Origin of the sequence: Reichenbachiella sp. (assembly GCF_965223055.1) — a bacterium.
In the GTDB taxonomy this organism is placed as follows: Bacteria; Bacteroidota; Bacteroidia; order Cytophagales; family Cyclobacteriaceae; genus Reichenbachiella.
Genome location: NZ_CBDCVM010000012.1, coordinates 230686 through 288356, shown reverse-complemented (window position 1 = coordinate 288356; position 57671 = coordinate 230686). Strand labels below are relative to the sequence as shown.

Below are 57671 nucleotides of genomic sequence, written 5' to 3'. Positions count from 1 at the left end.
AGCCTATGAAGTAGGATTGGTTAAATAAAAGCCAGAAGCTAGTAATAATAAAGTCCACCAAAAGATACACACCTCGACCACTTAACATGGTGTGAGCCCTGAGCTCTTGCTCATAGTATGTGGCGAGGTGTAATTTTCTATCTGATGGGAAGCTGTGACCGACAACTGGATCACTAATGGAAGCATGACTTGTATTATGCTAGACAAAGGAAATTGACAACTCACAATAAGTAAAGGCGTGGGAATTACAACAATACTCACACAGGAAAACTGCGGCCATCCTTGACTTATTGTGATCCGCCAATTGAATCAAAGCCAACATAAAAAAGTCTTTAAAAAAGAAATTGAGAACGAATATTAGTAAATTAGATAGCGATAGGGTTATTCATGGAACACCTTGTTAGGTGTTTTTTTGATATATCACTTTGTCAAGTTCGTTACGCTTGTATAAAATGAAGGTTGTGTAAGGAAAAACACGGTATTTGATAGTTAGCATAAGGATAAATATTAGCAATATCGTTGTTCCTAGTGTTAGAAAGGTAATTAGTTCTAGTTGAGTTAAACCACCACTTAGTACATCGTTGAACTGATAAGAAGTTAATCCAAACATGGATAAGAACCAGATTGCTCCTCCGAGAAAGATCCAACTTCTATATTGAATTACTGCTATTAGGATGAATAAATTGATAATTAGATCATAGAGTGTTGTGAAGTTGTTACCCAATTGTTCTACTAAATTGAATAAAACGTTCAGAGAAAGTAAGAAAACCAGTAAACTATGCAAAACCCTGTTTCTTATTCGCTGATGAAGAGTTGGCAGAGAAGCTAACGATTTTCTTAATTTTTCTTCATCAATTTGGCTGTTGAGTTCATTGAATACCTCGTCCTTGGTTAGCCCGTCAACCAAAAGTTTTTTTACCTGGGTTCTTATGCTCATGGGAGTAGTTACACCTAACGCCTGGCTAAGAAACGTAGGGGAGTTTGAAATGCTTCCCTTTCAGTTTGATCATGAGCCAAGCCAAATATTTTTATAATTTAATTACTTTTTTCATTATCAAAATTTTGGATTGGCGGACTATCCAAAAGCTCTGAACTCTCGAACACCACCGAACCCCTATGTTTTCTTAACCCTTGTTGTATGCCGTCTTTTTCCTTTTGTAGCAGACTGTTTCGGTTTACCACCGTGCGGTTGCTAGACATACTCTTTGGCAGGTTTTGGCTTGTGTGATTGCCTTGTGCGACTTGCCAATGTGTATGGCTGAGAAGGGCTGGCTCAAGCATCTCCATACTTATCCTTTAAACTTTCACCGTGCTCATTTTTCCAACTCGTCCAGCCGTTTCTATTTCCAGCGTTAACAAATTTAGCAGCACCACTTGGCGTGTCAAACTGATGATCTTGCAAGATTTCAATTTCGTTCCCATCAATGTTATGAGACAATGTTTCAATCAATGTATTTCTTGTCTGCTTATATGGCTCTTTAGTTGAAGGTGTATATTCTCTATTGATTCTACTCCCCCTCAATAATGTCAGTTCATGAGTTTCAGGATTAAAATATCCTGATGCGTTGTTGAAAAGAAAAAGTTCTCGAACAATAGATTCAGCAGGAGTTTCGGCTTCTGGCTCAGGAGAATAATTGGTTTCAAAGTCAACTTTGATAGCTTTAATCTGATCAAAAAGAGCTCTGAAATGTTTAAAGTCTTCTTCAGTGAAATCTTTGCTTTTTTCTGCTAGTATATTTTTTGCTTTATCTTTTGTCTCGTCAGTTATTGAATCAAGAGATTTTCCTTTGAATTGATATTCCGCTAAAGACTCTTTAAATGCTTCTTCAAAGTGATTTGAATCGAACATGTTTTCAACTGTAAATGCTTTGCTTTTGTGATCCGAATGTTTCGGGTACTTAAATGCATAGAACCCCAATTCATGTCTTTTTTTATTCTGACTATTAGGAAATTGACTTTTGGTGTTTGATAATTCTGTTCTTCCAGTATCATCATCATCAAATATTCCAATGAATAGCTTTCCATAATCAACTTCACTTGTTCTGAGTCCCAACATCATTGGTGGGATGTTGCAAGCAGAATTCATGTTGAAAATATCAAAACTTAGTTCTGGGTAATCAGACTTTAAAGTATTAAAAGCATTTTGAATGTGAATTTTATCGTGTTTCCCTTCTACAAATAATGAAACTGGTTTTTGAGAAGAATTAAAAATGTTTTGCTCCTGTAAATTCCAAAACTCATTGGTTAAATCATTTACAATTTCTTGTTTGGTTTTATCCTCTATAGTGACTTTTCCATCTTTGTTGACAAGCATGTACACATTGTCATTTTCAAAGCAATGAGTTAAAGTTGGAGAATGTGTAGTCAGAATTGATTGAACATGAACCTTGTCTTCTAAATCGTAAAGTAGATTTTTAATCTTTTCTTTATTGCTGATATGGATGTGTGAATCAGGTTCATCCATTAATAGAAGTGAATTGTCATCCGCAAAAATCCGTGTGATAAATTTAATTAAGATCTGTTTCTTTTCTCCTTCACTTAACTCTTCTGTAGAATAGCCATCTTCAAAAAACAGTTCTATCTTATTGATCAGTTTCCAGTTATCTTCCTTCGGGAGTAGGCATATAGAAAGTAGCTTAAATAAATCGGTATGAGTGTACGGAATACTGCTTCTAAAATTATCCAAAGAAATAGAGTAACGTTCAGGGTTTTCTGTGTTTTGTGTTGCTAAGGTTAAGATGCTTGCAGCAAAACGTGTTACGTCATTTGGTTTTCTAGAATTATAATTTGTAATGTTATCGGTATTGTGTTTTTTGAATTCGAGTTCGATTCTATCAATTTTTCGATCATCTAGAATATCTGATAAATCTAAATCTGAAACGATCATTGTTAATAAAGCAGTATTCCAATAATACTTATTGATGAATACCATTTTTTGACGCTCTGAAAAATTAGTTTTTGAACTAATTACATTTTTCATGAAGTCGTCATAAAATTTGAAATAATATCTATTCCATAGTCTCGCTTCTTCTCCGCTGTACACGCTAATTATTTGATTGGGCAAATAATCAGTTGTATCACTCAAATTATATTGATATCGACTTCTTGAAGTTTTGGTGTGGTCGTATGAGATTGTAATCGGTGCATCACCTTTTTCATAAGATAATTCATAGCTAAAAGTAGGATCAAAATCACGATCAAAAAGCCCCGCAAACGCACTACTCAATGCTTCAATCAGATTACTCTTACCACTACCATTATTTCCTATCAAAAGTGTTATTCCATTACTTTTTTCAAAATCAAGATGCAATGAGTCAAGGTTTTTGAAGGTGCTTTTTATTTCAAATGATTTGAGTTTTATCATGATTATACTCTAATAAAATATTTCTGATTCGAATTCATTGAGAGCAGTTTCTCTTAGATGTTCTGATTTTTTCAAGAATTGCATGGCATCAGATTTCATTGCCTCAACTTTAGAAACGATTAAGTCTTGATCCTTCTTCGGAGGAATAGGTATCAATATGTCTTTAAGTTTACTTATTGTTATGGCAGGGTAAAGTGCTCCTGACATTTGATTCTTTAGTTGTTCAATCCCATAGTCTGACATCAAATAAATCTTAAGGAATGATAGATTGTAATTTGATTTAGGTTCGATAACTGAAAAACCAGAAGAACATACCTGACCATCGTGTTGATTACCAACAATGGCAAATCGCTTTAAGTAAGGCCTAGTAGTTCCAATAATTAAATCATTCTCTTTCACGGTCTGGGATGCCCGGCTTGGAGCTTTTTTTGTCAATGTCTTGGTAGATTCTTTAATTCCGAAAAGAGGGTCAACCCCACCAATTTCTATGTAGTCAAAGTATTCCTTGGTTTCTATTTTTTTTGACCATGCACGTTTTGTAAATGAAAAGTAGTCTCCTAAACACTGAACCTGATTTTTTGAGTTTTTCAATTCATTGTAAATCGCGTTATCTGATGAAAAGACATCCCATCTTTCTAAGTCTTTATATTTAAAGAGCTCGAATCGTTTTTTAACTTTTACCCTGCCAAGGGGTGGTAAGGATAATTTTTTTAAGAAGAATGCCGTACTTTCAATTTCAAGGTGATTGGCTTTTTGATATAATTGATTCGCTTCTAATATTTTTGAATTATAGTTGCTTAGTATTTCTAATTGTAATGTTTTTGAAGGAACTGGTATTGTGAAGCCTAGAAATTCTTTTTCATTTACTCTTTGTCTTCCAGTGGTGCCAGAGCTTGCTTTCTGACAAAGTTCGTTGAATCGTTTGGAAGCAGTTATTAGAACGAAAAACTGTGGAAGTATAACGTCTTCATTGATATTGTAGCTCAAAAAATCTTGAGTGGTAATTGCGCCTTCTAATTCTTCTGGAACAATACCGAAAGCACCATTACGAGCATCTATTTTACTCATAATGAATTGTCCATTCGAGACTCTGTATTGGTTTTTAGTACCTATTGTTTTGCCGACTATCAAGTCGTTACCACGCTGAATGACGCCTTTACCATATAATTTTATCGTGACTTGCTTATAAAGCCCATCATCTTCAATAATCTCCTTCTCCTTATTTCTAGTGATAAGCTCGCCTATTGGAAGCAGGGAAAAACCTTCTTTGTATAGCAAATCTTTGTGCAAAATGGAACCAGCACTCCAGTTTGATATATCTCGAAAGTTTACCTCATTGATATATTTGTGTGAAGTATTAGTCTGCATGCTTTCCATAAAATATTTCAGGTTCACCTACAACATTACCATCCAATAATCTCAGCCTTGTAATGCCACCGTCATCAGCTATTGGGTATTGAACTTCACTTATGGGGTTAGACCATAATTTTTCTTTCTTTCGGTATTCCTGAAATTCTCTTGAAACTTCTTCCAATTCATTTTCACAAGGAGCACCAGTACTTGAAATACCTGCTTTTTCAACTTCAATCACTGGAATAGCATAATCAAATTTATCTTTTACGATTTTCTTTATTTCAGAAACTATGACTTCTTCCAATTGCTTTTTACTCTCTTTGTAATTTGCTTTTAACACAGAAAGGGCTGCTTTTTCCTTTGATTTTTTAAGCTCTAATTCTTTTGCTTCAAACTCCTTTTTTAGTTTTTCCAGAGCAGGTTTATGTTTATCATTTATTTCTTTGGTAGTAGTTTTTACTAGCTTGGAATATGTGGCTTCTTCTTCTTGAGTGAACTTTTTCAGAAATAGAAGGCTTGGTTTAACAGTAGCACCTGATGCTATAAAGACATCCTGAGGAATTGAAGTTATGTTGATAATTTTTGCTTTGCCTTCAATGTATTCCCTGATTTTTTGAAGAGCACTGTTGTTTAATACGCCTTCAGGTAAAACCGCACCAACACGACCACCAGGTTTTAAAAGGTTTAAGCATTTTTCAAGAAACAGTACTTCGGTTAGGCCACTCCATTTGCCAACGTCAAAAATATCTAGCAAGGCTTTTCCTCTACTTTTACCATGTCCGTTATCGTGTTCAGACCATTCTCTAAGTTGTTTAACTACTTTAGATTCATAGTCTCCATAACGATTTTCATAATACTTGATTTTTTCGGCAGAAGGTATATCGGAAGAAGTAACCTTTAATGTTTTGTTAACTCTAGAGCCAAAAGGTGGATTGGTTAGAATTACATCAAAGCGACCATCAAAGATGCCATTTACAGGAAGTAAGCCATCATGATGATGAACACCTCCATGACCGTCTCCATGCATAATCATATTCATTTTCGCTGTCCGTGCCATTCTTGGATTAGCATCAGAACCGAATATGCATTCATATGATAATTCTCTTAATCTGCCATCTTTATTATTAATGTCTAATTCGAAATTTAATTTAGCGAATAAATCATCGACCTCTTTGGCTATTTCTTCTTGTTTCTTCTCATGTAATTCCCCAAAATTATCTCCAAAGTATTGAGACTTAATGAGTTCTTTTTCACTTTGTATTGCGGTTTCTATTTTTTCTCTAACATATTCGAAAGCTTTAATCAAAAAACCACCACTGCCGCAGCAAGGATCACATACTAGTTCACCTTCTTCAGGATCCAGAACTTCAACCATATAATCCACTATGGTACGAGGTGTAAAGAATTGACCTAGTTCCCCTCTAAATGTTCTCCCTAAAAATTCTTCGAAAGCAATACCTTTTACGTCGTCAGAAGTGTCTGATAAGTTATATTTTTCAAGCTCTTTAACTATTTGTAAAAAACTTGTTTCTCTGATTTTGATAGAATCATTCGTGTCAAATAAATCATCTTCTTTAAAAATTTCCTTAGTCTGCTCAAAGAAATGTTGGTAAAAAGGGACACCTCCTTTTCCAGTAATCTTTTCATAAGCAGATTTCAATTCTTCAAATTCACTTCTAGAGAATAGAGCCTTGGTTTTTGATTGTTCCCTTTCATAACGAATTTTCATAAATAGGATCTTGCTTATTTCGTCAAAGGCTGCTTCAGGTGAAAGTTTGTCATTATTTCTGATGATATTATGACACTTGAATAGTAGTCTACTAAATTCATCTCGAGTAAAAGCCTTCGTTTTACTTAAGAGTTCTTCAATTTTTTTACTGTCATCTAATTGTTCTGCATTTGGGATTTCCACAACCTCCTCTAGTCGTTTAGGCATTTTTCCTTTTACAACTCGGAAGAATTTAGTGTCTTTCAGATTTGTGGTTACAAAAAAATCAGCACCAGCCCATGATGCATAATTGTACCCTTGGTAGTAATCCTCTTCACGAACCGTAATGTGTTCAGCTTTACACTCTATTACTATGATCGGGCTGTTGTCGTTAGTTCGGTCTTCATTAGATTTCCAAATAACTATGTCGGCTTGAGCTTTTCCTTGACCTCTTTTAGAATTATTGACTTTGACTTCTTGAGCCATTTGGTCAAGTTTAAACCCGTATGTATTAACAAGGTGAACAATGTATTCTTGTCTCACTTCTTCTTCTGGAGTCTTGACGAACCATTGGTCTTTTATGGGAGAGTAGATTTTATTCTTCTTCTCGTCTATTTGCTTTTCTAGTTTCATTTTTCGTCAAGTGTTGAGTTGAGCAAATCTTTAACATCAATGCCGAGCAATTTTCCAATTTCGACTAGTGTGTCTAAGGAGGGTTGAACCTCATTAGTGCACCATCTTGAAACTGTTGTTTCGTTCTTGTTCAGCTGCTCAGCAAGCCATTTGTTGGTTTTGCTCCTTTCAGCCAATACTACCTTAAGTCGATTAATTGCTCTTTTATTCATATCAATTAGCATGAAACGCTAATGTATGAACTTTTAATGAATGTTTGTTTTTCTTTTTACAGAAGTTTAAGCTGGGTGGTGGTGGGGATTTTAGCTCTTTTGGTTTTTTTGGGTGGATTTATGCGTTGGCAAAAACCAAATGTGCTAAAATGTGCGGTGGTTTTTACGTTCCCACATGGCATACAACGACCCGGCTAAGAAACGTAGGGGAGTTTGAAACACTGCCCTTTCAGTTTAGCACTTAGCCAAGCCAAATATTTTTATAATTATCTTTCTTTTTTCATTATCAAAATTTTGGTTTGGCGGACTTGATTAAAAGCTCCAAACCTTCCATTTACCACTGAAACCCCTATGTTTTTTTAGCCATTGTTATGCCCTTTTTTTATTTTTCACGCTCTGTTTGTGGCGTTGGCAAAGACATACTCTTTTGCAATTTTCGGCATGCGTGTCGGGTTGAGCGAATTGCAAATGTGTATGGCTTTAAGTGTTGGCTATTCAGTTACTTGCTCAATTTTAATATCCTAAACGCTCCTTGAATTACCAAACCAAAAACAATTGTTCCAATAATCAAGTCAGGTCTGCTTGAGTTCAACCAATTTACCAAAAGTCCAGCGATTATAACTCCCAAATTTATGATAACATCATTTGAGGTAAAAATCATACTTGCTTTCATATGTGCTTCTTCTTTGCTTTTTGACTTTTGTAAAATGTAAAGGCAAATTCCGTTTGCGATAAGTGCACAAAGCGACACGATTATCATTGTCGAAAAGTCTGGTAGTTTTTCCGCTCCGAAAAAACGTCTTAAAACTTCTATAAATCCGACAATCGCAAGTGTGATTTGAAAATATCCAGCAAGTTTTGCAATCCGCTTTTTCTTAATTATCGTTCCACCAACAGCAAACAAACTAATTCCGTAAACAAAGCTGTCCGCAAGCATATCCAAACTGTCAGCAACCAATCCCATAGATTTAGAAATCAGTCCTGTGGATATTTCGATAATGAAAAAGGAAAAATTGATAGCAAGTACAATCCAAAGTAGTCTTTTTTGGTTTGTATTTTCGTTAAAGTCCGTTTGGTCGGTTTGCTCTGTCGAGATTTTCTTTCCGCCTAAATTCAGTTCGATAACGGACTTTTCGATTTGGTCGGTTTCTCCGCTGTGAAAAACGGTCAGTTTTCGGTTCGGAATATCAAAGTCGAGATTCGCAATACTTGAAATTTCGTCCAATTTCATTCGGATTAAATTTTCCTCTGAAGGACAGTCCATTTTGGTTATTTCAAAGATTGTTTTTTGCATATCTATTAACAGCAACTTTTATTTTCTTGAATTGGCGGACAAGGGACAGTTCCGTATGAACAATAAACACAACAATCTCCCTCATTTGGTTTTAAAACCGTTTTGCAATTCTCACATTCGTAAAAGAATTGACAAGCGTTTGTTGGCATATCTTCCACTTTTTTATGTCCGCAGTTTGGACAAGTGATTTCAGATTTTAGTACAATTTCCATTAGTTTTCTTTTTTGTCGGTTACTTTATAGCCTGTTGAGTTAATTGCTTTCTCAATTTCCGTTTCGTTGGTTTTGGTTTTGTCAAATTCAATGATTGCATTTTCATTTTCATAGGACGCTTTTGAGTTTACAATTCCATTGAGTTTATTTACTTCGTGATTTACGTGTTCTTCGCAACTCGTACAAGTCATTCCGCTGATTTTAAATTTAGTTGTTTTAATGTCCGATTTGTCAACTACAATTATTTGCTTTTCTGAGTTTGGGTAAAAAATTCTTGAATAATATGGGAAAGCCATCATTACAATTGCAAATACGGTTACAATTCCTAAAAACTTTTTAGATTGAATAAATTTTGGTTTTTCGTCCGTCTCACAATCACAGTCGATTTCTTTTTGAGGTTTTAGTTTTTGATACCAAGCAAAACCAAGAACTAAAATTGTAAGTCCGATTAAATAAGGTCTAAAAGGTTCTATCCAAGAAAATGTTGAAGCAATTCCGCTTGTTCCTGCAATTAAAGCCAAAACTGGTGTAATACAGCATAAAGAAGCTGTAATTGCAGTTAGCAAACCTGCACCAATTAATTTGTTTTCACTTTTCATATCGTTTCTAAAATTTTGTTTTTATCAAGTATCTCAAAGAATGGATTTAGCATTTTTTCGTATTCAGCCGTGAGTGAATAAAAAATCGTTTGGGCTTCTCTATCGGTTTCCAATAGATTTCGGTCTTTCATTTTTCTCAAATGTTGAGAAATAGCAGAAATATTCATTCCGAGAATATCGCTCAAATCACAAACGCAAAGTCTTTTTTCTTCAAATAGCAGGTAAAGAATTTTCAGTCGAATGCTATTTCCGACTAATGAAAGTCCGTTTGCTAAATAGTCGAAGGATTCGTTTAATTCCGAAACTGTGTCTTTGCAACGATTTATTTGTTCAATATCGGCTTGTTGTCTAATGCAAGAGTTATTATCCATAAAACAAAGTTACGGTTATTTATTATTTAAGCAAATACTTAAATACATAATTTTCAAGCGTTGGAAGAAAATAGCTCTTTTGGTTTTTTTGCGTTGGCTTTCGTGTCGGCAAAAACCAAATGTGCTATTTATGCGGTTGCTTTTTTTTAAATTGGGCATAACGGTTAGTATATGGTGCGTTGTCGTCCCATAGGTCGACGATGCTCTTTATACAGTGTTGTATGCTTTTTTTATTTAAGGTTGTGACTTACTACACCTTGACTTCAAATTATCACTATTGATACTATTGTAGCTTTTTTAGAATTCAAATTTCACATGTGTAAACCAATTTGGAGAGTCTGGAGTAGTGAATAAGATTGGATTTCCTTTTTTTGGTATTTCAACAATCATACATTGTAAAGTCCTACCTGTTGCCGAGCCTGGATTAACAAGGATTGGGCGTGTGGTTTTTAGCTTTTTTATACTCTCAAAGTTAATTGTATTTCTTTCAGACTTTAGTGTTTTTTCTGCCAACTCCAATCTTTCAAAAGTATATCCATAGCTTCCTCCTCCCATATTTGCATCCATCTTGAAAGCCACAGGAGCATTTTCCTGCAGAGTGTGATTTGTATGAACTGCATAATTATTTTTATAGTTATCAACAACAACAACAGTATCTTTCCATGTTTCTACTGAGATTACTTTCTCTCTATCAGCAATCATATAGTTCATGGCAGTTCCAAAATGAACTGTATTTAAATAGTCAACAGCTTTTGTTCTATTTTTAGATTCTAATATTTTTCTAACGTTAAAAGAAACAGGAATGCCTTGATCACTCGTTGGTAAATCCGCGATGGTGTTAATACCTACTGCGACTCCATAATTATTAACTCCATTTTGTCCTATCTGTCCTGCGAAAGTTTGCTGTAATATTACTAGGTCTGAATTTGGGTATCGTATTTTCAAAACGGTTACGGCTCCTTCGTGGTAAGTAGGGATATCATTGTTATGTGTAACATAATTAGGTAAGTTTTTTCTGCCATATACTCCAGTAGTCGTACAATGTCCATCACCAAATTTGATAGATCCAGATTTCATCAAAAACAAAAACAGTTCATCAAAGCTTTGGTACAAAAATAATTCATTAAAATCTACATTGGCACCTTTTGCTATTCCTTCCATTTCCTGATATAAATCTGGGACTAGTTCTTTTACAGTGTTAATGTGGCCAGTGTTTTTCGCAAATTCCTGAATCATTTTATCAGGCTCAGTAATACCAGCGTTTTCTCTTAGCCATTCTTTAAAATCTCTAATTTTTTTGTTTATAATAAAATTCAAAGCTTTACCATGTTGGTATCCTCTTTTGTAAGGTGTTTCAGCATCAAGTTCTAAATAATATATTCCTCCTCGATACTCTACCTTTGGGATTTTGATATTGTCAATAGGTTCCTCTTGAGCGTAGGAGAAATTTATTAATCCAACCATTATAAACACGGTCAAAGTTGTTTTTTTAAAGATAATCTCAAATTTTGTTCTCAGTGGTTTCATGTTTTTTGATGTATTTAATTGATATGTATTCGTTAATCTTTCTTATACAGACTGACGTCAGTAAAAGTACAATTTTCAATCAATTCTGCTGCTTTTTCAAACCTCTGTCTTCAAGACGTTAGCTTCTGAATTCAATTCATAAAGCAGAGAATTGATAAATTTCCCTCATTAATTTTCAGCCCGAATCTCCCTAATTGCTTACAACATTTATGTAAGTGTAACTTGTTACACTTACATCCATTATGTTAACATCAAATCTATTGGATTTTTTATTTTATTCATTCCTTTTACAGCAACATGTGTATAAATCTCAGTTGTTTTCAAGGAATTATGTCCCAATAAACTTTGAATATATCGTAGGTCAACACCGTCTTCGAGCAAATGCGTGGCTAATGAATGGCGGAGCATGTGGGGAATCACTCTTTGCCTAATTTTTGCTTTGAAAGCAGCCCGCTGTACAATTTTCACTACGCTGCTTCCACTGTATTTCTTTCCAGATATACCTTCAAATAGATAGTAGGAAGGCTTAGCTTGTAGATAGTATTTCCTCAAATCCTGAAGCACTTGCTCTCCCAATAGTGTGTATCGGTCCTTTTTTCCTTTTCCTTGTTCTACACAGATCAGCATTCTATCACTGATGATATCTGAAAGTTTGAGGTTGAGGAGTTCGCCCCGACGTAAACCAGCGGAGTATAAAAGAGATATAATACATCGGTGTTTTAAGTTTGTCGTTGAGCTGATCATCGCTTTGATCTGCTTCCTACTCAACACTTTTGGTAATGATTCGGTAGGCAATGGTCGCTCTATATCATAAAATCGATTAGGCATTTCTTTCACCACCTCATAGTAAAACTTAATGGCATTAATGGTTTGATTAACGTAAGAATCGGATCGGTTTTGCTGAACTAAATATTTGAGATAATCTCTAATCATCAAATCGTTTATGTCTGTCAATTTAATGCTGCAATCGAAGTGATTGATGAATTTTTCAAACATTCCAATGTATATCTTGGCTGTATTGAGTGCATACTTCTTCAGTTCTAGCTTTTGATAAAACTCCTCCGGACAATATCTCCAGCCTTTTTTGGGTACACGCTGACGATAACTGTTTACAGAAAGGTCTTCATGGCCGTTTTTGACAGGTTTGTTGGGAAAGAAATGGGTGCAATTGATCCATGACACACCCTTGAATTTTGAAAATATGGCATCTAGATTAGCAGGACTATTCGGTATGGCCACCATACCATGGGTTTCGCTCCACTTTACTTCTGGCAGCTCCTTTACTAGAGCTTGTATGATCTTGTCAGGATAAAACTTGAGCCCAATCATCTTCTGATTATCCATATAGAGATGCTTCAAAGTAATTTGCTTCTGCCTGTATGTAGAATTCATGGTGTAAACCACGAGAAAAACAAAATAATAAAGTTATTTTTAAACGTGTAGTTACGTAAATAAACGTATAAATACACGAGTAGATCGATTATTTAACCAACCTTTAACCTTATGGATCATTTAAAGTGCCTGCATTGCGACCAGCCTATGACTGGGAGACTAGACAAGAAATTTTGCGATTCCCAGTGTCGAGCAAATTTTCACAACCTCCACAAAAGAAAACATGAACGAATCATAGCTGCTGTCAATCGGCAGATTCGAAAAAACAGAACTATTCTTAAAAACTTTTGTCCTGAAGGAAAATCTACTGTTCGCCGAGAAAGGTTAGTAGATGCGGGATATTCGTTTCAATACTTTTCATCTATTTACCAAAACTCAAATCTAACCTATTACTTCTGCTACGAATATGGCTTTGCAGCCATCATGCAAGCATCCGCGGAAACAGGCCAACAGGTACCGAAGGTATTAATTATTCAATCTCAAGATCATATGAAAGGAAAATTTGATCCTTGGAAACACTCCAAGAACTAAGGTACTGAGGATAAAAGTATCTGCTATAGCTTCACAAATTCACCCTTCTTCGACTCACAAGTGGGGCAAATATAGTTCTCCGGCAAACTGTCGAAGCTAGTGCCCGGAGCGATATCGGCGGCTTCATCGCCGTACTGAGCATCGTAGATAGTCAGGCAGTGCTTGCACTGATAGCTTTCAGACACTGATACGGGTGGTGCCACCTCTTTTTTAGGCGTGGACTTGGGTTGGTCTTCGATCTGATCGAAATACATCACACTCAATTCCATCAATAGCGCAGGCAGCACATTTTTAGTGACATTTTTCACATAAGTGAGGTACTCCGCTGAATTCGGATTGAAGCTTTTCGCATACAATATATTGTAGGTATTGCTACCTTCTCCTTCAGCTGGATTGATCTCAATCGCCACGGATGTAAATAAGTAAATGTCGTCGTTGGGTTTGATGGTAAAAGTCAAACCAGAAGTACTGATGTCCTGCTGATCCAGGGCACGAACCAGGTAATTTTTCAGCTCCAGCGCTTCCTCACTCAGCACAGGCAAATGCCAATTGAGCTCTAGTGAGGAGTGACGAAGATTGATCCCAAAGCGCCCCATCAATTTCTCCCATCCCAACAAATAGTTTTCTTCTATACCTTTGATAATCAAAGATTTCCATGGCGTTAAACTTATTTTACCCACGTTGGTTTCCATGCATCTTTTGCAAAGTGCAATCAGAAAATTGACCGTAAATTTGTTATTACGCCAGTAAAGACCCAACCAATAATTGCCCCCAGGCTCTCGATTCAATCCTTCATAATAAGGAAATGCCGGCGCTGGGTATTTCAGTTCCTCCTCTGGGTTCAGCGTGTTGAGCTCTTGTTGATCCACTACCGAAAAAATATCCTGGGATGACAGTGAATCATCATTCATATCCAAATCATTCAGAGCTTTCGCCGCTTTCGCTAAATCATAACCGTGGATGACTTTGCTGTATGGAATGGGCAGATTATCGAATTGCTTCAAACGCAAATAGAGATACCAATAATTGTCCGTAGTGGATGCTATAAAGTTGATGTTCCCAGTAAACAAAGGCACCATACTCTGCGAAGGGTCCACCAGATTTATCCGATGCTTCGCTCTAAAATTGAAACTGTCTAAGATGTGGTGATAGACATGGGGAACCAACCATTTTTTGTTAGGCATCACATCCAGTGCCACATATGAGCTCACTACGTTTTGATGTGTAAACTCGTTGACTTCGTATTCGGTATTGATGGATTTAAAAATATTTTCGAGCAGTGCCTGGCTCCGGTCTTTCGCCGGAAATAGGATATCCTGACGAGAGCCCAAATGGATAAATTCCGTACCCAACTCCTTGGCCGTTGTCAAAATACGTAAAAAATCTCCGGGAGAAAGAATACCACCCTTCACAAATACCCTGACCAAATTCTTTTTCTCCATTGCTAATACTTTGTGTCAAATATAAATGAATCAGGAAACGAGCTCAACTTCTTTTTGCTCCAAATGCTTTTTGAGCAATTGCTGTACTTCTCCTTTGCAACTACCACATCCCAGACCTGCACCTGTTGTTTGGCAGGACTCCGCCAAAGTCTTGCATCCACCTTCAAACGCCTTTTCCAGATTACCCGTACCCACATTGCTACAGGAGCAGACCAGCTGGCCCAGCATGGGCTCGGCAGCTTGTCCAGAGCGTAGCAATTCTTTTCGTTTTTCGGATAGCTCTACTTCGTTTTCGATCAGCTCTTTAAATTCTGCAAACTCGGCCTTATCTCCCATGAGCACTGCACCAACCAGCCGGTCCTGGTGAATGATACATTTCTTATAATACTTCATCGACTTGTCGATGAAGATGATCTCATCGTAATCCTTCATACTCAATGGCGCATCAGCCATGCCAATCGAACAAAGGTCCAATTCTGGAAACTTGAGAATATTCATCGGCACAGTGCCTGTATACAGAGCACTCAAATCCCCACCAATATGTCTGGCTGCGATATCAGCCTGATCTTCAGCCGCAGCTGTGGTACCGTTGAGTTTTTGATTGTGCTCAGCGATTTCGCCGATGGCATAAATAGACTTTTCGCTGGTCTGCATGTAGTCATTGACAATGATACCACGTCCACATTTGAGATTAGCTATTCTGGCCAATTGGTCATTGGGTCTGGTACCAATAGCAAATACCGCCGCCTGGCAGTCGATTTTTTTACCACTTTTCAGGTCTATCCTGATGTCCTTTTCATTCCGCACATTGATATTATGCACCTCGTCATTGGTGTACACATGCACGCCCATCTCTTCAATCATCTGTCGTAGCAGCGTACTCGCCATGGTGTCGAGCTGGCGCTCCATCAGACGAGTGGACAACTGCACAATAGACACTTCCACGTCTATCTCTCTCAGTGCAGAAGCCAGCTCCAGTCCCAGTAGGCCACCCCCCACGATCAACACGTGACCTTTGTTGTCGATATATTTTTTCAGTCCATCGGCGCTGTATCGGTCGCGCATGGTAAACAGACCCGGCAGTTCCATTGGAATATTATTAGGCACGAAGGCGCGAGATCCTGTGGCCAAAATCAGCTTGTCGTACGAATGCACCTGACCGTGAGAATCGGTCACGGTCTGTCTAAGTCTGTCTAAATCTTCGATACTGGTAGAGTTGTGCAGTACTACATCCAGCTCTTCGAATTCACCATATTTGAATTTGAGCAAATCCTCCCACTCCTTGTGCTCATTCACGTACTCGGGTAGCAAAACCCGATTGTAAAAGGGATATTCCTCTTTCGAGAAAACATGAATCTCATCTTCCGTATTGAGCGTACGATAAGAATTGATGAATCGATACGCAGCAGCTCCAGCTCCTACGATGACGACCTTCTCCTTCGGTTTGCTATACTTTTCTACACTCACAGCTGAGTATTTAAACCCCGGCTGCTTCGATGTAGGGTCAAAAACTTTACTGGTCATATTATTAGCTCTGCCGAAGGTGTTTTGAAGTACTTTGCCCCAATGCATGGGAAGGAATACCACTCCTTTTTTAATCTTTTCTGTGATCTGAGCATTCACCCGTACTTCGCCTCTTTTGTTTTTTATCACTACAGGCATGCCTTCTTCGATGCCCTTGGCCTTGGCGTCCTCCGGATGAATTTCAAGGTAAGGTTTCGGAATGTGCTTATTCAGCTTATTCACTTTGCCCGTACGGGTCATGGTATGCCACTGATCTCGTATTCGTCCGGTGGTCAATATGAGCGGATACTCGTCTGAAAGCTGGTCTCCTTCATTTTTATTGCCTCCTGGCAATATCTGAGCTTTCCCAGTTGGGGTATAAAATTTCTTGTCCTCAAACAAGCGAGGCGTACCCGGATGATCCTCTGAAGGCACCGGCCATTGGACTGTACCTTGTGCTTTCAATCTTGCATAAGTCAATCCTGAGATATCGATGTTTGTCCCTTTGGTCAGTCGGCAATGTTCTGCATAAATCTCTTCTATCGAGTGGAAATTGAATCCTTCATATCCCATCCGCCGGGCGAAACGAATCAAAATTTCGTTGTCCGGTAAAGCCTCTCCCGGCGCATCTACTACTTTTGGCAAGTAGCTAATTCTGCGCTCCGAATTGGTCATGGTACCTTCTTTCTCCAACCATCCAGCCGCTGGTAATACCAGATCAGCATATTTGGCCGTATCCGATCTCGAAGAAATATCCTGCACCACCACAAATTTGGCCTTTTTCAGTGCTCGATCTACCAAATCGGCATTGGGCATACTCACGGACGGATTGGTACAGATAATCCAAACGGCCTTCATCTCCCCGGAGTCCAGCGCATCGAACATTTGTGTTGCAGTCAAGCCCGGTTTGTCTGGCATACTATCCACACCCCAAAAGTCTGCCACTTCTTTTCTATGATCAGCATTGGCTTGTACGCGGTGCGCGGCTAGCAGTGAAGCCATGCCCCCAACTTCTCTTCCACCCATAGCATTGGGCTGGCCAGTCAGCGAGAAGGGACCGGACCCTGGCTTGCCGATATGGCCTGTGATCAGGTTCAGGTTGATCAAGGCCAGGTTATTATTTACGCCCTGTGAACTCTGGTTCAAGCCCATCGTCCACAGCGACAAGAAGCCTTTGGCGTCACCAATGTATTCAGCAGCGAGCTGGATTTGATCTATGGACACATCACAAATCGCAGCCGCTTCCTCCAGTGCGGTCTCAAACACTTTTTCTTTATAGTCTTCAAATCCATCAGTATGGTCCTGAATGAATTTCAAATCGAAGTTCCCATTTTCGATCAATACCCGGCCAATCGCATGCAGCAAGGTCTCGTCCGTACCGGGAGTGAGCTGCAAATGCAAATCAGCCAAAGCGCAAGAGTCTGTTACCCGCGGATCGATCACCACGATCTTGGTATCTGGATTTTGTTCTTTTCGTTGCTCGATTCTTCTGAATAAAATCGGATGGCACCACGCCGGATTAGCCCCAGCGATCAGGAAGCAATCTGCCAACTCAATATCCTCATAGGCAATCGGCACAGCATCCTCACCAAGTGTTTTGGTATAGCCTACCACAGCCGAACTCATGCACAATCTCGAGTTGGTATCGATGTTGTTCGTACCGATGTATCCTTTAGTCAATTTGTTGACTAAATAGTATTCCTCTGTCAGGCACTGACCGGAGATGTAGAATCCTACTGAATTTGGTCCGTGCTTTTCAATAAACGTTTTGAATACAGCTGCAGCACGATCGATAGCCGTATCCCAACTCACTCTTTCTAAAGGATGATGCTTCGATCCACGCATTTGTGGATATAGGAGGCGATCACTCTGATCCTGAACTACGTAGTTTAGACTACGGCCCTTTGAACAAAGCATGCCTCTATTCACCGGATGATCAGGAGTGCCTTCGAGCTCAATAATTCCCTTTTTATTGATTTCTACATCAATACCACAGCCTACACCACAATAGGAGCAGGTTGTTTTAGCTTTTACTGGAAGGTTCTTTTGTGACGCACTCATTTCCATTGATTTTGAACCAGGCTCTGATGTTGTTCAGAGTCATGAACAAAAGTACGTGTTTTTGAGTATTAATTACGTATTTATACGTAATTAATTCTTAGACCAACACACAATCAATTAATAAATCATCATTGGAAATGAATAGAATCTTGGGGCATGTTAGAGTTGAATTTGTGTCGCTATGGTCCAAAAGCTGATCGCATGATAAATTTTTAAGCATCAGCCCTCAAGCCGGGAAGGCTCTTACTTTTTTCATTGCCAAAAAAGTAAGCAAAAAGTCTAGAAAATTTTAAAACTCGCTACGCTCAAACAGTAAAATTTTCTTATCTATTTATCTAATGACTTTAGTTGTAAAAGTTTAACAATGTTAGTTACATCACCATAATAGATCTCTCTAATAGATTTCAGCGTTTTATTGTTTTTTCCAATTAAGTTAATTGACAGATACCCTTTAGTTAATTCTGTTTTAAAACCTCTTAAATCCTTTTTCTCAAAAATTTTACTCCGAGCCGTCAAAATATTTTTGAATTCAATTTCATCTTCTGAAATCTTTAAATTGTTAAATTCAGTTAAGATAATTACCCAAAGACTAACTATTACAATTAGCATTAGAATCCATCCAAATGACAATAAGAACGCTCTCTCTCCAAGGTCCAAGGTGTCAAAATTCGCTATCCAATAAATTGGAAATAATGGAGTACATAAAGCCAAGACTAACCATATCAACGCCCAACCAAATAAATTAAATTTGAATGTCATGTTGGCTTACTTTCTACCCAATAATATAAGGCTCGCTGTCTATTTTTCGAATGAGCTCCGTGATGTTACCTACTTCGAGCTTTTTCATGATGTTGAAACGATGAGTTTCTACAGTACGAATGCTTTTGCCTAGCTCGTCGGCGATTTCTTTGTTGCTATGGCCTTTATAGACCAGTTTTAGGATTTGTTTTTCTCTTTTGGTGATATGGTAGTCCGTTTTCACCATCGTACTCGAATCACTTGGTGCTGCACTGCTTCCCGTATTCTTATTCAAATAACCATTGACCAGCACGTCAGAAATGTCGCCACTGAAGTACTTATGTCCTTCGAGAATACTTTTTAGTGCCTTCACAAATTCTTCTTTGGTGGTGTCTTTGAGCAAATAACCTGAAGCTCCACACTCTACACTCTTGATGATGTATTCTTCATCATCGTGCATGGATAGGATCAGCGTCTTAGTTTCAGGTGAGACGTTTTTTAATTCTGCCGTGGCTTCGAGACCATTCATAATTGGCATTCGAATGTCCGAGATCAAGATATCTGGTTTCAATTGTTTCACTTTCTCAATGGCTTCCTGCCCATTCGAAGCTTCTGCAATTACTTCTACTTCGCCTTCACTCTCCAGCAAAATCTTGATTCCATTTCGTACTATGACATGATCGTCGGCTAAGATTACTTTTATCGTATCCATAAGTCTAGCTTAAAGGTAGTTTGATAATAATTTTCGTTCCTACCCCGAGTTTTGTTTGAATATCGAAAGAGCCATTGATAAAGGCCGCTCTTTCTTTCATATTAAAAATACCATGTCCGGATGCACCGAAATGGCCCGTTTTCTCTAGCTTTTCAAATTCAAAGCCCTTTCCATTGTCTTCTACAATTACAATAAGGTGCGATGGGTTGTGTTCAAAGCTAATCACAATTTTGTCCGCTTCAGCATATTTGATGCCGTTGTTTACGGCTTCTTGAACAATACGGTACAGGTTCGTTTCTACATTTTTATCCAGCCGATTAATGAAATTGGTTTTATTGTCAAACTCAACCACTGTGTTGGATAGGGCTGTGACCTCCTGACTTATTTTTTTCATGGCTGGAGTAATTCCAAAGTCCACCAAACTACTCGGCGTCAAATTGAACGACACTCGACGAACTTCTTTAATCACACTTTTCATCAGGTCCTTGGTATCCCTGATTCGTTTTTTCATGTGTGGCGAATTTGAAGGTGTAATTCCTTCTAAGTTGAGTTTTAAGCCTGTAAGCATCTGTCCTATGCCATCATGGATTTCCTGAGAGATACGTTTTCTTTCTTCCTCTTGTCCTTCTAGAATAAGTACGGAACGATATTGCTGCTCCTTCACTCTTTTCTCAATCGCTTCTCTGTTGATTTCCCTGGATCTTTGCTTGGCTTCTTTTACTTCTGTGACATCACGACCAATAGTTAAAATTTTGGTTTCACCAGTCACCCCATTAGTCACAGGCTGCATCGAAAGGTCCAACCAGATCAAGTCTCCATCCAGATTAGTAACATTGATCTCTCCATTCCATGCTTCGCCCCTGGAAAGAATACTTCGCAGACTAGTAATGAAGTCATCGTTCAAGTTTTCTTCTTTAAACCAATCGAATAGATTATTTGCAAAACCAGATCCGTTTACGGACATGATTTGCTTTAAATGATCTGAAGTATATTCGATATCACCATTCATATCTAACTTCATCAATGTCGTAGGATCTTCTTGAACAAGGTTGACTGCTTCGAGATCTTGATAAGACTTTCCCAGCTCATTGTACAACTTGTTCAACTCTACTGTCATTCGTTTGGCAGACTCCTCGGACTCGATCAACGCTGCGTAAATAGATTTGAACTCTAAGTAGGCCGGTCTCATGATGGTGCCAAACGCCACTAAAAATAAAAAAACAACGAGAGCCAAATAAACAAGCTGTGGCTGGCTGATATGCTCGACTTCTAGGTATTCGAGAAGCAAAAACTGACCAATAACGGCTAAAAAGGCAACTCCGAAGGAAGCTGCCATAAATATTCTAACCAGTTTGCTAAGTGCCTGCGTCTTTTTCAATTGTCTTTACTCACAAAGTGAGGATTAAATGCCATGAGTTTTGACTCGATAAATAGTTTTTTTCGGTAATGATGGCTCGTAAACCTGGCCAACATCAGTTGATATTGATGCAAAATTTACGATTTCTACTGAATTAGTTTTTAAATCCTACGTAAACATACCCATTTTCTACCTTAACTGGATACGTAGCTAGCGCACAATGATCACCGTTTAGGTTTTTTCCATCTTTCAATGAGAAGGTTTGTTTGTGAAACGGACAGGCCACCTTAGGTTCCTCACCTTCAGAACCCAGCATTCCTCTGCTTAAAATCATTTGCTGCTTATGTGGGCAAAGGTTTTGAGTAGCATACCATTTCTTTCTGCGTGTAAAATTGAAAACTGCCACTTGCAATCCTTTGTGTTCGGCACATACTCCACCATTAGCAGGAAAGTCTTTTTCTGCCGCAACTTCTACCCAGGTTTCTACTTCTTCCGATGTTACCGTTTTATATTCTAATGTCTCAGTCATTGCTTGGTTATTTGCTTTCTACTAATTCCTTATCCCAATCTACAGGCTTCTTCTGTCCTCTAAAGTCCTCAAACTTCATGGTCGGATCTGGTATATCAGCATTTACAAAATGTGTGAATTTCTTTCTCAATTCAGGGTTGTTTACTACCTCTTTCCACTCGCACTTATACGTGTCCACCATAAAGTCCATTTCTCTTTCAAGATCTGCTCCAATGCCCAAGGAATCCTCTACCACTACTTGCTTCAAATATTCGATCCCACCTTCAAGCTTGTTCAACCAGGTAGCTGTCCTATTCAGTGGTTCGGCCGTTTTGATGTAAAACATCAAAAATCTATCAATAAATTTCATACAAGTCTCAGAGTCGATATCACCAGCCAACAATAAGGCGTGCTGTGGATTTGAACCGCCATTCCCACAGACGTATAAATTCCACCCTACCTCTGTTGCAATGATTCCAAAGTCCTTGCTTAACGCCTCAGCGCACTCCCTTCTACAACCCGATACCGCACTTTTTAACTTGTGTGGTGAACGAAGGCCTCTATATCTCTCTTCTACTTCGATGGCAAAGGACACGGAGTCATGCAATCCATATCTACACCAGGATGAGCCTACACAGCTTTTTACTGTTCTCAAAGACTTGCCATAGGCATGTCCACTTTCGAACCCTGCGTCAATCAGCTCTTCCCAAATATCTGGCAACTGATTGACAGAAGCTCCGAATAAATCGATACGCTGACCACCAGTGATCTTAGTATACAAATCATATTTTTTGGCTACTTGCCCAATTACGATGAGCTTGTCTGGCGTGATTTCACCTCCAGGGATTCTAGGCACCACAGAGTACGATCCTCCTTTTTGTATGTTGGCCAAGAATCTGTCGTTAGTATCCTGAATCGTATCTTGATTCAATATCAACTCATTCCAAATACTGGCCATCAAAGAAGCCACTGCTGGCTTACAAACCTCACAACCATCGCCCGATCCATATGCATCCAGGAGGTCATCGTAACTCTTGATTCCTTTTATTTTTATTAAATCGAATAGTTCCTGACGAGAATATTCGAAATGTTCGCAAAGTACTTTTTTAACAGTCTTACCCATGGATTTCAACTGGTCGTTGAAAATATCCGTAACCATAGGTGTACAAGCTCCGCAGCCAGTTCCAGCTTTAGTGCACGACTTTACATCGGCAATATTTTCCAGGTTTTGATCAGATACTGCTTTACAGATATCGCCTTTTGTTACGTTTTCGCAAGAGCAAATCTGTGCTGATTCAGGCAGCTCCATTTCTGCAGATTCGCCTCCCCTACTTCCTAAGATCAAATCCTCAGGATTTGGTGGCAAAGCCATACCATTGAGTGTTACTTGCAAGAGCATACCATAGGCTTCTGCATCACCCACTAAAATACCTCCAAGTAATTTTTTTCCATCTTCGGAGATGTTGATTCTCTTGTATATGCCTTCTAGGCTGTCTTCGAATACGATCGGTTTGTGAGGTACATTTTCGCAAAGTGCATCACCGAAACTGGCGACATCCACTCCGATCAATTTGAGCTTTGTGGACATGTCGTAGCTTTCGAAAACTTTTTCGTCTCCGGCTAGCAATTGATCTACTACCACCTCTGCCATTTCGTAACCAGGAGCTACAAGTCCATAAATAAAGTTCTTGTGTAACGCACACTCACCTATGGCGTAAATATCTTTATCCGTTGTCTCCAACAAGTCATTCACTACTATACCTCCTCGTGGACCTACTTCAAGGCCACATTGTTTAGCTAATTCATCTCTTGGTTTGATACCACAAGAAATTACGAGCATATCAGCTTTTAGCAACTGACCGTCAGTAAACTCCAGTCCGGTCATTTTATCCTCACCCAGTATACTGGCCGTGTTTCTATTCATGTGAATATTCACACCCAGTTCTTCCATTTTACCTCTCAATGCATCAGAGCCCCCCTGATCTAATTGCCTTGGCATGAGGCGAGGCGCAAACTCTATCACATGTGTTTCTTGATTTAAGTCGAGCATGGCTTTGGCGGCCTCTAGACCTAAGAGACCTCCGCCTAATACTGCTGCTTTTTTTGAAGTCTTACCGTATTCTATAATGGCTTCTAAATCTTCAATGGTTCGGTATACGAATACGCCCTGCATCTCCGATCCCTTGATTGGTGGCACAAATGCACTAGACCCTGTAGCTAATATCAACTTGTCGTAATCAGCTTCTAATCCGGTATGACTCGTGACTTTTTTGTTTATTCGATCAATATTGACAATTAGCTCGCCCGTGATCAATTCAATATCATTTTCTACGTACCACTTGCGAGGTGCCATCTCCAAATCTGACACTGATTGGTTTGAAAAGTACTCACTCAAGTGTACTCTGTCGTATGCCACATTAGGCTCTTCACCGAATACTTTTATTGAAAATTGTTCTTTTGGAGCTTTGGCACGCAGTTTTTCACAAAACTTATAACCAACCATCCCGTTGCCAATAACTATGATCTTTTCCATATCTTAGATTTATTACGTAAAAATACGTAGTTTTTCTAAGTATTGACAAATTTTTACGTAGTTATTTTATAGGGCAATTCGTTTTTTACGTAATCCCATCTGGTTGAACTGTGAGATAATAACTTCAGTCAAAGTTGAATTTGACGGCGAGGAATAAAAGGATGGATTTGTTGAAGCGAAAGTGAGTTGGTTCGTGAGGACACGAACCATAGCGGAAGTGAGGACCGAACCAAAGCGGAAGTGAGGACCCGAACCAAAGCACAAGGGAGGATGCTAATCAAGGCGGTGTCACATTATTTCTATCCGACATTGTAATTTTAAAGGCGCGAACCATAGCGTAAATAGAGGACAGGAACCCTAGCTCAAGAGAGGACACAAATCAAGGCGGGCTCCACTTAATTCATCCGTAATTGTAATTCTATACAAAGAGTACTCAAACAAAGGCAACCGCTGGTTAATCTATTCCTAATTAACCGACATGGCATGATGCAACGGAGTAACGTTGGGAACTGACTAGCGAAACGTGGAGATGGTTTTGGTTGTTGATGAGAACTCAATGAATCAGCTGATTCAATCTATCTACAAACCTCCATACATCCTCGAACGAATTGTACATGGGCACGGCTGCCACTCTGATGACGTTTGGTTCACGCCAATCAGCGATGATGCCGTTCTCTCCGAGTTTGTTGAATAAGTCCTTTCCTCCATTGTTTAAACATAAAGACAATTGTGCTCCACGTTGTTCGGGGTCAGCCGGTGTGATGATTTGAATTTTCTCTCTCTCGCTGTTTAGATCATTCAGCAAAAACTCCATATACCCAGTCAATTGAATGCTCTTCTTTCTCAAATTTTCGATTCCGGCATTAGAAAAAATCTCTAACGAAGCCAAATGTGCAGCGCTTGGCAACACATTCACATTACTCAACTGCCAGGCATCGGCTCCCTCCATCGGAATAAACCCTTTTTTCATCTGAAACCTTTGCGATTCATCATGCCCCCACCATCCAGCGAATCTTGGTAGGTCTGAGTTTTTGCTATGTCGTTCATGTACAAATATCCCAGATACACTACCTGGGCCTGAATTCAAGTATTTATACGAACACCAAACCGCGAAATCCACACCATCTTGGTGAAGATTCAGTGGCACATTACCAAAGGCGTGGGCCAGATCAAATCCCACCAAAGCACCACACTCATGTCCCTTTTTAGTGATAGCAGGAATATCAAACAGCTGCCCAGTATAATACTGAACTCCGGCCATCATGACTAATGCCAACTCATTCTTATGCTCTTCTATAGTCGCAAGAATATCCTCAGTTCTTAGCGTTTCTTCACCCGGTCTTGGTTTCAGCTCAACCAAGGCTTCCTTAGGATCGAATAGTCTTTCACCTCCCCTATTGGCATGAAAATGTAATTGCGTCTCCAAGGCATATTGATCGGATGGAAAAGCTCCTGCTTCGGTTATGATTTTGAACCGTTTTGCGGTAGGCCTATAAAATGATACCATCATCAAATGGAGATTAGTCGTGAGGCTATTCATCGACACCACTTCCATTTCTTTGGCTCCAGCCAATTTTGCCAGATGGCTTTTTAGAAACTTGTGATAATGAAACCATGGCCTGGTAGCCCGTTCATCAAAGTGACCCTCTACGCCGAGATCTTGCCAGTCTTTGAGTTCCTGTTCAATATAGCTTCTGGTGGACTTAGGCTGTAAGCCCAGAGAATTACCTACCAGATAGATACAATCTTCACCATTGTGCTGGGGTATATAAAACTGATCTCTATAGGATCTTAGTGGATCTCGGGTGTCGCATTCTTGTGCGAAGGATAATGTGTTTTGGTATTGCATGGTTTATTGAATGAGCAATCGGAAAATGAAAATAATAAAAAAACAAGCACCCCTCCTCTGGCCGGAGAGGCCTCTACTTTTCCTTGCCGCGGCGGCGGACCGCTGAAAAGCAGACAAAAATCAAGAAAAATTTAAAGGCGCAAGGTCTCTTCCCGCACCATGCCCCAATTTTTCACCAGCCCAACATTCGTTAAACAAAACGAGGATCAGTCTCCATCATGTGCCCACAATTCTTGCAGGTACGAAGCTCTTCTGAGGCATAAAATTCCCGGAACCTGGGCTGGAAATCTTTTTCCACATTAGATAGATAGAAGTAGGTATCATGTAATTTGGTATTGCATTTGTCACAAAACCACATGAGCCCATCATCCATATCTCTGCTGCGTTTTCGCTCGATCACCAAGCCGACAGTATTCTCTCCTCGAATAGGTGAGTGAGGAACCTTGGCCGGATGCAAGTACATCTCTCCTTCCTTTATGTTGATATCCACTGCTTCACCATCTTCTTGAATCCTGACGGTGATATCACCCTGTAATTGATAAAAAAGCTCCTCAGTCTCATTGTAATGATAATCCTTTCGGGCATTGGGACCACCCACAATCATCACTATATAATCTTCTGATTCTACATACAGATTTTTGTTGCTGACGGGTGGTTTGAGAAGGTCTCTATTTTCATCAATCCACTTTTGTAAATTGAATGGTCTTCGTATGGGCATCGCGTTGTTGTTTAATTAGAAAAAAGTGCCAACTTCGAGTTTAATTGCAGGTGGGTTAAACCCTCACTCTAAGAAATTGTTGACCATCAAATCTAATAAAAATTGCGCATAGGACTGATCTCTGACACCCATGGTTTTTTAGACCCCAAGGTATTTGACTACTTCAAAGAAGTAGATCAAATCTGGCATGCTGGAGATGTAGGTACGGCAGCCATTATAGAAGAATTGGGGGCATTCAAACCTACATTGGGTGTCTACGGCAATGTAGATGGACAAGATGTGCGTCAGCTATTTCCAGAAGATCAAATGTTTATGTGCGAAGGAGTGAAGGTATTTATGACCCATATTGGCGGGAAACCACCCAGGTACAATCCACGGGTACGGCCCTTAATAAACAAACACCTCCCTCAATTATTCATCTGTGGGCATTCCCATATTCTGGCCGTGATGCATGATGAAAAAAGGCCAGGAGTATTGTATATGAATCCTGGTGCTGCCGGACGACATGGTTTTCATAAAGAGCGTACACTTCTCAGGTTCACCCTTGAAGCCAGGAAACCAAAGGATTTAGAGGTGATTAAATTGGGAAGTCGAGCGAAGAAGGCATAAAACTATTACTGCTGATTTGTAGGCGACAAAACACTAAAGATTCGTTGGTCTCAAGACCAACGAGGGCGAAGATCATTTGCAAACTTCTAAGGCACGTTTTAGTTCTTCAACTTTCTGTTCGGCAATGGCAAGCTGAGCAGCTGCTTTTGTTGCATTCTCTTGCTCAGCTTTGGCTTTGGTTTCATTTTCCATTGCTAATTTCAAGTTCAATTCTGCTTGAATACTCTGCTTCTCTGCTTCACTGGCCTTGATGTTAGCGAATAAAACGAAAAATACAATGAGAAAGGAGAGTACTCCTATGATGATGTTCTTAGTCATAACGATTGGTTTTTTTGAGTGATCAAGATAAAATAATTTCAATATATTCCCAAATGTTTGGCTAGGCCAATCTATTTGTAATCCTCTCTCACCGGATTAAATACATCGACTGCCTTACAGTCAGTGAGCGCTCTTGCTGAATGAGGAGTATTGGATGGAATGGTAGCCACATGGCCTGCTTTCATAATTTTAGTCTCACCATTTACAGTCATTTCTAACTCACCTTCTAATATACTGGTCACCTGTTCGTGTACATGGCTATGCTCTGGCAATACTGCGCCCTTCGCAATATCAAAATATCCAATCGACATCGTATCTGTATGAATGAGTTGACCACTAATGCCAGACACCAATTCCTTCGTTTCTAATTTATTTCTATCGTGAAAAATCATAGACGTGCATATTTTTCACCCGCTTCAATTTTAATAGGAAGTACGTTTTGCGCAGGTGGCAAAGGACAGGTGGTGAATTCTGAATAAACGCATGGTGGGTTATATAAACGATTAAAATCAATTGTTACTTTTCCCGGTTGCTCTGGTAGGTCTACATATACATATCTCCCTCCACCATAAGAAGTTTCATCATTGGTCAAATCTCCAACTATTAAAAAGCCTCCCGTGCCTACTACAAGTTCTAATGCTTCTCCATTCAAATCAAAAGATAAAACGCCTTCAAAGTCCATCTGCTGATTGGTGCCTAATTGAGTATTGACTTCTTTCGTTTGAGTATTGTCAAAAGGTTTGTATTCGGCTTCCACTACAAATTTGCTTTGTAATGGATATTTCTGAAATCCCTTGAATGCTTTTGCGGTTTCAGCTTCTTGGTCTTTGACTCTCAGAAAGTAATCATCCAATCTTTTGATCACTTGCCATTCTACTTGGTTGAATCTAAGCATGGCTCCGTTCTCCGAAGATTCTGTAAACTGATCGACCCACAAATAAATGGTCGAGTCATTGGATACTACCTTGATGTTTAAACTATCAGCCGCTGTAAATGTGGCCTTCGTACCTTGTAGTTCGATAGCACCTAAAGTAGCAGGCAATCCCTTGCTACTCATTTGTATGTTATTCGCTTCAGAAGATCCAAATAAATTAGTTCCTTGAACTAATGGATGCAATCCCACCAATTTTAAATAATGATCTCTGCCTTTAGATAGACGTTCTCTAAATTCAGCATCTTCTTTCAAATAATCCTCCGATAAAGGGACATCTTTTGGCTGGCATGAATAGATCGAAACGAATAAGCCTAGCGCAAGACTAAGCTTCAAAAATTTGAATGGTATATGATGCATAATGGATACTTCCTGGTCCTAGTTTAATGATTCCTGGTTTACGGATCAACTCCTGATCTGAGTCTTCAAAATCGGGTAACCCATCCCAAGGTTCTATACAAAGAAAGTCGGCATTGGGTTTCGACCAAACACCAAGAAACGGGAAATCGTCAAAGTTGACACTGATCTTCCCCTTGGAGCTTTTCGATTTAATGCTTACTTCAGAAGAATTCAATTCTGTGAATATCAATGCGTCATCGTCAAACAATCCATTTTTCAATGGAAGTCGATTGGTCTCCTCCAACATTGGCTTTTCATTCTTTGTTAAAAGTCCTTTTTTAGAAATTTCAAAAATGGAATTATTCTCTTTTCGTTCGAATTCTAAGTAGTAGTCATCTTTGTTTTCTCCTTCTTTCCAAGGGTAGTTAAAAGCAGGGTGCCCCCCTAGAGAAAAATACATGTGATCCTCTCCTGTGTTTGCTACTTCATGAAATATTTGAAGCCTACTTTCAAACAAGAAAAAACTCACTTTCAAATCGAATTTAAAAGGGTACATGGCTAAGGTTTCATCATCACTCGAAAGGATAAATGAAAGCCTTGATCTCGTACGGTTGATCAAGCGAACTTTATTACTATTTCTTACAAATCCGTGCTTTGGTAATTGATAAGACTTTTCATCGAATGAATAACTTCCTGACTTCAAACTCCCAATCACGGGAAATAAGACCGGAGCCGAGCCTTTCCAAATCTTTTCATCTGCTTGCCAGATGTACTCATGGCCAGAATTCTTGGATAAAATACTACAAAGCTCTGCCCCACATTCATCAACCTCTACTTTAAATAGTTCGTTTTCGATCGAGTATTTCACTTTGGTTTTGTTTAAGATGGTTATGCAAAATAATCAATATCCTAGACTGTCATGTAACATTCCTGGGTTGCCTTTCAAATTGAATGAAAATCCCTCGCTGTTTTCGGTCAATAGATCTATCACAATCTTCAAATCCACTCGAATGTCAAACGAAAAACTACCTTTAATCTGACTGTCATTTTAGTCATACATCCGAACTAAGTCAACGGCAAAATTTAAGATGGTATGACAAACATTTTTTGCATTAGATGACCAACATTATATTCTTACTTCTTCTAATAATTTTTCCTTTTTATCAAGGTAAGCTGGATCCAGTTCTACAGGTTTTATTGATTTAGGATCAGGAAACAGCTTCTTATATTTAGCTTTTGCCAGTTTAAACTTTAAATTCAATGAATCGCCTTGTATGTCTAATCCGGCTTTAAATGGCATAGGTGATTTCAAAATTGAAATATGATAATCATAAGTCATATCTAACCTATGCATCCCTCCCAGAGCCACCCGATATCTGTCTATACTAATAATGGTAGGGACTACTTCTAACTCACCATTGGTCAGTAACAATTCAAACTTTACGCTATTAATCAAATTTTCACTTTCATTCTTAAACATCAATAATTTAGAAATTTCGCGAAAAGCTTCACTATCATTGATCCTCATATTATTGCCTTCAATGGAAAGAATAGACTTGACTGATGTTGGAATCATTTGCATTTCTTTGTCCAGACTGGCCTTTCCTTGAATTTTAAAATCGACATTTCCTGCAAAAGAAGATGCCATAGGCATCAAAGAATCTACGACATCTAACATCGATATAACCCGGTTAATATCAATGTCCAATAACCTAAAATCAAACCCTATAGATGCTCCTGAAGTATCTTTTGAAGAATATTTCAAAGAGGTTTTCATCTTTGCTGCCTCAGTGACCAAACTTAAATTTTCCATAAGAATACTTTGGTCTTTTATGGTTATTAAACCTTGGATATCATTCACATACATATCACCCAACAATACACTGTCAAATTTGCTTTCAAATCTAAAGTCAATAAAATTTGGCACTTCAAAGAGTTGCATATCATTGGAATCGTTTGTCCCATCTTCAGGCACCTCAACTGGATCTTCATTGAGGGCTTCGTCGTTATTGTTTTCTTCACTAGGTAAGGCCAACGCACTCATTAATTCATTACAATCAATAAATTTAGATGCTATGCTTAGCCTCGCTTTGATCTCGTTGGCTTCTGTAATGATACCAAACACATCATACAATTTTCCGGTTATTTTCAAGTCTGATTTACCTAGTGCCATCTGAGCATTATTCAATTCTATGTTTCCATCTCTTGTGGTAATTTTTGAATGAGACATCTTTAACTCTAATGGGAATTGATAAGGAGTGAGCTGAAAATCGCTAAATTCGATGGCACCGATAATATGCCCATCTGCTTCTTCAGAGAGCAAAGACTCAAATTCATAATTTGCATTTCGCATCCCCAAAGACATAAAAGAAGATTTCACTCCTACACTGTCCATTAAAAATTTCGATTTTAAAACGGGTACATTTTCATTGATCTTATCAGGCCCCAAATCGACAATCATATTCACTTTATTCACTTCACCTTCTATTTGTCTATCCAAAGACCCTTTGGCATTATTAATTTGAAATGTGGAGTGAAGTGAAGATATTTTTGAAGTATCCATACTCAATTGCGATTCAAAATTCAAACCCAAACGTGCTATGGATACATCAATATTATTTGCGTATTGAAGTTGGGAAGAATCCAGATGCACTGATCCTTTTATGCTGCTTTCCTGCACCGTGCTTTCGTTGGCACCAACGTCAATAGCACATTTTCCGACTTTTAGCTTCACAGAGTCTATTAAACTCTCCAAATACAGGTCATTCATAGCTACCTGTCCTTGAGCCCAAACCCGACCGTAATCTTTTTTAAGAATGTCAGATACACTGAACTTTCCCATCAATTGGTTTTGCATGATGCCTTGAATTTTTACGCCTTCTTCCAAGGGTAGAGTCTTTGCTAGTGCAGTAAAGTCGATATCTCCACTAATTTTCACTTCTGCATCCTGATTATGGAGTGCATCTTGGATTTTAGCTGAAAGCTCCACATTGGTATTGAAACCCTTTATTTTAATTTTTTGAATGTCAACATAAGACTCCGTGTCATCAGACAAATCGATATAGGCTCCAATATTAGCTGACAAATGATCAATTTTATTTGGCATAGAATGATAAGCAACCGAACCATTTTCAATCGAAAGATTTGCATCTAAAACTGGGAATTTATCTAACCCATAAGTTCCCTTCAGATTGGCTTCCAGACCAACTTTTCCTGTCGATTGATATTCATTTTTGCTACTTACAATATGCTCCGGAATTAGCTCCAAAACTGTCGACAGTTTGGGCACGTTAAGCGAAAGGTCCATATCCATATCTAACTCACCTTCTTCTATACCTGGCTGTAACACACCGCTCATTGCAAAGGCAATATCCTGCAAGTTCACTGCAGCTTTGAGTATCTCAATTTTCAATGATTCTCGCTGAATCATTAATTCTGTTTCAATACCGAAATAAAGATCGTCCGTATAAGTTTGATCCTCCTTTTTGAAAAAAATTTGATCAATACTCAAGCCGAGTAAACCACTCAAATAGGCCGAATCCAATCTGGCAGCAAAAGACATATCTAAAGATTCCAATTCGGCCTCCACATCGGCATGCAGATCCATGAATTTTAGATATCCATTTTTGATTGAAATGTTTTCGAGGTCGATTTGAAGGTCATAATCAGAATCGTCAGATGCTTGATTCAAAGAATCAGTAGATTCTATTTCACTTGCATATTCCCCATTGTCCTTCATTATTAAATCCCAATTCTGTCTACCCTGCTGATTGACAAGTGCAAATATTTTTGGGTCTACCAATTCAAATTCTACTAGTTCAATATTATTGGTCAACAAAAACGCGATCGGATTGACCTCTATTGAACAAGATAAAAAGGAAACCAAAGTATCACTTTGAGCAATCTCCGCAAACGTGCTATCTAGTGGATACAATAAGCTTCCACTATTCATTTTTAATTGAAAATTCGGAAAAGAGGAAAAAAAAGTAGGCTCAATGCTTTCTACATGAAGTACTGCGTCTATTTCATCATTGACAGCATCAGTCACCAGGGGTGTTATTTTTTCTGCATTAAATACAAAATTGAGAACAAATGCGATTGTGATTAATGCAAGGCTGAGAATAGAACTGATTGCAATCAGTATTATTTTAAGAACATTTCTTTTCATTACTTCCTGCAGTTGGTTATGTTAAATATAAGCATGAATATCTGAAATTTTTAATTTAGAAATTCATAGAGCCATATACTACTCTGATATGCAATTCAAACAGAAAGGGCAGCCGAAGCTGCCCTTAACTTACCCTAAACCTTTATGCCTAGCTTATTAGTGGATAAGGATTTTTGTTGTTGTGGTAATATCATTTTGATCCAAGCGAAGCATATAAATACCCTTCTTCAAATTGGAAACATCCAAGCGAGATTTCGGCAATAAAGTGGTCTGCATCACCAATCGTCCATCCATATCCATCAAGGTTAGAAGAGCCGTTTGCCCCTTGAGACCTGAAACCGACAGCCATTCCGAAGTTGGATTAGGATAAAAAGCCAATTCAACAGAGGCCGGTGCTACGTCTGTTACTGTTACATCATTGATGGCCAATGTAGCCGTGGCTGTCCCCGAATAGTTGACATCGTCGATAGTGGCTACTACCTCATAAGTACCTGCAGCGCTCGGTGCATCAGCGACCCCATCGTAGGTAACGATAATTGTAAGATCCGCAGGATCCGTCACAATAGAAGGAGATTTGGCTGTGCCGTCTTCGTCATGAGTTAAATCAGAGAACGTCACAGTTGCGGTGGCTTTGGCAATAGTCAACATTCCATCAACCAAAGTGAGGGCATAGTTGTCTGCAGCTCCTCCAGATAGTTCGATGTCATAAATACCAGCATCACTGTCAGCAGTGGCTGTTGTATTCAAAGTAGGAACTTCACTGAGTACACCCGCATCTTCGCCATTTACAAAACCATTGTAAGCCATTGTCAATACGGGCAAAGCTTCACCATATACTATTGACTGATCCTGAGCTGTTACGGTGAGCTGAGCTTTTTCTACATCAAAAGTGAGTTCGATTGGCACTGCAGGATTGTAAGTATCATCGCCTTCAGCAGTAGCACGTACCGCCACGATACCCACTCCCGTCAACAATAGCTGGTTGTCCGATCTTGTGGCCGGTCCACTAAGCAACTCGTAGCTTACTGGCAAGCCGCTAGTGGTACTCGCTGTCAGATCTATCGTATTGCCATACACCTGATCATCAATGCTGAAAGTGATGGTTTGTTCACTCTTAGATGGATCGTTGACTTGAAAACTTACTGTCTCGGAATCTGGATGATAAAAATCGTTTCCTGCCTGACTCACCTCCACGACTACTGTACCTGTAGTTCCGTTTAATGTGATGGTTTTGCCACTGTTGGTAGCAGGGCCACTGACCACGTTGTAGCTCAAGGCTAAATTACTTGTTGTGGTTGCTTGAATATCAAATAAGCCATCTGAGGTCAGCTTATCGCTCACTGCAGTAATATCGATGGACTGCGTAGCCTTTTCTATCGTAAAACTCCAAGTGCTTGCGTTATCCGCAATGCCAGCAAAGTTGTTTCCATTCAAGTCCTCGATTGCCCAATCGTCTATTTGAACGTAGTATTGAACCCCATGCGATAGCGGTTGCAAATTGGCATTGGCCAAATGAATAATTAATTGATTTTGAGTGAGAGTAAATTGGTCAGTATGTGATGCTATTCTCCCACTTACGTTTACTTGTGACCCATCAGCCCTTTTCACTCTAATATATCCGCCTTCATCTTGAACCTCTTCACTAAAAGTCAGTACTAAATCAGCGTCTATAGCTACACTTGTTGCGCCATTGGTAGGAGTCAGCATGGAAATGGTTGGCGCTATCTCATCCAAATCCAGCACTTGAATTTCAAAGTCTTTCTCAAACGATGCACCCTTGCTGTCTGTGGTTTTCACCCGTATGTTGTAGGTGTTTTTTTGTTCGTAATCGAATACCCCACTCGCTCGAAGCTCCCCAAGACCAGTGATTGAAAAAGAGCCATTGTCTACTCCACCTGCAGCAAACGTATAGTTGAAACCACTAATCTGATCTGCATCCGCAGTACTGAATGTACCGATCACATCTCCGGTCTCATTGTTTTCTTCAATGGTATTAGAGGATAGTGTGAGGTCAGTGGGTGGTTCGTTGTTGGATAAGGTAGTAAAACTGAGTGTGCTACTACCCGTGATTGGATCTACTTTAGTTCCGCAATTGCTGCTGAGAGCATCGGCTTCAAGCTCCAGATAGTAAGCTGTATTTTCCGATAATGTAGGCAGTGGAATGGTAACCGTTCCATCCATATTGAACACAAAGCTGGAAGCTGGAACGGAAGTAACTTCCCCATCTCCATTGACATATTTTAATATGGCGCTTTTCGAACCTGAATTCACTTGCACGGGCTCGCTCATAGTGAATACAACATCTGTTTCAAGCCCCACATTAGTATCATTGTGTTCTGGTGAGGTAGTGGTAATTGTGGGTTTAGTACGGCTGGTAAAATTCCAGGAGTCGTCCAGTACACCATCAAAAGTATTGCCAGCTATATCTTCTACACAGGTATTGCAGATTTGGATGTAATACTCCTGTCCATAATCCAAGGTGTAGTCAAAGCTGAAATGAAAACGATAGTTGGACAATTGTCTGTCCAATCGACCCACATCACTTTCCATGTCTAAGGTGCTTACCTTGGTTCCATCACTTTTATACAATTCTACTTCACCTGTTCCGTATTGAATAGGCTCATTGAAGGTGACGTTGAAACTTGCCGTGCCAATACATGAGGAACCAACAGAAGGATATTGCCCTCCATTGATATAAGGATCCTCCAGATCTCCTGCTTCGGTGGTAAAATTCCACTGACTACCTGATGTGATAGGATTGAGGTATAAACCATCCGTAGCTACGTCCAACTCCACAACTCCATAATAGATATTGACATATAGTTCATCATTAGAATCGAAATTGGAAGAAGGATCGATAGTGATGCTATTAGTACCTACTGTCACCTCTGGGTCGGAAAGAAAGAAAAACTCTTGCTCATTAGTCAAACTGGATCTAACACGAATATCATAAAGAGCATCTCCGGCATACTGCCCCGCACGGATATTCTCGTTGAAAGTAATAACAAGATTAGCATTCAATGCGACCTCCGATGCACCATCCAATGGTGACAAAGAAGAGATTGTTGGGTTTTGGTAGTTAACATTGACCGTAGGTCGTGTAATAATATTTCCATCAAAAGCTAATTGATCCTCGCTTTCAAATGCCGTATCAGTAATGAACAATTCATACTGTAGAAAAGTTGATCCATCACGTAGGGCAGTATTTATTTCGATGGTTGCAGTAGTTCCACTTGTAGACACATCAGCTGCCTTCACATCGTAATCTGAAGAGGTCCCTTTTTGACGCAAATAGATTGATCCATCTTCTCCTACGTAAGTGATGTTTTGATCAAATTCTACCGTATATGTCAGATTCCCTGACCCGTGCGTAGCTCCGTGTTCAGGCGTATAACTCAAGATTGTTGGAGGGGTGTCAGATTCGGACACATCGTAAGCGACCTTATTGATGCCGTCTGTAAGCAGTACGGTTTGTGCCGATAGATCCGCATCGAAACTTGAAGTATTACCATAAAGGGTAACTATATCATTGTCGTATTCTAGCCTCCCGAAATGGCTATTGAGGTTGGAATTTATAGGAGTCGTATAGGCCTGATCTCCATTGCTCAACGTTTTTACGATGCCCCTGCTTTCAGCAGACCCACCTTGAAGAATTGTACCTACAACATAAACATCTCCATTGGCAGCAAATGCAAAATCTTGAGCAGAAAATTGCTCGTCCGACAGCTGATTGGCCGAAAGCTGGGTGCCATTATCAATATTAAACTCATGCAAGAGTGATATTTTGCTAGAGGAGTTATAAAATACGGTACTAGGATTTCCAGATGGAGATTCCTTTATTGCTGTGTAAGAACTACCGGTTATTCCGGTGTTTGCCCAAACAAAATTTAAACCTGATGTATAGTTGGCCACAAATCCTCCAGCGCTTCCTGTGTGCGTAGATCCGGATGGGTCGAAATCTGGAGTACCACCGACTCCCCCTACAACTGCTAAGCTTCCATCACTTATCCAAGCCAATGCATTTATGGAGGCATTATTTCCCCCTTCGGTAATTGTCTTGGTATTAAAGAAAGAACCGTTTACAGTAGATACATAGCTCAAATAGGCACTTTCTTCCGCAGTAGAAGGCAATGAATTGGGCGATCCACTGTAAATACCTCCAATAAACACATGACCCAATATAGGGTCTGCAACCAGATCTTTGATTTCCATATACACACTACCATCTTCTTCGAATGGTGTTTCAATAATTCTATCCAAGACACCAGCGGAAGTATATCCTATAACCTTACCAGAATATCCATTCACAGGTACTCCAAAAACATAAGGCCCGAGGATATCCTCGCCAGAACTCAATTTTGCAGAATTTTTTACGTTGGCGGTCATGTAGACGTTTCCGTTTGTTGAAATAGCCAACTTGCCTCCATATAGACCTGCTTGATCAAGCTGTTCATACATCCACCGTACCCATTGATATTCTCCAGCAGCATTGTATTTGGCAAGAAAAAGCATATCTGTTGATTCATTCACAAAACTCGGACTCGTGATATTGGCTGTACCAACCCCTGGATCAAAATCCACATCCTTATATGCACTCGCTGTAGCCGTCAGCGATCCTGAGATATAGATATTACCATCATCATCGAAAACCATATCTTCTAGGTATACGGTTTTTCCATTATTGTCTATGAAGTTGGTGTGGTTGTCGTAAGTCTGTGTTCGCCCTGCGTTGGACAGGCCTATCCATAAACCGATTAGTAAAGTAATTTTTTTCATGGTAGCATAAAGTTTAGAATGAATTCAAAATTCTATGCTAAACAGCTGCCATTCAATCGGGAATATTCCCTGTTAAGGGTACGGAATTTTCCGGAGAGCTTTTTATTCCAATGAAATATTAGTACATTTGTCTATGTACGAAAGACAAAAGTCCAAATATAATACACAAGAAACTGACTTGTACACCGTACAAGATGCCGTAGCAGCCTACGGCAATCCCACCCATCGAATCGAGCTATCCAGACAAGGAGTATTGCCTGAATTCGTTCAGGATTTAATGTCACTTTTTACATTCAGTAAGGCTGAACTATCCAGGCTCACCGCCATTTCTACAAAGACCCTCGAAAGGCATATACAGTCAGGCAAGCGATTTACCGGTCTACAGTCTGATCGATTGCTAGAATTGGCTCAGCTCTATCATGAAGGCCTCCAGACCTTTGGTCAGCGTGAGAAATTTTTGCGATGGCTCAAATCACCAATAGCCGCCCTAAACAATACGCCTCCAAAATCATGGTTAGATACACATGAAGGCATTCGAATGATTAGTCAAGAGCTTGGCCGAATTCGATACGGTATATTTGCATGATTGTTTATCGTATATGTCAAACTTACCCACCCGAACACAATCCGATGGACGGACGTGGTGCGTTTTTGTACGGTGGCCGTTGGAATAACATAGGCCAGCACGCGCTTTATACAGCCAGCTCTTTGGCTTTGGCCAGGGCGGAGCTCGCTCGCCATATAGACCTAAGCTGCTTGCCAGATGACTACAGTGTATATGAAATAGAGGTACCAGATGTACCATACAAAGAAATCCATCCCTTGCCACACGGATGGGACCATGATCCTCCGGGCATCGTATCTCAACAGATGGGGGATCAAATCCTCAAGGATTACACAAAACTCGGATTTAAAGTGGCGTCCGTTTGCAGTCCAAATGAGTTTAATCTTGTGCTGAATCCTTTAAGTAAATTATTCGATGAGGTAAAAGTGACGAGATCTTATCCATTCAAGGCTTGATTAAGCACTAAACAACCCTTCACGAATCGCCTGGCGTACCATTTCCACGACTGTTTTTACTCCCATTTTTTCCATGATGCGGAGTTTATGCGTTTCCACAGTTCGAGGACTCATGTCAAGCTGTGCACCAATCTCCTTGTAGGAAAGGCCATCTGAGAAGCCTTTAAGTACTTCCACCTCCCTGGGAGTATAGTTCACGTTTGTATTGATGAGCAAATCCGAGAACGGCGCAGATATGTATTTCTGCCCAGCTATCATTTTATCCAAGGCCAGAAAGTACTCTGTAGTTTCCATGTCTTTGGTCAAAAACGCTAATACTCCTGCTTGCTGCGCTCTTTTCAGGTCGACGGGATTGGGATCCGCTGTGAGCAATGCAAATTTGGCCGAAGGGCAAAACCCCATCAAGGTTGGAATGAGTTCACACCCATTGGTATCTGGCAATTTCAAATCCACAAACACCAAATCGGGTTGTTTTAGTTGAATGGTTGATTTGGCCTCAGCACCCGATGAAGCCTCACCCACTACCTGAATATTGGGTTTGGCTAGGAGCATGGCTTTGATGCCGTCTCGTACTATTTTGTGATCGTCTATTAAAAAAAGTTTGTGCATTAGGCCGCTTTTGAAAATACAAGCTTAAAAGTAGTACCTTTTTCTTTTTCGCTTGAAACACTCATCTCAGCACCCATTTTAGCAATCAATTCTTTGCACAGGGTGAGGCCGAGGCCAGTGCCTTTTTCAGTTGAATTCTGAATATCCTGGGCAACTATGCTTCCCTCCAGCAATTGATCGATCTCCGTTTGATCCATACCCACACCGCTATCCTGAATACTGATTACTTCGTTGCTTCCTTCGGAGGTCACACGCACTTTGATTTCGGATTCAATGTTTGAAAATTTCACAGCATTGCTCAATAAGTTTCTAATGACAATTTCTAAAAATTGCTGATCGGCTGAGACGGAGTTAGTAGACTTCACCTCATTAGCAATACAAATCTTCTTGATCTTAGCTACTGGCTCCAATTGATTCTTTACTCTTTCAATGACCTCCGATGGAGCAACAGACTGGGGTGAGTACTTTAACTCTCCGGTCTGCGCCAATGCCCATTTCAGCAAATTGTCCATCATGTTTTTCACATCTGCGGACGAATCTCTTAGCGTAATAATAAAATCCTTTAGTTGATCTTTTCCCAGGTTTTCCCAATTGTCTGACAAGCTCCTCGTTATTGCGTGAAAGGACGACAAGGGGCTTTTAAGATCATGTGAAATGATCGAAAATAGTCGGTCTTTGGTGTTGTTGAGTTTGGCCAGCTCTTGGTTTTTGACGTCTAATAATTCGCTGGTTTTCTTTTTTGATCTGTACCTTAAATAAACAAGAACTATTGCAGCCAATAGTAGTAAGGAAAGCAAAACAGTAAAAACCATAAACTGTCTTTGTCTTTCCGACTCCAATGTGGCAATTATTTTTTCCTGCTCCAAATTTGCGATTTGCTGTTCTTTTTTGTCAGATTCATATTTTGCCATCAATTCTTCAGCATGTTCTTCTTTTTCCTTTTCGCGGGTTTGATTCAATGACTCAAAATATTTCCTTTGATAAATTAATGCACTGTCCAACACTCCTTGCTTTTCAAATATTCTAGCCATCAGGTTATAGCAAAATTGAACTTGGAGCTCATTGGAACTATTTTGAGCGAGTATCAGGCTTTCTTTCAAAAAATTCATCGACTCGAAATATTCTCCTTTGTCAAACTTCAACTCTGCCCAATTGGTCATTAAATCGGATTCTGCTGAAGTCCAACGATGAATCTTAAATCCCTTCAACGCTTTGTCATAATAGTATTCAGCAGAATCCATATTACTCAACCCATAATAAGACTTGCCTAAATTGAAATGAACTAATGCAACACTTCTTGTATCTCCCATGCTGCTGAATAGCTCCCGTACCCTGCGATAAGTTTCTATCTCCTTAGAAGTATTGCCTAATTCAGCTTCTACCAATGCCATATTCATCAATGCATTGGCAAATTGATGTCGGCTTTTTTGTTGATTCGGACGAAATTCTTCTATGACATCTGCCGACTTTCTGAAATATTCCAGAGATTTTTCAAAGTCGTTTAAATAGTAATAATCTATTCCAATATTATTGAGTGCATCGAATATAGCCGTGGTATCACCTGAGTTTTCAGATAACTGTAAAGCTTCCAAGGATAACTCAATTGACTTTGAGTGTTCGCCTTTTCTAGACCAGGCCCCTGACAAACCCAGTAGCGATCGGTAGCGAATGGTATCTCTTTGATATTCTTCTGCTAGAGACAAACCGAGTTCGCCATAATAAATGGCCGAATCCGGGCTCAAATCACTAATTTGCCAAGCTATCTCAACAATCAAATTAGCATATTCACTGCTTGATTTCTGGATGGAATCCAGTTTTTCTATATGCTGAGACCATTTGTCCTGAGCCTTCAAAGAGCAACTAATAAAAAAGAAGTAAACTATTAGATTGTATTTAACTCTCATGAGTATTCGGTATTATAAAGACAATATAATACTGAGATTTTATTTAACAATGATCGTGAATTGATAATAACAAAAAAGGGCAGCCGAAGCTGCCCTTAACCTATCCTAAACCTTTTATGCCTAGCTTATTAGTGGATAAGGATTTTTGTTGTTGTGGTGAGATCTTTTTGCTCCAGCTGAAGCAGATATAAGCCAGCTTTTAAACTCTTTACATTTATCCGCTGTTTCGGTGTTACGATTTCGCTAAGGACTACATGCCCATCAATATCAATCAAAGAAAGCTGTGCCAGTTTATCTGTGAGTCCAGATACAGCTAACCAATCTGAGGTCGGGTTAGGATACACCGCAATTTCCACTGCTTTAGGTTGTACTCCTGTCACTGCTACTTCATTGATAGTCAATGTAGTAGTAGCGGAACCCAAATAGTTGGTTTCATCAATGGTAGCCACTATTTCATAACTGCCCGCAGCACTCGGAGCTGCTGATTCTCCATCATAGGTAAGGACAACCTCTAATTCGGCTGGATCAGTCACTACTGTAGGTGATTTAGCTGTGCCATCCTCATCATACGTCAGATCAGAAAGTGTTATTGTCGCAGTAGCTTTTTCAATAGTCAAAGTACCATCTACTAATGTCAGCGCATAGTTTTCGGCGACGCCACCAGATAGGCTTATATCATAAATACCAGCGTCGCTGTTCGCTGTAGCCAAAGTGCTGGCCACTGGAATCTCACTCAAAACTGCAGCAGTCTCATTATAGACAAAGCCATCGTATGAAAAACTTAACTCTGGAAGATCTTCGCTATAAACTATAGATGCATCATTAGCCGTAACCTTCAAAGGCGCCTGAATTACAGAAAAAGTAATTTCAACTGGCTCAGCTTCGTTGTACACCTCATCTCCGCCTTGAACCGCTTTGATCTTCGCATCGCCCACTCCGGTAAAACTTAATATCCCGTTTGTGATGGCTAATGGTCCGGATACAATCTCATAGGACACAGGTAGATTACTATCGGACTCGCCTGCTAGCGACACTTCTCCTCCGTAAGTCTGATCTCCTACAGAAAAGGTAATAGTCTGTCTTTGCTTATCGTTCACTTCGAAAGTGATCTGCTCAGAGTCTTCCAGATAGTTTAGGCTTGCAGGGGCAGTTACCGTTACGGTTACAGTTCCTAACTCACCGGTGAGTGTTATCGTTTTGCCATCATGCTCGGCAGCTTCTCCTTCGACTAAGTATTGAAGCTCAGTGTTGCTGTTTACACTTGCTATAATATCAAAAGGAGCTGCATTTTTCACCTTGTCGGTAATGTCTTCGATCACTACCACTTGCTGTGCCGGATTGATCGTGAGTGTACCGTCTGTGAACATCACATCATAGTTGGTGTCTTCATGCCCTTCTACAATCAAATCGTAAGTATCTACATCGCTAAATTCATTAGCATCTGTAGTTACAACTGGGGTATTGTCCAAGTCAGCTTCGCTTTCACCCGCTATAAATCCATCATATACAATTTCAAAATTGTAACTTGGTTGACCGTATGTCCATTCTGCATCCTGTATAGTGGCGTCTACTATTACTTTGTGTATGGTCAAAGTAGCATTGTCATAATCAAAAGAATAGTTCTGCGCCTCGGCTCCACTAGCTTCTATGGCATAACTCCCGGCATCACTGTATTTAGTAGCAGAAGTAGTCAAGATCGGCTGAGCAGTAAAGACCGCACTGGATTCTCCATTTTTGATCCCTTCAAACATCATTTCAAAAGTTGGATTATCATCACCATAATTTTTATCAGTCGATTGAACGAATACGTCAATCTCGGCTTTCACTATGGTCAGAGTTCCATTTGCAGGTTCAAACTCATAGTTGGCATCTACACCATCGTTAGCCACGGTGATATCATAAGTACCCACAGGACTAGAAGCCAAGGCGCTGGTAGTGATCGATGGCAACGTACCCACCAAATCACCCGCATCATCTCCAGGTACAAAGCCTTCGAAACTAAAAGAAAAGGCTGGGTTAGCATCACCATATTCTCGACCAGCATCGTTGGCTTTGGTGGTTAGCGTCTTTTTGGTGATTTCCAATACGCCGTCTTCCAACTGAAAGGCATAGTTGTCATCCATGCCACCATCTAGTGTGATATCATATTCACCAACTGGTGATGATTCGTCTGCATCTGTGCTAATTTCTGGATCTGTATCTATGACGTCAGCAGTCTCTCCATAGGCCAAGTCTGTGTAGAACAAAGAGAATGCAGGATTTGACTGGCCATAAACTTTATATTCATCATTTGGCTGTGCAGTAATTGTTTTTTTGTAAACTTGAAAGGTTCGTTCTACCGGATTTGGTGCGAGATAGTTTGCTGCCTCTGAACCAGTCGCTCTAATGGTAACTTCGCCAGTCCCCACGATTACTAGTTCTAACTCTTCCTGATCAATTTCCACGGCATCACCAGCGATAATCTCATAGATCACATCATCATCTGATGGAATAACGCTGCCGTTCAATACGTGATTTTCATCACCATAGGTCATATTAGCAGGGCCGAGAAAAGTAATCGACTGCGGCGCTTTATCCACGGTGAAAGTCTGTTCGGCGAAAGCCGGTTCGTAGTAAGTATTACCAGCTTGAGTGGCTCTGATTGTAGTTTCACCTGCGCCATGAATGGTCACAAGGTTGTTTGACAATGTGGCCACCGAGTGATTGGAGCTGGTGTAGGTGATGACCTGACCTGAAGTTGATGTCGCAGGTGTGAAGTTGAATGGCCCTGCACCATAGGTTTTGGAATCAATTTCATTTAAAGTAACCGTTTGCGATTGGATCACAGGCGTGAAATTCCAAGTGTCTTTTCCTACTATATCGATCGGATTGCCTGAAGCATCTTCGATTCCTCCGATGATATTGACATAGACTTCCACTCCTGGTTCGAGATCTATTGGAATATCGTAAGTGATGGTGTTGCTAGAAGCTATGGCACCATTAAAACTCCAATCCACACCTACCTGTACATCATCTGATTTTCTAAACATTCTGAAAACTCCGCCAGTTTGCTTGGCCACTGGCTCATCGAAAGTGATGACCAATTCTGCAAATGGGCTAACATGGTCAGCCTCATCTGCAGGGCTTAAACTAGTGATAATGGTCTCTGTATGGAAATGCCAGGTTAACTCTGCTATGGCTGGGGCTGGGTTGCCTAATGCGTCTTGCACTACACCTGCTGCGGCTTCCACATAGTACGACTGATTGTATAGCAAATTATTGCTCGGAGTGATCGTGACGGTGGAGCCACTGACCACAACATCATTGCTTAAAACATCCAAAGGCTGCCCTACTAGCTGCCCGCCTATCGTACGGAGCATGTAGGAGCCCGTTCCTTCCTGTATCGGCTCATCGTAGGTGATTGTAAAGCTAGCCGTCAAAGCAACGTCAACGTCTTCTGCTTCGGGAGACATGCTGAAGATAGCAGGTGCGATTTCGTCCACGTCGTTGACGGTAATAACAAGAGCTGCTTCGACCGTTTCGCCGGCCTGATCGTCGGCTTCGATGCGAATAAACAGTTCTTCGTTTTGCTCAAAATCGAATGGCTCTTTCGATTTCAATTCATTAGTTTCATCGTCAATTTCGAATAGATCACCATGCTGACTATTGTCTCCATCTATGATGGAGAATATAATCTCGTCGCCATTAGGGTCGCTTGCGCTTAGCACACCCACTACTGTGCCTGCCTCTTCGTTTTCATCTATAGAAGACGGAGACAGGGCAATATCAGTTGGTGGCAGGTTTTGCTCCGATACGGTCACTTCCCACTCCTGATTAGCATATTCTTGCTCGTCTTGAATGAAATAAGATACTGGACTGGTAAAATCCTGCTCATCTCCACTCGCTTTGTCAACACTAGCACCAGGAGAGATGGTAAATGTCGGCACCAGATTCGTGAGCGAAGTACCTGCATTGACAGCTACTGTAACAGTATGAGCTGTTTTGTCGATGATGGCATCACTCAGCTGCTGCGGAATGCTAAAAGTAAGGAAGTCAGAAGCTCTATTGGGCACTTCGTAGGCGCCCTTAGAAGGAGCAACACTACTTCTGGAATTTCCTAATATATCTTCATTCACGCCATCTACAGGCGTACTTCTCAAAGCACTTTCCTCCAATGAGGATCCAGTCAATGACAAATCAGCAGTGGAAGCATTTGTAAATTGAGGATTTACATAAGTAGTCGTAGGCGCGATAGCTGACAGTGCAGACTGAGTAGTAGCATTTTGCGCGTAGCCTGTAGTGCTTACGCCATCATCGGCGATGTACACATTATTGCCAGCATCTTCCGCCTGAAGCGAGGAGAGCCCCACGAACCCTTTGTAGCTGCCTGACCCAGAGGTTCTAGTCATACTTACATTGTTGTTCTGAATATTTGTACCTCTACTAATTGCATTATGGGATTCATTAGATTCTGTACTGGTACCATACACATGGATACTATTATGCAAGATGTTAGTGGCATTGCCGATACCGCTGGTTCTGTTGCCACGTATGGAAATGGAGTTGTTGATCACATCGGTCAGCGCATCTCCAACCGATATTGCGTAGTAGATATACGGATCTGGAGCTCCCGCTTTGTTATAAAACTTATTACCGATAACATTAATATTCGAGATGGTTGAAACATACAGATCCACTCCCATAATTTGTGCATCTGTTGCTGTATTTGCCGCAACAAATTCACAACCAATGATATGAATCCCACTTATTGTAGCAAATTGGCTGTTCATTCGTATTCCAGCACTGTTCAAAATATTGAACCGAAGGTTTTGCAGTGTGAGGTCATACGCACCAGACCCAAATAAATTGATGCCTTCTACCCCGTCAAGATTAGCGTTGAGGTTCATTACTACATTTCCCGTAGATGGATCTGCTCCATCTATGACCATGTTGGAAACTACGCTATTGAATCGAAACACAGATCCAAAATTCGACTCTGGATAGAGATCTATCTGAGTAGCGTCTGCCTGTGGCCTGATGGTGATCTTATGACTTGGGTCCGGATTGGACAAGAAGACTGTTTTGGTCACGTTGTATCCATCCTCTACTTCAAAGGTCACATCATTGGACATTCCGGCAAGGTTTACCTGATTGATGGCATCTGTGATGGTGGTAAAAACACCATTTTCGCCCACGGTGTACGATCCTTCTAGTCCTTCCCAATTGAGCGTAATGGTCCAAGATTCAAAGCTGTTGTCCTCCGCTCTTAAAGTAAATGGAAACGGAACCCCATTTTGATAATACTGTGGGTTAGAATGAAAACTGGCCGAAGCACCAGGTGAAAGATCAAAATCAACATCCAGCCTGGAAGGGTTGATCGCTTGCACGGTGGCTGTGATGGTGTTGTTTTCATTGTCTATGACAGGATCACCCACAATGCCGGGAATGGTCACGCCTAACACTTCCTTTTCGGAAGATATAGCTCGTGTGGTAAAAGACTCGTTAGAAAAAGCGGACGCCTCGTTGCCTGCCAAATCCGCAATGGCCGGGGCTGATATATAATAAGAAGTGCTATAAGCCAAAGTAGTGGCTACTTCAAAAATCATCTGGTTGCCCACAATACTCATTCCTGCTGGCAAAGTGCTTGGGGTTGCTTGCCAGCTCGCAACAGCATTGCCACCTGCAGAGGGCCTTAGATAAAATGTAGAAGTAACAGCGTCTGTAATGGCTATGTTTTCATTGAAAGTATAGGTCAGTGTAGGTCTGATATCAACCCCAGTAGCGCCATCCGCTGGATCAGCAGTCGTAAGGATTGGGGGGGTATCATCCACATCACCCACATTAATGGCGAAAGCCGAGTTAATATATTCTCCTGCATTGTCTGTGGCTCTCAATGTGATGCTGCGTGTTGTTCCTGCTTCATAATCTAATTCTTCGGTCGTGCGAAGCTGATTACCTACGATTTCAAATGAACTGACATGCGTGCCACCCACTAAAGTAATGGTGGTTTGGTCTCCATTGTCAGAATCTGTTCCCGAAACGGTCCCTACTACTGTTCCTGCAGGTTGGTTTTCTAAAACAGTACTACCATTAAGTGTTATTTTTGTAGGTTTTCTATTTCCAAGAAAACGCCAATTAGTCTCATCTGTACCTTCGAAATAATTTTGTTGACTATCATAAAACAGATCGTCAGGTATGGCGACGAAATATTCTGCACCAGATTGTAGTCCTTCTAACCCTGAGAAGGTGATATGATAACTTCCTTTGATATAGCTAATACCTCTATAGTCTGTAGACCCTACAGGCGTATTGTTTCCTTTTCCTTCCCTATGATACAACACCACATCACTTCCCTTAGTATCAAGGGATACTGCCTCATCGAATTGAATGCTAAATGTGGATGTTGTACGATCTACTCCCTGTTCCTCGTTAGCAGGAATCAAAGTTTTTATTCCAGGCGGAGTGGTTTCGGTTTTGGTAGAGAAATACCAAAAATCCGTTTCCTGATGATCAATTCCTTCAAAATACCGGCCTTCTGAGTCTCTAAATGGATCATCTTGGGTATATATATAATAATCCTTTCCTGGATCCATTGTCCGGCTGTTTCTATGCAGGGTCACTGTATTTCCATCGATAGTCACATAACTAGAATTGCCAATGTACCAGTAGTCTGTGGAAGAGGTTTCCCCTACTTCTCTTAGCCTTATTTGTTTCGTTGTTCCGGTCACATCCTGATTGAATGTAATCACAAAATCTGTGGTGGCATCGGGCTCAACAAACTGAGCGCCATTGGCGGGGAATGTAGAGGTGACGAGCAAATCAGATTTTTGCGTGGTGAAACTCCATGTAGTATTACCAGCAGCAGATGGAAGTCCATTTTCATCTGCATCCTTTAGAATACCCGGTTGAGGCCAAGAAATATAATAGGACTCACCATAGTCTAGCGTTTGAACATTTTTTAAAGTTACAGTCGATCCAGAGATGGTCACCTGCGCAGGATCGTCCACTTCGAAAGTTTGTATATCTGTACTGGTATATAACCTCCTTAGTCTGAAATGATCATAGCTCTCACCCAATTCTCCTTCAAAGACTGGCTCATTGAAGTGCATCGTCAATGTGCCTATATTGCGCTCTACATGATCGCTTAAGTGCGCTGGTTCAAGGCTTACTATAGATGGCGCCTGCGCCAGTGCCGAAAAGGCTGATAGTAGGAAAAGAAAAATAAAGAGAATAGAAAGGAGCACCTTGTCTATGTGCATCCAGGTTTGTTTCAGTTTATCGAGTGCTTGAGTCTCGATGGCTTCATTGAGTTTCATGGCATAAAAGTTTAAAAGTTTCTACACCGAAATTCGCTTATCCATTAAAGTAATAGCCTATACTATGAGTCTAGTTCTTTTCCTACCCAGGTGGGTAGTTTTCAAAAAAACTTCATTCAGAGGCAATGCAAGCACTTTTTACCATTAAAAAAATTTAGAATTAAAATGAATACGGCATGGTGAAAAAGCAGCAAACAGCTATAAGAGAAATGGGTTCAGGCAGGTTATTAAAGCAAAGCGGCAGACTTGTGAATCTTCCATTTAATTGGCGCGCACAATATATTCCAAGGCTTGCTTACGATTGGATACGCCCAACTTTTCATAGACGTTTTTCAGATGGTATTTTACCGTATTCACTGATACGAAAACTTTTTCTGCGATTTGAGAATTGTTGAGATCACCTATGGCATAGCCTAAAATTTCAAATTCTCGATCTGTGAGCGGAGTATTCAAGCACTCATTGATTTTGGACAAATCTGCAGTAAGTTCTGATGTGTCGCCTTCGAGTAAGATTTTGATTTGACTGCGAAGTTCTTCTAATTCATTCTCTAAAAGCTGTCGCTGCTTCTTGTTTTTATTAACTATAGCCACAATGATAAAGGTGGACAAAACGAAAACAATAATAGCAGCCCAGGTGAGCCAACCCAATCGATAATCTCGATCCACCAGGTCAGTTTGGCTGGTAGCATATTTTTCTGTCAAGATTTGATTCTCGTGTTCCAGTTTGTCGAATTTCACCTGAAGGGCTAACCGATTAAGCTGTTCTTTGTTAGAGTATTCATTAATGGAATCTTCAAGGGATTCAAATTTTTGATTCATCAAATTAGCCGCTTGTTCATCTCCCATTTTAAGAAACAGTTCACCTTGCAATTTGTAGTTGTCACGAAGAATTTTTATATCTCCTAATCGCTCACATTTTAGCTGATTTTCCTCTAAAATTCCTAAAGCCTTCTCCACCATGAGCATCTCTCCATAAGCCTGGGCTAGAATATTGTTGGAATGAATTAAATGCTGACTTTCTCCTTTTTGGGCATAAAAATCATTGGCCTTTTCGGCTACTTTTACTGCTTCTGAGTATTGTTTTTGTCTGATTTTCAGTTTGGCTTGCTCCAGTCTGCAATTAGCTAATCGCCATTGATCCCCAATTTCCAAATATTCTCTTTCTGCAGCTCCCAAATAATAGGAAGCACTATCTAATTGGTTTTGAGCCAAGAAGACACTACCTACTTGCTTGACTCTATTGGCATGTGAGTTGGCGTTACCTCCTCCCAGCGGAAGCAACACCAATGATTCTTTAGCATAATACAATGCATTGTCGAAGTCTTTCATTTGATGCTTTAGCTTACTCAGAAAACTGAGATCAAAACCCAGGGCAACGGTATCTTTCAAGGCTAAGTCAATCTGATAAGCACTATCCAATAATTCAATGGCTCTTTCATAATTACCCAGATGTTCATATAATGTACCTAGATTGTAGTATTGCTGTGCGCACTCAATGGAATCCTTGATGCGCTTTGCAATACCTAGCGAATGCTTATAATGAGGAAGCGCTTGTTGAAACAAGCCCATCTCTCTATAACAAAAGCCAGCATGACTATAGCATTCTAATAGTAGTAAATCATTGCGCACTTCGGCATTTTCTCCAGCATGAATCGCCTTAAAGTAACCCTCCAGAGAGTGTTCCAACTCTCCCAGATAGTACCAGGCATCTGCTTTCATTTGGTGAAGACGCGCAATTTCTAATTCCGTAGGCGTTTGTAACAATGAATCCGCTAAACGGATCACTGTTTGATAGTCTTCCTCCGCATAGGCTTGCTCAATGGTGGGTTGGGCAATCAAAAATTGGCATGCGGCCAAAAAACATGTAAAAAGGCTAAGAAGTTTTAACCACATACTCCAGTGCTTCTTTTTTATTGTTTACACCAAATTTATTGTACACATTGCCCAAATGAAATTTTACGGTGCTTAAAGAAACAAAAATTTTGTCGGCTATTTGCTGATTGGTTAATCCTTTTAGACTTGCCTGTAGAATTTCATACTCGCGTTCTGTGAGTGGGTTGACGAGCCTTTGATTAAGATTGTCCAAATCCAATGATAGATCAAAAGTACTAGGGCCTTCTATTAGCTCTATGTATCTTTTTTGCAGTGCTTCTAGCTGGCTAGCTTGTGCCAATTTTTCCACTCTGTAGGCTCGCACTCTAAAAAAGTAGATCCCCACAGCGGCCAAGACTATCGTTAGGCATAATACTGATATCCAGATAATCTGGTTTCTTGAAGCTCTGAGATTGCTGGCTTGTAGCTGGTTAGCCAACTTTAGTTGTTCTATTTCAGATTGCTGTTGGGCCAGTTGAAGTTTGGACTCTAATCTTCCGATTTTTCTGGATTGGCTTTCATTGCTCAGACTATCCTTAAACTGTGCATAAATTTGCTGATAGTTATAAGCTTGCCTAAAATTTCGCTTAGCCGCATAGCAAGTAGACAATATATCGCTTGACTCTTTGATCTGAATTTTAGTTTTTAGTTTAATTCCAATTTCATACCCCATCAAGGCATAATAAATTGCACTGTCCACTTCATTCAATTTCAAATAGGCATTAGCTATGTTATTTACATTTTTGGCAATTCCTTCATCATAGTCTAATTCTTTTTCAAGAATCAATGAACGTCTGAAAAGTCGAATGGCTCCCATGTTATCATTTTTTTCAGAGGCTACATTGCCTAGGTTGGTTAAGGTATTAGCTACGCCTTTCTTATCTCCTAATCCCTGCTTTAGTCCTAAAGACCTATTAAAATAATAAGCTGCACTGTCGAATTTTTTCTGTCTTTTATGCACCACGCCAATATTGTTGTACACTTTAGAAAGTACAACAGAATCTCTGGGAGTGGTAAGGGCAAGGCTCATTTGGTAATATGCCAAAGACCGCTCATAGTCTTCCAGGCTTTTGTATACCAATCCTAGATTACTAAGAATTCTTATCAGTTTTAAAGTATCCTTTGCTTCATCAAAAATTTGACGCGCTCCCAAAAAATTTTCCAAGGCTAAATCATAGTCACCCCTTATGTAAAAAGTGCCTCCAATGATCCTCAATGCTTCGCCTTGCTCAATAATCAAGTTTTCAGCTCGTGCCAGCTCATGTGCTTGCCTGGCATATGATTCAGCGAGTTCAGGCTCTTTATAAGTATTTTTTTGTGCTTTGTTAATAAGTTGAGTAATGCTGTCCTTTTGAAATTCTACCTGCGTATAAGACCGAGTATGAGTCCCGAATAATAATGCAACAAGCAAAACAATTTTTCCTTTACAAGATGAGATCATATATGATAATTCAATAACAGACCAAGCGATCCTCTTTCCTTCCAAACTTATCCAAAAAAAATTAAAGTAAAGCAGAAGCAGTAGTTGCCCCTCTGGTATAGGTATGTACCATCGTCAATAATTCCATCGGATTAAAAGGTTTGGAAAGGAAATCGTTCATGCCTACTTCAGCAATTTTAATCTTGACATTGTCGTAGGTGTCTGCAGATACGGCTACTATTGGGATGTTTTTCAAGTCAATGTTGTCAAGACCTCGAATAGTAGCTGTTACTTCATATCCATCCATTTCGGGCATTTGAAGGTCCATCAGAATTAGGTCATAATCGGTATCAAAAACTTTTACCAAAGCGTCCTGACCAGAGGTCACTACTTCACAAATCAATCCCCATTTGTCTAAAAATTTCTTAGCCATCATCAGGTTGATTTCATTGTCATCTACTACCAGTACTCGCTTGCCCTTCACCTCTTCTTTCATGATCACATCGTCCAATTCTATCGAGGCATTGGCATGTGCAGCTTCTTCCATGTAGAGTGAGAAATAAAATTTAGACCCTTTATTCACCTTACTCTTTACGAAAATCTGACTATCAAACAATTTGATTAGTTTCTTGGTAATGGCTAATCCTAATCCAGTACCACCGTACTTCCGAGTGGTATCTGCGTGTGCCTGAGTGAAACTTTCAAAAATCAACTTGAGTTTATCTTTAGATATACCAATACCGGTGTCTTCTACGGCAAACTCTAATTTTACCCGACCGTTACTTCTCGCTAATAAATGAATAAGCAATTTAATTTCTCCGTTTGGAGTGAATTTGAGCGCATTACTGATCAAATTATTCAATATTTGAGTAAGTCTCGCCGGATCGCCCTTCAGCATTGAAGGAATATTGTGGTCGATCAGTATATTGAATTTAACTCCATTCTCTGCAGCCTTCTTTTCGTAAGTATTGCCCAGTCCTTTGGTTAATTCTCTCAAATGAAAATCTATGTGTTCCAATTGGACATTACCAGATTCTACTTTACTATAATCCAGTATGTCATTGATTAAAATCAAAAGATTTTCTGAGGAAAATTTCAAGGTCTTGAGATGCTCCAGTTGTGCCTTTTTAGGGTTTTCATCTAGAAGCAAGTGTATGGTTCCTATCACCGCATTCATCGGTGTACGAATCTCATGACTCATCACCGAAAGAAAGTCAGATTTAACACGAGCTGCGGTTTCAGCTTTTTTGATGGCTCGCTTCAGTTTTTTGTTCTTTTTCTTAATTTTTTTGGTTCGGTGATCAATAATTTTTTCCAACTCTTCCTTCTGCCATTGTGCCAAACTTTCATTGACTCTGAGTTGGTCTATTTGTTTGTTCAGAGCCTTTCTTCTCTCCTTTTCCTGGATTTTCTTCCTTTGTGCAAGTCCAACTGAGAAAACCGCTATTTCGGCGATCAAGCCATATTTCAGCAAATTGGCTTGAGAAGTCGAAGGATCCCAAAGAATGGTATCGATCACACCCATGACTACCATAGCACCAGTACCATACATATAGTATTTGACCATCTCATACTTGGAATCATAAATTCGATAAATCAGACCAAATATCAATAGAGCATTGAGCAAAGCGACCACCCGAAGTCCATGTGTCACCACATAAATTTCTTTTGTATAGTAGATAACTACGATACTTAGAAAGAATATACCAATATCTACCATCGATACTATCCTTATCCATTTATGGTAGAGTACAAAGTGTTTTTTGGCACTGATGAAATCATTGACAAAAATCCAATAGGCTCCGGCTGCCAGAATTGTAGTAGGTATAAAATAAATGGTGTACCAAGGCACTTCATTTAAAATATACTCTCGTAATATATCTGTAAGAAACAGGTAATTGATAGCAATACAACCGAGATAAAATGCATAGTACAGATAGGCCTTGGTTTTTGTTGTTCCAAACAAGAACAAATTGTAAATCAATACAATCCAAAAGAGGCCTTGAAATATGAAATCAACTATGTGTTTGTCCAGGATTTCATAAACCCAATTTGTGCCACTCGTTAATCTCAGATCAAATTCAGGGTCGTTATGAATTTTTTCTTCTATTCTAATATATACATCTTGTGAAGCATTAGCATTCAACAAAATCGGAATATAATAGCTGCCCTTAGGTACCGATTTGAGCCGCTGCGGATACATATAACCACTCTGCTCGTGCTGAACTATAGTATCGTTTTCGACGAAGTAGCAGTCTATAAAATCATTCTTGCCTACGTACAACAAATAGAGCTTAATGGCTTTCTGATTGTTGACTAATCTAAGTCTCCCCCAGTGAACTTGATCACTTGACAGCTCTTCATTCAATGGCTTGAAGTGTGGTTGAGTACTGAGAATTTCTTTAATAGTAATCTCTTTGGTAGGATCAGAATAAACTCTCAGTTGATCAACAAGTGATGATGATTCATTCAAAAAATCTTCAGGGAAGACGACAGGTTGATCATAACCGAAGGTTTGCATGCCACAAACCAGAATCAACAGAGTCAAACAAGATTTTACGCTTCTCACAATTAGAAAAAATTTCGTAAAAGTTAATCAATTTCTTACTTAAGACAACGGCTGTTTATCTTGTCTATTGATGAACATAGTCTTTATATTTATCGATTGGATGCACATCCACATTCCGCCAACAATCCAGAAGACTAGATGAAACAACTTTGGAGATACTTATCAATATACCTACAAGAGCATTTTCATGTCGGGCTTTATTTTAGTGTTGCGATTTTTCTTATCACCTGCACCTACTTCAATTTTACACTTGATTTTGAGGATAGTATTATAGACTCCTATAGAAAAACTCCTTGGCATTGGTTCTATATGTCCATCTATATGGGGTTTCCTTTTTTGGTCACCTGCTGCCTTCTTTATGTTTTCAAGATTAATCGCGCTTGGATTAGGTCGAAAGAATTTTGGTTGTTGTTCATTTTCGGTTTTGCGATTATAGGCTTCAGCCGATCCCTTTATTTCCATTATTCATTGATTGAGCATTTAGACGTCATAGATTATCGTTTTGCTCGTAAAGTCATGTGGAGAGGCAAATCATTTTTTACGCTCTTCCTCCCTATACTATTTTTTTACTACTGGTATGAAAAGAAAAGGGATGAGACAAAAAGCTGGTATGGACTGACTTTGAAACAAACTGATTTCAGACCTTATGGCATATTGCTACTTGTAGTGGTGATCGGCATAGGATTGGCGTCATTTCTTTCAGATCTTACCAATTATTACCCACGATACATTCCCAGTGGTGGCGATCGATTTGCCGAAAAACATGAGCTGGCTGGCTGGATTCCTATGCTGATCTATGAAGGAGTCTATGGAGCTAACTTCCTAAATGTCGAATTATTTTTTAGAGGGTTCTTGGTCATAGGATTTGCCAGAGTACTCGGAGGGCAAGCTGTACTCGCTATGGTAGGTTCCTATATGTTTCTCCATTATGGCAAACCTATTACTGAAGCCATAAGCTCCGTATTCGGCGGATATCTCATAGGCATCTTAGCCTTCTATTCTAAAAGGATTTGGGGCGGAGTTATTCTTCATATAGCCTTGGCCTGGAGTATGGAATTCTTTGCTTGGTTGCAGCGGTTGTATGGCGATTATTAGAAAAATAGATTCATGCAGCCTGCAAAATCTACTTACACTTCATAGATTTGTTTCATGGAAGTTTATCATTTCGTTTATCTATTTACTGGCCTTGTATTAGGAGCTGGCGCCGCTTGGCTAGTCGCCAAATCAAAGTTTCAGCATCCACAAAATGCGGATGACCAGCTCAAAGCCAAAGAGCTGGAAATCAGATGGCAATCTGAGGTTGAAAAAGTGCAGAATCTTAATGAACGTTCGAAAGATTTGGAGAACAAACTTCAGAGTGAACGCGAAATGAACGTTCAACTCAACAACCAACATACACGGCTAGAGTCAGATTATCGCAATCTTCAAGAAACGCTAAAAACCCAAAAAGAAGAACTCAACCAAATCCGAGAGAAATTCTCAGCTGAGTTCAAAAACATGGCCAACGAGATCCTGGAAGAGAATAGCAAAAAATTCACTTCTCACAACAAAGAACAAGTAGACCAGCTACTCAAACCGCTGGGTGAGAAAATAGTCGCCTTTGAAAAGAAAGTAGAAGAAACCAACAAAGAGAATATTGCACGGCATTCTGCATTGAAAGAGCAAATCGTCGGCTTCAAAGAACTAAACCAAAAGATTACTAAAGAAGCTGAAAACTTAGTCAAAGCCCTAAAAGGGGACACCAAAGCACAGGGCAATTGGGGGGAATTTATCTTGGAAAGCATTCTTGAAAAATCAGGGCTGGAAAAACAGCGTGAGTACTTTGTACAGCAATCGTTGACTGACGAAGACGGCAACAGATTTCAACCGGATGTGGTGGTGAATTTACCAGATAGCAAAAGCATCATCATAGATTCAAAAGTATCTCTAGTTGCCTACGAGCGATTTGCGAATACCGATGACAAAGAAGAAAAAGAGAAGCAGATCAAAGCACATTTGCTTTCGCTTCGCGCGCATATCAAAGGCTTAAGTGAAAAGAACTATCAGAGTTTATATGGTGTAGAAGGGTTGGACTTTGTTTTACTCTTTATTCCTATTGAGCCGGCCTTTTCTTTGGCTGTGCAAAAAGATGCAGAATTATTCAATGATGCCTACAGTAAAAATATCGTAATTGTGAGTCCAGCGACTTTGATCGCTACTTTGCGAACCATCGCCAGCATCTGGAAGCAAGAATATCAAAACCGCAACGCCATAGAAATTGCCAAAGAAGGCGGCAACCTATATGATAAATTCGTGGCCTTTACAGAAGATGTAAAAGGCATTGGTCGCCAGCTCGACTTGACTCAAAAGGTCTATGTAGAAGCCGCCAAAAAACTATACGAAGGCAAAGGCAACCTGATCAACCGCGCAGAGAAAATGAAAAAACTTGGTGCGAAGGCTACTAAGAACATGGATCAAAAGTTGTTGGAGCGGTCTGAAGAGAACTAGGATAATCATCAACAATGATCATGATGTATTTAATAATCTTCAGACTGACAGTCTTCTACTTTTTTCCTTGATGAAAAATGTAAGAAAAAAATCAAGGCTGTGATCGCAGCGGCGAACCGCTAAATTCCTAAAATTTGGATAGTACAGGTAATTAAATCCAAACCGCTTCGGCGGGCCGTCGCTCCGCTCAAACAGTGGATTTAATCCTAAGACCTATTGATCCTAATTTATTAACAGAATTAATTCAATGCCAGAATCAAATGAACCTCAATTGTCATTACACTGCACTAGCTTATGTACATCAAGGGAACTTAGGAAACTTCGAGAAGTCGCGTTTTCTCTTTTCCAGGAATGCATTTCTGCCCTCTACCGCTTCATCCGTACCGTAAGCCAATCGGGTGGCTTCGCCAGCATACACCTGTTGACCAACCAATCCATCGTCGATCAAGTTGAAGCCAAACTTCAGCATTTTGATAGCCGTCGGGCTCTTGGTCATGATCTCTTGTGCCCAGTCGTAGGCCGTTTGCTCTAAATCTTCATGTGGCACTACTTTGTTGACCATACCCATCTCATAAGCTTCTTGTGCGGTGTAGTCAGCGCCGAGAAAGAAAATCTCTCGTGCTCTCTTTTGCCCTACTTGTCTCGCCAGATAGGCCGAACCAAACCCACCATCGAAACTGGCTACATCTGCATCTGTTTGTTTGAAAATCGCATGCTCCTTGCTGGCAATGGTCATA

The 57671-nt window shown here is 39.9% G+C and carries 41 protein-coding genes (2 of these 41 only partly in view); 7 read left to right on the top strand and 34 right to left on the bottom strand.

Annotation, left to right across the window (positions count from 1 at the left end; all coding sequences use genetic code 11):
- Positions 1–28: the 3' portion of an IS110 family transposase gene (locus tag ACOQO5_RS16510; RefSeq protein ID WP_420582795.1), read on the top strand. 1028 nt of this gene lie to the left of the window's left edge; the window shows 28 of its 1056 coding nt (coding positions 1029–1056); the start codon falls outside the window, past its left edge; its stop codon occupies positions 26–28.
- 372 nt (positions 29–400) lie between these two features.
- Here ACOQO5_RS16510 and ACOQO5_RS16505 read toward each other — a convergent pair whose 3' ends face one another.
- From ACOQO5_RS16505 to ACOQO5_RS16455, 11 genes are all read right to left on the bottom strand, one after another.
- Positions 401–937 (bottom strand): hypothetical protein, encoded by a 537-nt coding sequence (locus ACOQO5_RS16505; protein WP_420582794.1) that lies wholly within the window; start codon positions 935–937, stop codon positions 401–403.
- Between the two features lie 336 nt (positions 938–1273).
- The gene (locus ACOQO5_RS16500; RefSeq protein WP_420582793.1) at positions 1274–3364 is read right to left on the bottom strand and encodes a DUF4357 domain-containing protein; all 2091 of its coding nucleotides are present in this window, start codon (positions 3362–3364) and stop codon (positions 1274–1276) included.
- 9 nt (positions 3365–3373) lie between these two features.
- A complete protein-coding gene (locus ACOQO5_RS16495) occupies positions 3374–4642 on the bottom strand; it encodes a restriction endonuclease subunit S (RefSeq protein ID WP_420582792.1) in 1269 nt (422 codons plus the stop codon).
- A 79-nt stretch (positions 4643–4721) separates the two neighbouring features.
- On the bottom strand, positions 4722–7058 hold the full coding sequence (locus ACOQO5_RS16490; protein ID WP_420582791.1) for an N-6 DNA methylase: 2337 nt from the start codon (positions 7056–7058) through the stop codon (positions 4722–4724).
- Positions 7055–7270 (bottom strand): helix-turn-helix transcriptional regulator, encoded by a 216-nt coding sequence (locus ACOQO5_RS16485; protein ID WP_420582790.1) that lies wholly within the window; start codon positions 7268–7270, stop codon positions 7055–7057. Before ACOQO5_RS16485 ends, ACOQO5_RS16490 begins: the two co-directional genes overlap by 4 nt.
- 499 nt (positions 7271–7769) lie before the next feature.
- Entirely contained in the window at positions 7770–8564 is a 795-nt protein-coding gene (locus ACOQO5_RS16480) for a cation transporter (RefSeq protein ID WP_420582789.1), read from the bottom strand.
- A gap of 5 nt (positions 8565–8569) precedes the next feature.
- A complete protein-coding gene (locus tag ACOQO5_RS16475; RefSeq protein ID WP_420582788.1) occupies positions 8570–8776 on the bottom strand; it encodes a GDCCVxC domain-containing (seleno)protein in 207 nt (68 codons plus the stop codon).
- Positions 8776–9375 carry a mercuric transport protein MerTP gene (gene merTP, locus ACOQO5_RS16470; protein WP_420582787.1) on the bottom strand — a complete coding sequence of 200 codons (600 nt, stop codon included), beginning with the start codon at positions 9373–9375 and terminating at the stop codon, positions 8776–8778. The genes ACOQO5_RS16475 and merTP overlap by 1 nt, the downstream gene beginning before the upstream one ends.
- Positions 9372–9746 carry an ArsR/SmtB family transcription factor gene (locus tag ACOQO5_RS16465; RefSeq protein ID WP_260575001.1) on the bottom strand — a complete coding sequence of 125 codons (375 nt, stop codon included), beginning with the start codon at positions 9744–9746 and terminating at the stop codon, positions 9372–9374. The genes merTP and ACOQO5_RS16465 overlap by 4 nt, the downstream gene beginning before the upstream one ends.
- A gap of 297 nt (positions 9747–10043) precedes the next feature.
- Positions 10044–11273 (bottom strand): C45 family autoproteolytic acyltransferase/hydolase, encoded by a 1230-nt coding sequence (locus tag ACOQO5_RS16460; protein WP_420582786.1) that lies wholly within the window; start codon positions 11271–11273, stop codon positions 10044–10046.
- A 240-nt stretch (positions 11274–11513) separates the two neighbouring features.
- Positions 11514–12617 (bottom strand): tyrosine-type recombinase/integrase, encoded by a 1104-nt coding sequence (locus tag ACOQO5_RS16455; protein WP_420582785.1) that lies wholly within the window; start codon positions 12615–12617, stop codon positions 11514–11516.
- Positions 12618–12776: 159 nt separating this feature from the next.
- On the opposite strand from ACOQO5_RS16455, the gene ACOQO5_RS16450 reads away from it, so the two are divergent.
- Positions 12777–13196 (top strand): hypothetical protein, encoded by a 420-nt coding sequence (locus tag ACOQO5_RS16450; RefSeq protein ID WP_420582784.1) that lies wholly within the window; start codon positions 12777–12779, stop codon positions 13194–13196.
- A 23-nt stretch (positions 13197–13219) separates the two neighbouring features.
- Here ACOQO5_RS16450 and ACOQO5_RS16445 read toward each other — a convergent pair whose 3' ends face one another.
- From ACOQO5_RS16445 to ACOQO5_RS16405, 9 genes are all read right to left on the bottom strand, one after another.
- Positions 13220–14638 carry a rubredoxin gene (locus tag ACOQO5_RS16445; protein WP_420582783.1) on the bottom strand — a complete coding sequence of 473 codons (1419 nt, stop codon included), beginning with the start codon at positions 14636–14638 and terminating at the stop codon, positions 13220–13222.
- A 30-nt stretch (positions 14639–14668) separates the two neighbouring features.
- Positions 14669–18202 (bottom strand): molybdopterin-dependent oxidoreductase, encoded by a 3534-nt coding sequence (locus ACOQO5_RS16440; RefSeq protein ID WP_420582782.1) that lies wholly within the window; start codon positions 18200–18202, stop codon positions 14669–14671.
- Positions 18203–18529: 327 nt separating this feature from the next.
- The gene (locus ACOQO5_RS16435; RefSeq protein WP_420582781.1) at positions 18530–18961 is read right to left on the bottom strand and encodes a hypothetical protein; all 432 of its coding nucleotides are present in this window, start codon (positions 18959–18961) and stop codon (positions 18530–18532) included.
- A 13-nt stretch (positions 18962–18974) separates the two neighbouring features.
- Positions 18975–19652 carry a response regulator gene (locus tag ACOQO5_RS16430; RefSeq protein ID WP_420582780.1) on the bottom strand — a complete coding sequence of 226 codons (678 nt, stop codon included), beginning with the start codon at positions 19650–19652 and terminating at the stop codon, positions 18975–18977.
- 4 nt (positions 19653–19656) lie between these two features.
- Entirely contained in the window at positions 19657–20988 is a 1332-nt protein-coding gene (locus ACOQO5_RS16425) for an ATP-binding protein (protein ID WP_420582779.1), read from the bottom strand.
- 175 nt (positions 20989–21163) lie between these two features.
- On the bottom strand, positions 21164–21538 hold the full coding sequence (nirD, locus tag ACOQO5_RS16420) for a nitrite reductase small subunit NirD (RefSeq protein ID WP_420582778.1): 375 nt from the start codon (positions 21536–21538) through the stop codon (positions 21164–21166).
- A gap of 7 nt (positions 21539–21545) precedes the next feature.
- On the bottom strand, positions 21546–24050 hold the full coding sequence (gene nirB, locus ACOQO5_RS16415; protein WP_420582777.1) for a nitrite reductase large subunit NirB: 2505 nt from the start codon (positions 24048–24050) through the stop codon (positions 21546–21548).
- A gap of 553 nt (positions 24051–24603) precedes the next feature.
- Positions 24604–25899, bottom strand: coding sequence for a kynureninase (kynU, locus tag ACOQO5_RS16410; protein WP_420582776.1), 1296 nt, complete (start codon positions 25897–25899; stop codon positions 24604–24606).
- Positions 25900–26089: 190 nt separating this feature from the next.
- A complete protein-coding gene (locus tag ACOQO5_RS16405; RefSeq protein ID WP_420582775.1) occupies positions 26090–26617 on the bottom strand; it encodes a 3-hydroxyanthranilate 3,4-dioxygenase in 528 nt (175 codons plus the stop codon).
- A gap of 102 nt (positions 26618–26719) precedes the next feature.
- Between ACOQO5_RS16405 and ACOQO5_RS16400 the strand changes: the two genes are divergently transcribed.
- The gene (locus tag ACOQO5_RS16400; RefSeq protein WP_420582774.1) at positions 26720–27226 is read left to right on the top strand and encodes a metallophosphoesterase family protein; all 507 of its coding nucleotides are present in this window, start codon (positions 26720–26722) and stop codon (positions 27224–27226) included.
- Positions 27227–27298: 72 nt separating this feature from the next.
- Here ACOQO5_RS16400 and ACOQO5_RS16395 read toward each other — a convergent pair whose 3' ends face one another.
- From ACOQO5_RS16395 to ACOQO5_RS16370, 6 genes are all read right to left on the bottom strand, one after another.
- Positions 27299–27544 (bottom strand): hypothetical protein, encoded by a 246-nt coding sequence (locus ACOQO5_RS16395; protein ID WP_420582773.1) that lies wholly within the window; start codon positions 27542–27544, stop codon positions 27299–27301.
- A gap of 71 nt (positions 27545–27615) precedes the next feature.
- Positions 27616–27936 (bottom strand): cupin domain-containing protein, encoded by a 321-nt coding sequence (locus tag ACOQO5_RS16390; protein ID WP_420582772.1) that lies wholly within the window; start codon positions 27934–27936, stop codon positions 27616–27618.
- Positions 27933–28811 carry a DUF1684 domain-containing protein gene (locus tag ACOQO5_RS16385; protein ID WP_420582771.1) on the bottom strand — a complete coding sequence of 293 codons (879 nt, stop codon included), beginning with the start codon at positions 28809–28811 and terminating at the stop codon, positions 27933–27935. The genes ACOQO5_RS16390 and ACOQO5_RS16385 overlap by 4 nt, the downstream gene beginning before the upstream one ends.
- On the bottom strand, positions 28801–29682 hold the full coding sequence (locus tag ACOQO5_RS16380) for an aldose 1-epimerase family protein (RefSeq protein ID WP_420582770.1): 882 nt from the start codon (positions 29680–29682) through the stop codon (positions 28801–28803). The genes ACOQO5_RS16385 and ACOQO5_RS16380 overlap by 11 nt, the downstream gene beginning before the upstream one ends.
- Positions 29683–29940: 258 nt before the next feature.
- The gene (locus ACOQO5_RS16375; RefSeq protein WP_420582769.1) at positions 29941–32982 is read right to left on the bottom strand and encodes an AsmA-like C-terminal region-containing protein; all 3042 of its coding nucleotides are present in this window, start codon (positions 32980–32982) and stop codon (positions 29941–29943) included.
- Positions 32983–33138: 156 nt separating this feature from the next.
- Entirely contained in the window at positions 33139–37758 is a 4620-nt protein-coding gene (locus ACOQO5_RS16370) for an Ig-like domain-containing protein (RefSeq protein WP_420582768.1), read from the bottom strand.
- A gap of 133 nt (positions 37759–37891) precedes the next feature.
- Here ACOQO5_RS16370 and parS point away from each other — a divergent pair, with 133 nt between their 5' ends.
- Together parS and ACOQO5_RS16360 are read left to right on the top strand one after the other, a co-directional pair.
- Entirely contained in the window at positions 37892–38344 is a 453-nt protein-coding gene (parS, locus tag ACOQO5_RS16365) for a type II toxin-antitoxin system Xre/ParS family antitoxin (protein WP_420582767.1), read from the top strand.
- Positions 38341–38778 (top strand): RES family NAD+ phosphorylase, encoded by a 438-nt coding sequence (locus tag ACOQO5_RS16360; RefSeq protein WP_420582766.1) that lies wholly within the window; start codon positions 38341–38343, stop codon positions 38776–38778. Before parS ends, ACOQO5_RS16360 begins: the two co-directional genes overlap by 4 nt.
- Here ACOQO5_RS16360 and ACOQO5_RS16355 read toward each other — a convergent pair whose 3' ends face one another.
- From ACOQO5_RS16355 to ACOQO5_RS16325, 7 genes are all read right to left on the bottom strand, one after another.
- Positions 38779–39387 carry a response regulator gene (locus ACOQO5_RS16355; RefSeq protein ID WP_420582765.1) on the bottom strand — a complete coding sequence of 203 codons (609 nt, stop codon included), beginning with the start codon at positions 39385–39387 and terminating at the stop codon, positions 38779–38781.
- Positions 39387–41291, bottom strand: a complete 1905-nt coding sequence (locus tag ACOQO5_RS16350; protein WP_420582764.1) for a tetratricopeptide repeat-containing sensor histidine kinase — start codon at positions 41289–41291, stop codon at positions 39387–39389. The genes ACOQO5_RS16355 and ACOQO5_RS16350 overlap by 1 nt, the downstream gene beginning before the upstream one ends.
- A gap of 128 nt (positions 41292–41419) precedes the next feature.
- Positions 41420–48586, bottom strand: coding sequence for an MBG domain-containing protein (locus tag ACOQO5_RS16345; protein WP_420582763.1), 7167 nt, complete (start codon positions 48584–48586; stop codon positions 41420–41422).
- 261 nt (positions 48587–48847) lie between these two features.
- Complete coding sequence (locus ACOQO5_RS16340) at positions 48848–50425, bottom strand: tetratricopeptide repeat protein (RefSeq protein WP_420582762.1); 1578 nt, start codon at positions 50423–50425, stop codon at positions 48848–48850.
- A 34-nt stretch (positions 50426–50459) separates the two neighbouring features.
- Positions 50460–51899, bottom strand: coding sequence for a tetratricopeptide repeat protein (locus ACOQO5_RS16335; RefSeq protein ID WP_420582761.1), 1440 nt, complete (start codon positions 51897–51899; stop codon positions 50460–50462).
- A gap of 61 nt (positions 51900–51960) precedes the next feature.
- Positions 51961–54447: an ATP-binding protein gene (locus ACOQO5_RS16330; RefSeq protein WP_420582760.1), complete on the bottom strand. Its 2487-nt coding sequence runs from the start codon at positions 54445–54447 to the stop codon at positions 51961–51963.
- Between the two features lie 171 nt (positions 54448–54618).
- On the bottom strand, positions 54619–54909 hold the full coding sequence (locus ACOQO5_RS16325; protein WP_420582759.1) for a hypothetical protein: 291 nt from the start codon (positions 54907–54909) through the stop codon (positions 54619–54621).
- 6 nt (positions 54910–54915) lie between these two features.
- Between ACOQO5_RS16325 and ACOQO5_RS16320 the strand changes: the two genes are divergently transcribed.
- Complete coding sequence (locus tag ACOQO5_RS16320) at positions 54916–55542, top strand: CPBP family intramembrane glutamic endopeptidase (RefSeq protein WP_420582758.1); 627 nt, start codon at positions 54916–54918, stop codon at positions 55540–55542.
- A gap of 54 nt (positions 55543–55596) precedes the next feature.
- A complete protein-coding gene (locus tag ACOQO5_RS16315) occupies positions 55597–56934 on the top strand; it encodes a DNA recombination protein RmuC (protein WP_420582757.1) in 1338 nt (445 codons plus the stop codon).
- A 301-nt stretch (positions 56935–57235) separates the two neighbouring features.
- On the opposite strand, the gene ACOQO5_RS16310 is transcribed toward ACOQO5_RS16315, so the two are convergent.
- Positions 57236–57671 carry the 3' portion of a 1,4-dihydroxy-2-naphthoyl-CoA synthase gene (locus ACOQO5_RS16310; protein WP_420582756.1) on the bottom strand. The gene runs 407 nt beyond the window's last position, so only the last 436 of its 843 coding nucleotides appear in the window; its start codon lies beyond the right edge, outside the window; the stop codon is at positions 57236–57238.

What these genes read in the sequence shown, in the direction of transcription:
- ACOQO5_RS16505 (WP_420582794.1), bottom strand. Translation starts at nt 937, where the DNA reads ATGAGCATAAGAACCCAGGTAAAAAAACTTTTGGTTGACGGGCTAACC.
- ACOQO5_RS16500 (WP_420582793.1), bottom strand. Translation starts at nt 3,364, where the DNA reads ATGATAAAACTCAAATCATTTGAAATAAAAAGCACCTTCAAAAACCTT.
- ACOQO5_RS16490 (WP_420582791.1), bottom strand. Translation starts at nt 7,058, where the DNA reads ATGAAACTAGAAAAGCAAATAGACGAGAAGAAGAATAAAATCTACTCT.
- ACOQO5_RS16485 (WP_420582790.1), bottom strand. Translation starts at nt 7,270, where the DNA reads ATGAATAAAAGAGCAATTAATCGACTTAAGGTAGTATTGGCTGAAAGG.
- ACOQO5_RS16480 (WP_420582789.1), bottom strand. Translation starts at nt 8,564, where the DNA reads ATGCAAAAAACAATCTTTGAAATAACCAAAATGGACTGTCCTTCAGAG.
- ACOQO5_RS16475 (WP_420582788.1), bottom strand. Translation starts at nt 8,776, where the DNA reads ATGGAAATTGTACTAAAATCTGAAATCACTTGTCCAAACTGCGGACAT.
- merTP (WP_420582787.1), bottom strand. Translation starts at nt 9,375, where the DNA reads ATGAAAAGTGAAAACAAATTAATTGGTGCAGGTTTGCTAACTGCAATT.
- ACOQO5_RS16465 (WP_260575001.1), bottom strand. Translation starts at nt 9,746, where the DNA reads ATGGATAATAACTCTTGCATTAGACAACAAGCCGATATTGAACAAATA.
- ACOQO5_RS16460 (WP_420582786.1), bottom strand. Translation starts at nt 11,273, where the DNA reads ATGAAACCACTGAGAACAAAATTTGAGATTATCTTTAAAAAAACAACT.
- ACOQO5_RS16455 (WP_420582785.1), bottom strand. Translation starts at nt 12,617, where the DNA reads ATGGATAATCAGAAGATGATTGGGCTCAAGTTTTATCCTGACAAGATC.
- ACOQO5_RS16450 (WP_420582784.1), top strand. Translation starts at nt 12,777, where the DNA reads ATGGATCATTTAAAGTGCCTGCATTGCGACCAGCCTATGACTGGGAGA.
- ACOQO5_RS16445 (WP_420582783.1), bottom strand. Translation starts at nt 14,638, where the DNA reads ATGGAGAAAAAGAATTTGGTCAGGGTATTTGTGAAGGGTGGTATTCTT.
- ACOQO5_RS16440 (WP_420582782.1), bottom strand. Translation starts at nt 18,202, where the DNA reads ATGAGTGCGTCACAAAAGAACCTTCCAGTAAAAGCTAAAACAACCTGC.
- ACOQO5_RS16435 (WP_420582781.1), bottom strand. Translation starts at nt 18,961, where the DNA reads ATGACATTCAAATTTAATTTATTTGGTTGGGCGTTGATATGGTTAGTC.
- ACOQO5_RS16430 (WP_420582780.1), bottom strand. Translation starts at nt 19,652, where the DNA reads ATGGATACGATAAAAGTAATCTTAGCCGACGATCATGTCATAGTACGA.
- ACOQO5_RS16425 (WP_420582779.1), bottom strand. Translation starts at nt 20,988, where the DNA reads ATGGCAGCTTCCTTCGGAGTTGCCTTTTTAGCCGTTATTGGTCAGTTT.
- nirD (WP_420582778.1), bottom strand. Translation starts at nt 21,538, where the DNA reads ATGACTGAGACATTAGAATATAAAACGGTAACATCGGAAGAAGTAGAA.
- nirB (WP_420582777.1), bottom strand. Translation starts at nt 24,050, where the DNA reads ATGGAAAAGATCATAGTTATTGGCAACGGGATGGTTGGTTATAAGTTT.
- kynU (WP_420582776.1), bottom strand. Translation starts at nt 25,899, where the DNA reads ATGCAATACCAAAACACATTATCCTTCGCACAAGAATGCGACACCCGA.
- ACOQO5_RS16405 (WP_420582775.1), bottom strand. Translation starts at nt 26,617, where the DNA reads ATGCCCATACGAAGACCATTCAATTTACAAAAGTGGATTGATGAAAAT.
- ACOQO5_RS16395 (WP_420582773.1), bottom strand. Translation starts at nt 27,544, where the DNA reads ATGACTAAGAACATCATCATAGGAGTACTCTCCTTTCTCATTGTATTT.
- ACOQO5_RS16390 (WP_420582772.1), bottom strand. Translation starts at nt 27,936, where the DNA reads ATGATTTTTCACGATAGAAATAAATTAGAAACGAAGGAATTGGTGTCT.
- ACOQO5_RS16375 (WP_420582769.1), bottom strand. Translation starts at nt 32,982, where the DNA reads ATGAAAAGAAATGTTCTTAAAATAATACTGATTGCAATCAGTTCTATT.
- ACOQO5_RS16370 (WP_420582768.1), bottom strand. Translation starts at nt 37,758, where the DNA reads ATGAAAAAAATTACTTTACTAATCGGTTTATGGATAGGCCTGTCCAAC.
- parS (WP_420582767.1), top strand. Translation starts at nt 37,892, where the DNA reads ATGTACGAAAGACAAAAGTCCAAATATAATACACAAGAAACTGACTTG.
- ACOQO5_RS16360 (WP_420582766.1), top strand. Translation starts at nt 38,341, where the DNA reads ATGATTGTTTATCGTATATGTCAAACTTACCCACCCGAACACAATCCG.
- ACOQO5_RS16355 (WP_420582765.1), bottom strand. Translation starts at nt 39,387, where the DNA reads ATGCACAAACTTTTTTTAATAGACGATCACAAAATAGTACGAGACGGC.
- ACOQO5_RS16350 (WP_420582764.1), bottom strand. Translation starts at nt 41,291, where the DNA reads ATGAGAGTTAAATACAATCTAATAGTTTACTTCTTTTTTATTAGTTGC.
- ACOQO5_RS16345 (WP_420582763.1), bottom strand. Translation starts at nt 48,586, where the DNA reads ATGAAACTCAATGAAGCCATCGAGACTCAAGCACTCGATAAACTGAAA.
- ACOQO5_RS16335 (WP_420582761.1), bottom strand. Translation starts at nt 51,899, where the DNA reads ATGATCTCATCTTGTAAAGGAAAAATTGTTTTGCTTGTTGCATTATTA.
- ACOQO5_RS16325 (WP_420582759.1), bottom strand. Translation starts at nt 54,909, where the DNA reads ATGGAAATAAAGGGATCGGCTGAAGCCTATAATCGCAAAACCGAAAAT.
- ACOQO5_RS16315 (WP_420582757.1), top strand. Translation starts at nt 55,597, where the DNA reads ATGGAAGTTTATCATTTCGTTTATCTATTTACTGGCCTTGTATTAGGA.